The 56181-nt window shown below is 70.6% G+C and carries 56 protein-coding genes and 3 tRNA genes (2 of these 59 only partly in view); 27 read left to right on the forward strand and 32 right to left on the reverse strand.

What is annotated here, in order from left to right:
* A protein-coding gene (locus Q9S71_RS03555; protein WP_311860539.1) for an amino acid permease crosses the window boundary here: on the forward strand, nt 1-1117 show its 3' portion. It extends 428 nt beyond the left edge of the window; 1117 of the gene's 1545 nt are visible here — the last part of the coding sequence; its start codon lies beyond the left edge, outside the window; it ends in the stop codon at nt 1115-1117.
* 153 nt (nt 1118-1270) lie between these two features.
* Here the strand turns inward: Q9S71_RS03555 and Q9S71_RS03560 are convergent, their stop codons facing one another.
* Entirely contained in the window at nt 1271-1849 is a 579-nt protein-coding gene (locus Q9S71_RS03560) for a P-loop nucleotide/nucleoside kinase family protein (RefSeq protein ID WP_311860540.1), read from the reverse strand.
* 121 nt (nt 1850-1970) lie between these two features.
* Here Q9S71_RS03560 and Q9S71_RS03565 point away from each other — a divergent pair, with 121 nt between their 5' ends.
* From Q9S71_RS03565 to Q9S71_RS03580, 4 genes are read left to right on the forward strand one after another with little or no spacing between them, the layout of a single operon-like run.
* A complete protein-coding gene (locus tag Q9S71_RS03565) occupies nt 1971-3560 on the forward strand; it encodes a radical SAM protein (RefSeq protein ID WP_311860541.1) in 1590 nt (529 codons plus the stop codon).
* The gene (locus tag Q9S71_RS03570) at nt 3557-3874 is read left to right on the forward strand and encodes a hypothetical protein (protein ID WP_311860543.1); all 318 of its coding nucleotides are present in this window, start codon (nt 3557-3559) and stop codon (nt 3872-3874) included. Before Q9S71_RS03565 ends, Q9S71_RS03570 begins: the two co-directional genes overlap by 4 nt.
* Nucleotides 3875-3877: 3 nt before the next feature.
* Complete coding sequence (locus Q9S71_RS03575) at nt 3878-4696, forward strand: prolipoprotein diacylglyceryl transferase (RefSeq protein WP_311860545.1); 819 nt, start codon at nt 3878-3880, stop codon at nt 4694-4696.
* Nucleotides 4680-5180 carry a hypothetical protein gene (locus Q9S71_RS03580; protein WP_311860547.1) on the forward strand — a complete coding sequence of 167 codons (501 nt, stop codon included), beginning with the start codon at nt 4680-4682 and terminating at the stop codon, nt 5178-5180. The genes Q9S71_RS03575 and Q9S71_RS03580 overlap by 17 nt, the downstream gene beginning before the upstream one ends.
* Before the next feature lie 102 nt (nt 5181-5282).
* Here Q9S71_RS03580 and Q9S71_RS03585 read toward each other — a convergent pair whose 3' ends face one another.
* On the reverse strand, nt 5283-5774 hold the full coding sequence (locus tag Q9S71_RS03585) for a GNAT family N-acetyltransferase (protein ID WP_311860549.1): 492 nt from the start codon (nt 5772-5774) through the stop codon (nt 5283-5285).
* Between the two features lie 128 nt (nt 5775-5902).
* Here Q9S71_RS03585 and Q9S71_RS03590 point away from each other — a divergent pair, with 128 nt between their 5' ends.
* Nucleotides 5903-6331 (forward strand): GNAT family N-acetyltransferase, encoded by a 429-nt coding sequence (locus tag Q9S71_RS03590; RefSeq protein ID WP_311860551.1) that lies wholly within the window; start codon nt 5903-5905, stop codon nt 6329-6331.
* A gap of 53 nt (nt 6332-6384) precedes the next feature.
* Here Q9S71_RS03590 and Q9S71_RS03595 read toward each other — a convergent pair whose 3' ends face one another.
* Nucleotides 6385-8910, reverse strand: coding sequence for an ATP-dependent Clp protease ATP-binding subunit (locus Q9S71_RS03595; protein ID WP_253035648.1), 2526 nt, complete (start codon nt 8908-8910; stop codon nt 6385-6387).
* Between the two features lie 221 nt (nt 8911-9131).
* Here Q9S71_RS03595 and Q9S71_RS03600 point away from each other — a divergent pair, with 221 nt between their 5' ends.
* Genes Q9S71_RS03600 through Q9S71_RS03610 form a run of 3 tightly spaced genes read left to right on the forward strand, consistent with a single transcriptional unit; the run spans nt 9132 to nt 10695 of the window.
* Nucleotides 9132-9884 (forward strand): hypothetical protein, encoded by a 753-nt coding sequence (locus tag Q9S71_RS03600; protein WP_311860553.1) that lies wholly within the window; start codon nt 9132-9134, stop codon nt 9882-9884.
* A complete protein-coding gene (locus tag Q9S71_RS03605) occupies nt 9884-10468 on the forward strand; it encodes a hypothetical protein (RefSeq protein WP_311860554.1) in 585 nt (194 codons plus the stop codon). The genes Q9S71_RS03600 and Q9S71_RS03605 overlap by 1 nt, the downstream gene beginning before the upstream one ends.
* The gene (locus tag Q9S71_RS03610) at nt 10465-10695 is read left to right on the forward strand and encodes a helix-turn-helix domain-containing protein (RefSeq protein ID WP_311860556.1); all 231 of its coding nucleotides are present in this window, start codon (nt 10465-10467) and stop codon (nt 10693-10695) included. Before Q9S71_RS03605 ends, Q9S71_RS03610 begins: the two co-directional genes overlap by 4 nt.
* 7 nt (nt 10696-10702) lie before the next feature.
* Here the strand turns inward: Q9S71_RS03610 and Q9S71_RS03615 are convergent, their stop codons facing one another.
* The 3 genes from Q9S71_RS03615 to Q9S71_RS03625 are packed head-to-tail and all read right to left on the reverse strand — an operon-like array spanning nt 10703 to nt 13150.
* The gene (locus Q9S71_RS03615; RefSeq protein WP_311860557.1) at nt 10703-11422 is read right to left on the reverse strand and encodes a hypothetical protein; all 720 of its coding nucleotides are present in this window, start codon (nt 11420-11422) and stop codon (nt 10703-10705) included.
* Nucleotides 11423-11452: 30 nt separating this feature from the next.
* Nucleotides 11453-12922, reverse strand: a complete 1470-nt coding sequence (gene cls / locus Q9S71_RS03620; protein WP_311860559.1) for a cardiolipin synthase — start codon at nt 12920-12922, stop codon at nt 11453-11455.
* 42 nt (nt 12923-12964) lie between these two features.
* Nucleotides 12965-13150: a hypothetical protein gene (locus Q9S71_RS03625; RefSeq protein WP_064003630.1), complete on the reverse strand. Its 186-nt coding sequence runs from the start codon at nt 13148-13150 to the stop codon at nt 12965-12967.
* 129 nt (nt 13151-13279) lie between these two features.
* Between Q9S71_RS03625 and Q9S71_RS03630 the strand changes: the two genes are divergently transcribed.
* Complete coding sequence (locus tag Q9S71_RS03630; RefSeq protein ID WP_311860560.1) at nt 13280-14368, forward strand: DUF4192 family protein; 1089 nt, start codon at nt 13280-13282, stop codon at nt 14366-14368.
* A 7-nt stretch (nt 14369-14375) separates the two neighbouring features.
* Here the strand turns inward: Q9S71_RS03630 and Q9S71_RS03635 are convergent, their stop codons facing one another.
* The 19 genes from Q9S71_RS03635 to tilS all read right to left on the reverse strand — a co-directional run bounded on the left by Q9S71_RS03635 (nt 14376) and on the right by tilS (nt 33738).
* Nucleotides 14376-16376, reverse strand: coding sequence for a hypothetical protein (locus tag Q9S71_RS03635; RefSeq protein ID WP_311860562.1), 2001 nt, complete (start codon nt 16374-16376; stop codon nt 14376-14378).
* A 102-nt stretch (nt 16377-16478) separates the two neighbouring features.
* On the reverse strand, nt 16479-17546 hold the full coding sequence (locus Q9S71_RS03640) for a glycoside hydrolase family 130 protein (RefSeq protein ID WP_311860563.1): 1068 nt from the start codon (nt 17544-17546) through the stop codon (nt 16479-16481).
* Between the two features lie 2 nt (nt 17547-17548).
* Nucleotides 17549-18388, reverse strand: a complete 840-nt coding sequence (locus Q9S71_RS03645; RefSeq protein ID WP_311860565.1) for a carbohydrate ABC transporter permease — start codon at nt 18386-18388, stop codon at nt 17549-17551.
* Nucleotides 18385-19368, reverse strand: coding sequence for a carbohydrate ABC transporter permease (locus Q9S71_RS03650; protein ID WP_311860566.1), 984 nt, complete (start codon nt 19366-19368; stop codon nt 18385-18387). The genes Q9S71_RS03645 and Q9S71_RS03650 overlap by 4 nt, the downstream gene beginning before the upstream one ends.
* 1 nt (nt 19369) lies before the next feature.
* Nucleotides 19370-20659 carry an extracellular solute-binding protein gene (locus tag Q9S71_RS03655; RefSeq protein WP_311860567.1) on the reverse strand — a complete coding sequence of 430 codons (1290 nt, stop codon included), beginning with the start codon at nt 20657-20659 and terminating at the stop codon, nt 19370-19372.
* Nucleotides 20660-20718: 59 nt separating this feature from the next.
* Nucleotides 20719-21744, reverse strand: coding sequence for a LacI family DNA-binding transcriptional regulator (locus Q9S71_RS03660; RefSeq protein WP_311860568.1), 1026 nt, complete (start codon nt 21742-21744; stop codon nt 20719-20721).
* Between the two features lie 257 nt (nt 21745-22001).
* Nucleotides 22002-23525: a lysine--tRNA ligase gene (gene lysS, locus Q9S71_RS03665; RefSeq protein WP_311860569.1), complete on the reverse strand. Its 1524-nt coding sequence runs from the start codon at nt 23523-23525 to the stop codon at nt 22002-22004.
* A 120-nt stretch (nt 23526-23645) separates the two neighbouring features.
* Nucleotides 23646-24389: a formylglycine-generating enzyme family protein gene (locus Q9S71_RS03670; protein WP_311860570.1), complete on the reverse strand. Its 744-nt coding sequence runs from the start codon at nt 24387-24389 to the stop codon at nt 23646-23648.
* The gene (locus Q9S71_RS03675) at nt 24386-25093 is read right to left on the reverse strand and encodes a DUF2520 domain-containing protein (protein ID WP_311860571.1); all 708 of its coding nucleotides are present in this window, start codon (nt 25091-25093) and stop codon (nt 24386-24388) included. The genes Q9S71_RS03670 and Q9S71_RS03675 overlap by 4 nt, the downstream gene beginning before the upstream one ends.
* A complete protein-coding gene (locus tag Q9S71_RS03680; protein WP_311860572.1) occupies nt 25090-26769 on the reverse strand; it encodes a PH domain-containing protein in 1680 nt (559 codons plus the stop codon). The genes Q9S71_RS03675 and Q9S71_RS03680 overlap by 4 nt, the downstream gene beginning before the upstream one ends.
* On the reverse strand, nt 26766-27341 hold the full coding sequence (locus Q9S71_RS03685) for a PH domain-containing protein (RefSeq protein ID WP_311860574.1): 576 nt from the start codon (nt 27339-27341) through the stop codon (nt 26766-26768). Before Q9S71_RS03685 ends, Q9S71_RS03680 begins: the two co-directional genes overlap by 4 nt.
* Entirely contained in the window at nt 27286-27777 is a 492-nt protein-coding gene (locus tag Q9S71_RS03690) for a DUF3180 domain-containing protein (protein ID WP_064003613.1), read from the reverse strand. Before Q9S71_RS03690 ends, Q9S71_RS03685 begins: the two co-directional genes overlap by 56 nt.
* Complete coding sequence (gene folK / locus Q9S71_RS03695; RefSeq protein ID WP_311860576.1) at nt 27774-28310, reverse strand: 2-amino-4-hydroxy-6-hydroxymethyldihydropteridine diphosphokinase; 537 nt, start codon at nt 28308-28310, stop codon at nt 27774-27776. The genes Q9S71_RS03690 and folK overlap by 4 nt, the downstream gene beginning before the upstream one ends.
* Entirely contained in the window at nt 28307-28672 is a 366-nt protein-coding gene (gene folB, locus Q9S71_RS03700) for a dihydroneopterin aldolase (protein WP_311860577.1), read from the reverse strand. Before folB ends, folK begins: the two co-directional genes overlap by 4 nt.
* The gene (folP, locus tag Q9S71_RS03705) at nt 28669-29478 is read right to left on the reverse strand and encodes a dihydropteroate synthase (RefSeq protein ID WP_311860578.1); all 810 of its coding nucleotides are present in this window, start codon (nt 29476-29478) and stop codon (nt 28669-28671) included. Before folP ends, folB begins: the two co-directional genes overlap by 4 nt.
* Nucleotides 29475-30065, reverse strand: a complete 591-nt coding sequence (gene folE / locus Q9S71_RS03710) for a GTP cyclohydrolase I (RefSeq protein ID WP_253035019.1) — start codon at nt 30063-30065, stop codon at nt 29475-29477. The genes folP and folE overlap by 4 nt, the downstream gene beginning before the upstream one ends.
* Before the next feature lie 10 nt (nt 30066-30075).
* Nucleotides 30076-32079 carry an ATP-dependent zinc metalloprotease FtsH gene (gene ftsH, locus Q9S71_RS03715; RefSeq protein ID WP_311860579.1) on the reverse strand — a complete coding sequence of 668 codons (2004 nt, stop codon included), beginning with the start codon at nt 32077-32079 and terminating at the stop codon, nt 30076-30078.
* 69 nt (nt 32080-32148) lie between these two features.
* Complete coding sequence (gene hpt, locus Q9S71_RS03720) at nt 32149-32700, reverse strand: hypoxanthine phosphoribosyltransferase (RefSeq protein WP_064003607.1); 552 nt, start codon at nt 32698-32700, stop codon at nt 32149-32151.
* A 9-nt stretch (nt 32701-32709) separates the two neighbouring features.
* Nucleotides 32710-33738, reverse strand: coding sequence for a tRNA lysidine(34) synthetase TilS (tilS, locus tag Q9S71_RS03725; RefSeq protein WP_311860580.1), 1029 nt, complete (start codon nt 33736-33738; stop codon nt 32710-32712).
* A 266-nt stretch (nt 33739-34004) separates the two neighbouring features.
* On the opposite strand from tilS, the gene Q9S71_RS03730 reads away from it, so the two are divergent.
* On the forward strand, nt 34005-34538 hold the full coding sequence (locus Q9S71_RS03730; RefSeq protein WP_311860582.1) for an inorganic diphosphatase: 534 nt from the start codon (nt 34005-34007) through the stop codon (nt 34536-34538).
* Nucleotides 34539-34598: 60 nt separating this feature from the next.
* On the opposite strand, the gene Q9S71_RS03735 is transcribed toward Q9S71_RS03730, so the two are convergent.
* A complete protein-coding gene (locus tag Q9S71_RS03735) occupies nt 34599-36059 on the reverse strand; it encodes a peptidoglycan DD-metalloendopeptidase family protein (protein WP_311860584.1) in 1461 nt (486 codons plus the stop codon).
* 210 nt (nt 36060-36269) lie between these two features.
* Between Q9S71_RS03735 and Q9S71_RS03740 the strand changes: the two genes are divergently transcribed.
* The 3 genes from Q9S71_RS03740 (at nt 36270) to Q9S71_RS03750 (ending at nt 36579) form a co-directional block, all read left to right on the forward strand.
* A tRNA-Glu gene (locus Q9S71_RS03740) sits at nt 36270-36342 on the forward strand.
* 21 nt (nt 36343-36363) lie between these two features.
* Nucleotides 36364-36437 (forward strand) — tRNA-Asp (locus Q9S71_RS03745).
* A 69-nt stretch (nt 36438-36506) separates the two neighbouring features.
* Nucleotides 36507-36579 (forward strand) — tRNA-Phe (locus Q9S71_RS03750).
* 86 nt (nt 36580-36665) lie between these two features.
* Here Q9S71_RS03750 and Q9S71_RS03755 read toward each other — a convergent pair.
* The 3 genes from Q9S71_RS03755 to Q9S71_RS03765 form a co-directional block, all read right to left on the reverse strand.
* A complete protein-coding gene (locus Q9S71_RS03755) occupies nt 36666-37313 on the reverse strand; it encodes a hypothetical protein (protein ID WP_311860585.1) in 648 nt (215 codons plus the stop codon).
* A complete protein-coding gene (locus Q9S71_RS03760; protein WP_311860587.1) occupies nt 37313-37990 on the reverse strand; it encodes a hypothetical protein in 678 nt (225 codons plus the stop codon). The genes Q9S71_RS03755 and Q9S71_RS03760 overlap by 1 nt, the downstream gene beginning before the upstream one ends.
* A 389-nt stretch (nt 37991-38379) precedes the next feature.
* Complete coding sequence (locus tag Q9S71_RS03765) at nt 38380-38514, reverse strand: hypothetical protein (protein ID WP_311860590.1); 135 nt, start codon at nt 38512-38514, stop codon at nt 38380-38382.
* A 51-nt stretch (nt 38515-38565) separates the two neighbouring features.
* Here Q9S71_RS03765 and Q9S71_RS03770 point away from each other — a divergent pair, with 51 nt between their 5' ends.
* The 6 genes from Q9S71_RS03770 (at nt 38566) to Q9S71_RS03795 (ending at nt 44354) form a co-directional block, all read left to right on the forward strand.
* Nucleotides 38566-39318, forward strand: a complete 753-nt coding sequence (locus Q9S71_RS03770; protein WP_311860592.1) for a DeoR/GlpR family DNA-binding transcription regulator — start codon at nt 38566-38568, stop codon at nt 39316-39318.
* 61 nt (nt 39319-39379) lie between these two features.
* Nucleotides 39380-41422, forward strand: a complete 2043-nt coding sequence (locus Q9S71_RS03775; protein ID WP_311860593.1) for a bifunctional aldolase/short-chain dehydrogenase — start codon at nt 39380-39382, stop codon at nt 41420-41422.
* 42 nt (nt 41423-41464) lie between these two features.
* On the forward strand, nt 41465-42709 hold the full coding sequence (locus Q9S71_RS03780) for an alpha-hydroxy acid oxidase (RefSeq protein WP_311860595.1): 1245 nt from the start codon (nt 41465-41467) through the stop codon (nt 42707-42709).
* Between the two features lie 22 nt (nt 42710-42731).
* Nucleotides 42732-43139, forward strand: a complete 408-nt coding sequence (arr, locus tag Q9S71_RS03785) for an NAD(+)--rifampin ADP-ribosyltransferase (protein ID WP_311860597.1) — start codon at nt 42732-42734, stop codon at nt 43137-43139.
* Complete coding sequence (locus tag Q9S71_RS03790) at nt 43139-43468, forward strand: hypothetical protein (protein ID WP_311860599.1); 330 nt, start codon at nt 43139-43141, stop codon at nt 43466-43468. The genes arr and Q9S71_RS03790 overlap by 1 nt, the downstream gene beginning before the upstream one ends.
* Nucleotides 43469-43505: 37 nt before the next feature.
* Nucleotides 43506-44354, forward strand: a complete 849-nt coding sequence (locus Q9S71_RS03795; RefSeq protein WP_311860601.1) for an NAD-dependent epimerase/dehydratase family protein — start codon at nt 43506-43508, stop codon at nt 44352-44354.
* A gap of 4 nt (nt 44355-44358) precedes the next feature.
* Here Q9S71_RS03795 and Q9S71_RS03800 read toward each other — a convergent pair whose 3' ends face one another.
* Entirely contained in the window at nt 44359-45210 is an 852-nt protein-coding gene (locus Q9S71_RS03800; protein WP_311860603.1) for a hypothetical protein, read from the reverse strand.
* A 21-nt stretch (nt 45211-45231) separates the two neighbouring features.
* On the reverse strand, nt 45232-45783 hold the full coding sequence (locus Q9S71_RS03805; protein ID WP_311860605.1) for an HdeD family acid-resistance protein: 552 nt from the start codon (nt 45781-45783) through the stop codon (nt 45232-45234).
* Nucleotides 45784-45952: 169 nt separating this feature from the next.
* On the opposite strand from Q9S71_RS03805, the gene Q9S71_RS03810 reads away from it, so the two are divergent.
* The 7 genes from Q9S71_RS03810 (at nt 45953) to Q9S71_RS03840 (ending at nt 54254) form a co-directional block, all read left to right on the forward strand.
* Nucleotides 45953-47086: a glycosyltransferase gene (locus Q9S71_RS03810; RefSeq protein ID WP_311860606.1), complete on the forward strand. Its 1134-nt coding sequence runs from the start codon at nt 45953-45955 to the stop codon at nt 47084-47086.
* Nucleotides 47086-47346, forward strand: a complete 261-nt coding sequence (locus tag Q9S71_RS03815; RefSeq protein WP_311860608.1) for a glutaredoxin family protein — start codon at nt 47086-47088, stop codon at nt 47344-47346. The genes Q9S71_RS03810 and Q9S71_RS03815 overlap by 1 nt, the downstream gene beginning before the upstream one ends.
* Nucleotides 47347-47365: 19 nt before the next feature.
* Nucleotides 47366-49060 (forward strand): aldehyde dehydrogenase family protein, encoded by a 1695-nt coding sequence (locus Q9S71_RS03820; protein WP_311860609.1) that lies wholly within the window; start codon nt 47366-47368, stop codon nt 49058-49060.
* A gap of 270 nt (nt 49061-49330) precedes the next feature.
* The gene (locus Q9S71_RS03825) at nt 49331-50857 is read left to right on the forward strand and encodes a sugar transferase (protein ID WP_311860610.1); all 1527 of its coding nucleotides are present in this window, start codon (nt 49331-49333) and stop codon (nt 50855-50857) included.
* On the forward strand, nt 50857-52089 hold the full coding sequence (locus Q9S71_RS03830; RefSeq protein WP_311860611.1) for a DUF1972 domain-containing protein: 1233 nt from the start codon (nt 50857-50859) through the stop codon (nt 52087-52089). Before Q9S71_RS03825 ends, Q9S71_RS03830 begins: the two co-directional genes overlap by 1 nt.
* Before the next feature lie 66 nt (nt 52090-52155).
* Nucleotides 52156-53229 (forward strand): polysaccharide pyruvyl transferase family protein, encoded by a 1074-nt coding sequence (locus tag Q9S71_RS03835; RefSeq protein ID WP_311860612.1) that lies wholly within the window; start codon nt 52156-52158, stop codon nt 53227-53229.
* Nucleotides 53229-54254, forward strand: coding sequence for a DUF6492 family protein (locus tag Q9S71_RS03840; RefSeq protein WP_311860613.1), 1026 nt, complete (start codon nt 53229-53231; stop codon nt 54252-54254). The genes Q9S71_RS03835 and Q9S71_RS03840 overlap by 1 nt, the downstream gene beginning before the upstream one ends.
* On the opposite strand, the gene Q9S71_RS03845 is transcribed toward Q9S71_RS03840, so the two are convergent.
* Nucleotides 54191-56181: the 3' portion of a right-handed parallel beta-helix repeat-containing protein gene (locus tag Q9S71_RS03845; protein WP_311860614.1), read on the reverse strand. 481 nt of this gene lie beyond the right edge of the window; 1991 of the gene's 2472 nt are visible here — the last part of the coding sequence; its start codon lies beyond the right edge, outside the window; the stop codon is at nt 54191-54193. The two genes, Q9S71_RS03840 and Q9S71_RS03845, sit on opposite strands and share 64 nt — an antisense overlap.

Consider the following 56181-nt stretch of genomic DNA (forward strand, 5'->3'; position numbering starts at 1 on the left):
GACCGGGATCAGCCTGCCGGCGTGGCTGTGGTGGGTCGTCCTCTACGTCCTGTTCATCGGCCTGAACGCCGCGGGCGCGGCGGTCTCGTTCCGGTTCGCGATCATCGTGTCGATCATCTCGATCGGCATCATCGTGGTCTTCGGGGTGATGGCCCTCGTCTCCGGCGCCTTCTCCTGGGCGTCGCTGTGGGACATGGCCCCGAACCCCGACGCGTTCGGCGCATCGACGTTCCTGCCCGAGGGCATCGGGGCGATCCTGTTCGCGCTGCCGTTCGCCATGTGGTTCTTCCTCGGCATCGAGGAGCTGCCCCTGGCCGCGGAGGAGTCGCACAACCCGGCCCGCGACATCCCGCGCGCCGGCCTGTGGGCGCGCGGAACCCTCATCGTCACCGGCCTGATCGTGCTGTTCCTCAACACCGGAGTCCTCGGGGCGGAGGCGACCGGCACGTCGGTCGAGCCGCTCCTCGACGGATTCAAGGCGTTCCTGCCGCCGCAGGCCGCCGCGATCCTGTCGCTGCTCGCGCTCATCGGTCTGCTCGCCTCGCTCATGGGCATCATGTTCGCCTACGGCCGCAACATGTACTCGCTGTCGCGAGCGGGCTACTACCCGCGGTGGCTCTCGCTCACCGGAAAGCGCCAGACGCCGTGGGTGGCGCTCACCTTCGGTGCCGTGCTGGGCTTCATCGCGCTCGTCATCCTGCAGGCCGCCGGCGGCGACACCAGCCCGGCCGGTGCGATCGTCCTGAACATCGCCGTGTGGGGCGCGGTGCTCGCGTACTTCCTGCAGATGGTGTCGTTCATCATCCTGCGTCGGAAGTTCCCGAACGCCGAACGTCCGTACAAGAGCCCGTGGGGACTGTTCGGGGCCTATTCGGCCGCTATCATCGCGGCGATCGTGTTCGTCGGTCTGCTGTTCAACCCGACGTTCCTCCTCGCGATCGTCGCGATCATCGTCGTCTACGTCGTGATCTTCATCGGCTTCGCCGTCTATGGCCGAAAGCGCCTCATCCTCTCGCCCGAGGAGGAGTACGCGCTCTCCGGCGGCCTGCATCGCGACCCGCAGCGCGAGGGCTACGACGCCATGGAGAAGGACGTCTTCGGAGACCGCCGCTCCTGAAAGACCGGACGGGCCGGGTGCTGCTGAGGGCGCACCCGGTCCGTTCGCACGTCCGGCCGCGTCCACAGATGCAACAGATCCGACGCGACACGCCGACGACGGGACCGGGGATGCCGGGTGTCGCCCGGCATCCGTTGCATCCGCTGACGCGGGTCAGCGAGCCCCGAAGCCCCGGAGGTACTCAACCGTCCGCGTCAGGTTCTCGTTTAGGGTCCGCATCGAATCGACGGTGATCCGTTCGTCGCTCCATCCGTCGAAGCCCGACGTTCGCGCCCGCACGTCATCCCAGGTTGGCTCGGCGAAGCCCTCGAGGGGGCGTCGTCGGGTCTCGAGGCGGCGGCGGTGCTCGTCCGGATCCGAGCAGACCACCTCGACGAACGCGACCGGAACCTTCTGCTCAGCGGCCAGCGACCGCCACTGGTTCCGGGCGAGTTCGGCATCGTTGACCGCGTCGATGATGACGTCACAGCCGATGCGGAGCTGCTCGCGCGCGAGATCCTCGGCGACGACGTACGCCGCGAGCCCCGTCGGCTGGTCGCGGTCGATGCCGGCACGCCACAGCGCGGACTCGATGGGATCGACCGACAGGATCGCGCAGCTCAACTCGCCGGCGATCCGCTCGGCCAGCGCGCTCTTCCCCGACGCGGGCAACCCTGCCATGACGATGAGCATGGCCCCATCCTCGCTTACGCCCCGGCCGTGTTCGCGGATGCAATGGATCGCGTGCGACACGCCGGTGACGGCGACGCGGATGCCGGGTGTCGCCCGGCATCCATTGCATCCGCTGACGCGGGTCAGCCGGTGAACGCGGGCCACCCCTGGACCCTGCCGAGCCCGGGACTAGGGTGTGGGCATGAGCCACGCCGGAGCGGGGATGCCCCTGCGCGACTATCGGATCCACCGCTACGTGAACGCGTTCTGCCCGACGTGCCACGAGGAGGACCCGGACCGTCCGCTGAGCGAGGTGCGCCGGCTGTCGGGGTGGCTCGCCGACCGAGACGGCACGGTCTGGCTGGAACGCGGATGCCCCGACCACGGCCTCGTGCGTACGCTCTACGACGAGTCGGCCGAGATCCTCACCTATCTCGAGCAGTGGACCGCGCCGACGAAGGTGCACGGTCCCGACACGACCGGCAACTTCAAGCCGGTGCCCTCGGCCTACGAGGACGGTCTGCCGCAGATGCAGACCCAGCACACCTGCATCCTCCTCGAGGATCTACTCGACCACTGCAACCTCAGGTGCCCCACCTGCTTCGCGGAATCGAGCCCCGCGGCCTCTGCCGTTGCGCCGCTGGCCGAGGTGCTCGCGTCGGTCGACGCGCGGCTCGCGAAGGAGAACAATCGCATCGACGTGCTGATGCTGTCGGGCGGTGAGCCGACCCTCTATCCGTGGCTCGAACAGCTCCTCGAGCATCTCGTCGCCCGGCCGATCGTCCGCATCCTGCTGAACTCGAACGGTCTCCGCATCGCGCAGGACGACGCCTTCGTCGAGGTGCTCAAGAAGCACCGTGAGCGGGTCGAGGTCTACCTGCAGTACGACGGCGAGTCGGCCGCGGCATCCGCCTTCCACCGCGGCGCCGACATCCGCCGGTTCAAGGAACGCGCGATCGAACGGCTGTCGGATGCCGGGGTGTTCACCACCCTCACGATGACGGCGACCCTCGGGGTCAACGACGGCGAGATCGGCGCGGTGATCCGCCGCGCGATGGCGACGCCGTTCGTCGGCGGCGTGACGATCCAGCCGGTGTTCGGCTCGGGGCGCTCGTCGGGCGTCGACCCGAACGACCGTCTCACGCACACGGGTGTGCTGAACCGGCTCGGCCCGCAGACGGACGGCGAGGTCACGTGGCGCGACCTCACGGCGCTGCCGTGCAGCCACCCGCACTGCTGCTCGGTCGGCTACCTGCTCAAGGACGATGCCGGCGACTGGAAGTCGCTCGTCGGGCTCATCGGGCACGAGCGGTTGAAGGACTTCCTCGACCTGCAGCCCGACATGATCGCCAACCGCATCGCCGACAGCAACGTCAACAAGGCGATCCGCGAGGTGGTGAAGGGGTCGCTTCTCGACCTGCTGAGCGAGCAGTCGTCGCTGTCGCATCCGTCCATGAGCTCGATCTGGCGGGACATCTGCCAGAACTGCGACCTCGGCATCGGGACGCTCGCCACCCTGGCCGCGTCGAAGCTGCCGGGCCAGCACGCGCGTCTGCGGAAGATGATGGGCGAGCGGGTGCTGCGGATCACCGTGAAGCCGTTCATGGACATCAACACGATGATCGAGGAACGTCTCACGCAGTGCTGCGTGCACGTGGCGACCGTCAACGAGTCGACCGATGCGCACCAGTGCGCTCCGTTCTGCGCTGTGCAGGCGTGGGCGCCCCTGGGCCGCACCCGCCTGTCGACCGCGACGGGCGGTCGACAGCAGATCCCGGTGAGCGTGTCGTGAGCGCGGCCGGCTTCGGGCACCTCAACCAGCGCGACGAGAGCGTCGCCGATCCGGTCGCGCCGTTCGACCCCCTGAGGCTGTGCGTCTTCGCGACGATCGCCGTGATCGCTGCCGTCACGGGGCCTTTCGCGGTTGCGGTCTTCGCCGGTGTCGCGATCGCCGGGTACATGCGCGCCCGGCGCGCAGGACTGCTGCGCTCGCGCTGCAAGCTCGGCGACACCCGGCTCGTCCTGGCCTACCTGTGCGTGCTCGAGGTGCTCGCCCTGGCGGCGATCCCGCTGTGGGTCATGCTCTGGATGCGGCTGCTGGGCTGACCCGTGTTCCCGCTGCTGAGCGACCTCGCACCCTGGCTGCCGCCGATCGACACGCACGCCGTGTTCGTGGGCCTCGGGCTGCTCGCCGCGGGGGTCGTCTTCCTCATCGAGAAGCGCCGCCGCGCGGTGACCGACCCGCGCATCGCCTATCTCGTGCTCGGCGCGCTCGTCGGCGCCGCCGTGCTCTCGCGGCTCGGAACATGGGCGCAGCACCTCGATCCGTCGAAGAACCTGTCCCTCATCGATCAGCTCGCCTACGGCAACGCGTCGATGCTGTCGGCGCTCGTTGGCGCGTGGCTCGGTGTGCACGTCGCCAAGCGGATCGCGCGCTACCCGGACCGGTCCGGCGACCTCTTCGCGCCTGCCGTCGCGCTGGCCATGGCGATCGGACGGATCGGATGCCTCCTCACCGAGCAACCCGGGACCCCGACCGGCGCCGGGTGGGGCATCGTCCTCGACCCGGCCGCGGCCGCGCGCGTCGGGGCGCCCGCGGGCGTGCCGCTGCACCCGAGCTTCGTGTACGAGATCGTCTTCCATGCGGCCGCCTTCGCGGTGCTCTGGTTCTGGCTGCGGCACCGGCCCATCGCTCCGGGCGAGACCCTCACGCTGTACATCGCGGCGTACGCCGTGTTCCGTTTCGCCGTCGAGTTCGTCCGCGGCAATGAGGTCGCGTGGCTCGGGCTCACAAGGCCGCAGCTGTTCCTCGCCGTGACGATCCCCCTGCTGTTCGTCCGCCTCGCCTGGATGGTCTCGCGCGGACGACTCACCCTGCACGACACCCCACCGATCGGAAGGATGGCCGCCGATGTCCCCCGAACCTGATCGTCCCGACGACGCCGACCCGACGCCGCCTACCGACCCGCCGGCGGGTCCGCCCGCGGGCGCGCCGCAGGGTCCGCCGGCCGGCAAGCCCACCGCCGGGCCGCCCTCCTCGACGCCACCGCTGGCCGGCCCGCCCTATCCGACCCCGCCGCACCCCGGCGCACCGGGCATCTCGCCGGAGCCGCCCGGGTACGGGCAGCCCCCGGGACCACGGCGGCTGAGCTTCGGCGCCGGCGTCGGCATCGGCACAGGCATCGGATGCGGCGCCTACGTCCTCGGCGGCCTCCTCGCCATCGCGCTGATCTCCACGGGGCTGGTCGGCTTCCTCGCTCCGTTCGTGATCATCGCCATCGTGGGCGCCGCGCTGATGTTCTCCGCGCGCACCCGCCCGATCGGCACCGGCATCCTCATCGTCACCGCGGCCGCGTGGATCCTCGTCCTCGGCCCGTGCGTGGCGCTCCTCGCTCCCGGCGGTTTCACCTGATCCCGCCCGATCACGGATGCAACAGATCCGACGCGACACCCCGATGACCGTCACGCGGATGCCGGGTGTCGCCCGGCATCCGTTGCATCCGCGGACAGCGGCTCAGAGGGGAAGGCGCAAGCACACGAGCTGTGCGCGCGACTCCCAGGACGGCGCCTCGACGAGACCCTCCCGCGCGTAGAGCGCGAGCGCGTCAGCACGCCAGTTCCACACCGAGAGGCGCAGCCCCGCCGCACCGAGGGCGCGTGCGCGCTCCGCGGCATCTGCCAGCAAGGCCGACCCCGCACCGGACCGACGCCCCGCGGGGGCGACCCACAGACGCTTGAGTTCGACGTCGCTCCCCGAGCGGTGCATCACTGCCATCCCGATGGCCGCTCCGTCGCGCTCGGCGACGAGCACCTCGCCGCCGGCGAAGGAGGCCGCGGGATCGCGCACCTCGACCGCGTAACGCTCGGGCAGAGGTCCGGGCTCGGCGAGCCCGTGCTCGACCTTCTCCCGCTCGGTCTGTGCGTGATACGCCGCCAGCATCGAGGCGACCGCGGCCCGGTCGGGCCCGTCGAGATCTGCCGGGCGGACGGTCACGGAGTCGCGCACCTCCCCATCCTCCCCCGCTCGCGGAGGCGACGGATCCGACGCGACACCCCGATCACGGCGACGCGGATGCCGGGGATCACCCGACATCCGTGGCATCCGCTGACGCACGCCCGCGGTTGAATGGACGGATGCGCTGGACCCTCCGCCCTTCGACGCCCGACGACGCGACCTGGATCGCCGAGCTGCGCGCCGTGGTCCTGCGCCCGGACCTGGATCGCCTCGGCCGATACGATGAGACCCGCGTGCGCCGGCGGTTCCTCGACGCCTTCGATCCGGCTCTCACCCGCGTCATCGTCGTGGATGGAGCGGATGCCGGGTCGGTCGCGGTCCGCGCCACGTCCGACGGCACCTGGCTCGAGCACTTCTACCTCGCCGAACACCTCCAGGGCGCCGGAATCGGCACGGAGATCCTGCAGGCGACGCTTGCCGAGAACCACCCGCTCCCCTGGCGCCTCAACGTCCTGCAGGGCAGCCCCGCCCGCCGCCTGTACGAGCGGCACGATTTCACGCTCGAGACCGAGGACGAGGTCGACGTCTTCCTGGTGCGACGCGCCTGAACGACGAAGGGGTCGGATGCCTCTCGGCATCCGACCCCTGTCGCACTGGTCGCTTACGACCCGGCGATGATGTCCGGGCTCGCGGTGATCTCGCCTGCAGCTCCCACGCCGACCGCTTCGCGGCCTTCCTGGCGCGTCGTCGCGAAGACGAACCGGCCGTTCTCGGTGTCGACCTTCACGTGGTCGCCGGCGTTGAGCTCGCCGCGCAGGATCCGCTCGGAGAGCTGGTCCTCGACCTCGCGCTGCATCGCGCGGCGCAGCGGCCGGGCACCCAGCGTCGGGTCGAAGCCGATCTCGATGAGGCGGTCCTTCGCGGAATCCGTCAGCTCCACCGTCATGTCACGGTCGAGCAGACGCTCGCTGAGGCGCTTGGTGAAGAGCGTCACGATCTGGCGCAGCTCGTCCTTGTTCAGCTGCGGGAAGACGATGACGTCGTCGACACGGTTGAGGAACTCGGGCTTGAAGTGACGCTTCAGCTCCTCGTCGACCTTGCCCTTCATCCGCTCGTAGGTCGTCTGCGAGTTGCCCTCGACCTGGAAGCCGACCGGACCACCGGCGATCGCCGACGAACCGAGGTTCGTCGTCATGATGATCACGGTGTTCTTGAAGTCGACCACACGGCCCTGACCGTCGGTCAGACGGCCCTCTTCGAGGATCTGCAGCAGCGAGTTGAAGATGTCCGGGTGGGCCTTCTCGATCTCGTCGAACAGGACGACGGAGAACGGCTTGCGGCGCACCTTCTCGGTGAGCTGGCCGCCCTCTTCGAACCCGACGAATCCGGGAGGGGCACCGAAAAGTCGCGAGACCGTGTGCTTCTCACCGAACTCCGACATGTCGAGGGAGATCAGGGCGCCCTCGTCGTCGAAGAGGAACTCGGCGAGCGCCTTGGCGAGCTCGGTCTTACCGACACCCGTGGGGCCGGCGAAGATGAACGAGCCCGACGGACGGTTCGGGTCCTTGAGGCCGGCACGCTGACGGCGGATCGTGCGGGAGAGGGCCGCGATGGCCTCTTCCTGACCGATGACGCGCTGGTGCAGGGCCTTCTCCATGAAGACGAGACGGCTCGTCTCCTCCTCGGTGAGCTTGAAGACCGGGATGCCGGTGGCCTGAGCGAGGACCTCGGCGATCAGACCCTCGTCGACGACCGCGTGCGACGCGACGTCACCCGAGCGCCACTGCTTCTCGAGGCGCAGGCGCTCCGCCAGGAGCGACTTCTCCTCGTCGCGCAGGGCGGCGGCCTTCTCGAAGTCCTGCTCCTCGCTGGCGGCTTCCTTGTCCTCGCGGACCTTGGCGATCTTCTCGTCGAACTCGCGCAGCTCCGGCGGGCTCGACAGGATCGACAGGCGCAGGCGGGCGCCGGCCTCGTCGATCAGGTCGATGGCCTTGTCGGGCAGGAAGCGGTCGGAGACGTACCGGTCGGAGAGGTTCGCCGCGGCGACGATGGCGCCGTCGGTGATCTGCACCTTGTGGTGCGCCTCGTAGCGGTCGCGCAGGCCCTTCAGGATGTTGATCGCGTGGGGCAGGCTCGGCTCGGCCACCTGGATCGGCTGGAAGCGGCGCTCCAGCGCGGCATCCTTCTCGAAGTGCTTGCGGTACTCGTCGAGCGTCGTCGCACCGATCGTCTGCAGCTCACCACGGGCGAGCAGCGGCTTCAGGATGCTGGCGGCGTCGATCGCGCCCTCGGCGGCACCCGCACCCACGAGGGTGTGGATCTCGTCGATGAAGACGATGATGTCGCCGCGCGTGCGGATCTCCTTGGTGACCTTCTTCAGGCGCTCCTCGAAGTCACCGCGGTAGCGGGACCCGGCGATGAGCGAGCCGAGGTCGAGCGAGTAGACCTGCTTGTCCTTGAGCGTCTCGGGCACCTCGCCCTTGACGATCGCCTGGGCGAGACCCTCGACGACGGCGGTCTTGCCGACGCCGGGCTCACCGATGAGGACGGGGTTGTTCTTCGAGCGGCGCGACAGGATCTGCATCACGCGCTCGATCTCCTTCTCGCGCCCGATGACGGGGTCGAGCTTGTTGTCGCGCGCGGCCTGGGTCAGGTTGCGGCCGAACTGGTCGAGGACCGCCGAGCCGCCCTGAGCGGTGGCCTGGGCCTGCTCGCCGGCGCCGGTCGCGACACCCGCGGGCTCCTTGCCCTGGTAGCCGCTGAGCAGCTGGATGACCTGCTGGCGCACCTTGTTCAGGTCGGCGCCGAGCTTCACGAGAACCTGCGCGGCGACACCCTCACCCTCGCGGATGAGCCCGAGCAGGATGTGCTCGGTGCCGATGTAGTTGTGGCCCAGCTGCAGCGCTTCGCGCAGCGACAACTCGAGCACCTTCTTGGCGCGCGGCGTGAACGGGATGTGACCCGTCGGCTGCTGCTGCCCCTGTCCGATGATGTCCTGGACCTGCTCGCGCACGGCGTCGAGCGAGATGCCGAGGCTCTCGAGGGCCTTGGCGGCGACACCTTCACCCTCGTGGATCAGGCCGAGGAGGATGTGCTCCGTGCCGATGTAGTTGTGGTTCAGCATCTTCGCCTCTTCCTGGGCGAGCACCACCACACGACGTGCACGGTCTGTGAATCTCTCGAACATCGTCCACCTCCACTCGACGCACTGGCGGCGTCTTACGTAGAGGCTAACGACGGCGGGATGCCGGTATGCCCGTGTTCGCCGTGGGCATACCGAAGCCGAGGCTTGCGGTCGCGGCATCCGTGGGCATAACGTTTCTCGATAACAACGAATGTCGTTATGGGGGGCGGGCGGGCCGGAAGCCGCCCGGCGACCGCAGCGCGAGACAGAAGGGTCGGTGTGACGTGACCGTCAACTTCATCGTCATGGTGACCGTCATCCTCATCGGGGTGCTCATCCTGGGGGCTGCCCTCGCGGCCGTGGAGAAGCGACGGACGTCAAGCGATCCCACGTCGCTGATCCGCGTGACGCAGGTGCTCGCGATCGTGTGGGCAGGGGTGTCCGCCGTGGGCGCTGTCGTCACCCTTCTCGTCGTGCTCCTGTCGCCCACGGTGTCGATCACGATGCCGATCACCCAGTTCTGGCCCGAACTGCCGAGCTACGTCCGGGCCGACCCGGCCGAGGCGACACGCATCGGCGGCGGTTTCGAGTCGGTGACGCTCGACGTCAACGGCCTAAGCGTCGGAGCACGAATCACGTGGGCGATCGGCCAGACCGCCGCCTGGCTCATGCCCGCCTCGATCGCTGTCCTCGTCGCCGTCGCCTGCGGGCACCTGCTCTCCGGACGCGGTTTCGCGCCCGTGATCTCCCGTATGGCTTCGGTGTCGGCCGTCGCCGTCACCGCCGGCGGCGTCCTCTCGCAGGTCTTCGGGGATGTCGCGGGGAGCATGGCGTCGTGGGAGGTGTTCGCACCGACGGGGCGGCATTGGCAGGAGATCCCCGGCATCGAGGACCCCTTCGCGGCGTGGGTGCCGGAGCCTACCGTGCTCGTCACCTTCCCCTTCTGGCCGATCGCGGCCGGCCTCGGCCTCGCTGCTCTGGCCGCGTTCTTCCGCTACGGCTCCCGCCTCCAGCGCGACGTGACGGGACTCGTGTGATGAGCACGACGACACGCACGTCCGGCGCCCTCGACCTCGTCCTTTACGGCGTCGCCGCCTCTACTGCGGCACTGGCCGTCGCGGTCTATCGGATCACCGAGATCGTGAGCCCGGCGGGCCCCGCTGTGACGGTCGGGGCCGACGCGGCATCCGCTGCCCTCCGACTCCCGGCCGGCGCCGCGGTCGATGCGGTCGTCGTCCGCGCACCTGACCTCGGGGTGCGCGGACGGGCGTGGATGATCGCTGCGGTGCTGATCGCCGCCCTCGCGGCAGTGATCGTGGCCGCGGCGCTCATGCGCGTCGCCTTCGCCGTGCGCCGGGGTCGTGTCTTCACGGGCGGCGCGACGCGGGCGCTCGCAGTCATCGCCGGCACCTTGACGGTCGCGGTCTTCGCCTGGCCGATCGTCGACGGGATGGGTCGACAGCACGCCGTGCAATCGCTCGGCATCCGATTCGAGACGCTGTCGATGCTCGATCTGCTGCCCCTGCTGCCGATCCTGCTCGCCGCCGTCGCCGCGGCGGTGCTGGCCGGTGCCTTCGCGCAGGGCGAGCGTCTGCAACGCGACACCGAGGGACTCGTGTGACACCCACCGAGGAGGACGAGCTCACCGGCATCCACTGTCGACTCGACGAGCTGCTCGCGGAGCGGAACATGACGCTGACGCGCCTGTCGGAGATCGTCGGCGTCTCGGTCGTGAACCTGTCGATCCTCAAGAACGACCGCGCCCGCGCGATCAGGTACTCGACCCTGTCGGCGATCTGCCGCGCCCTCGACTGCGAGGTCGGCGAACTGCTCGTGCGCGCGGACTGAAGCCGCGTCAGCGGATCGGCACCGTCTCGGCCGCGTCGAGCACACCGAAGCTCAGCGTCGCATCGCGGTCGACCACCGCGTCGGGATCGAGCTGCACGAGCGTGAGCTGTGGCGCCATGTCCATCGTGCAGACCTGATCAGCGGGCGGGATCTCGAAGCGGACGACGACAGATGCCGGTGACGCGACCCGCGTGTCCTCGACGACGGGCAGGCACGATGACGACCCCCACGTCCGGAGCGCGATCACGCGGTCGCCGATCCACGACGCGGACGGCGCGAACTCCTCGATGGGCCCGCCGCTGTAGGCGGGCAGGTCGATGTCGGTGCGGACGTCCTCGAGTTCGACGCGGACCTGCTGGTCGGTACTCGCATCGACACCCTCGGGCACGGGCACCTCGAGGGCGCGCGCCACCAGGTCGTCCGTGCACGCATCCGCGGCGGGCTCGCGCAGTGCGACGACGATCACCCCGTCCTCCTCCGTCACCTGCGAGACCTCGGGTCGGCAGGACGAACTGCCGTACGTCACGACCCCGATGGTCGCTCCCCCATCGAGCCACCCGCCGTCCACGCGGGGCGCGGGCGCCACCGCATCCGCCCCTCCCCCGGGGGCCGCATCACCCGCGGCGGGCGTCGCACACGCGGCGAGCGCGGCGAGGACGACGAACGATCCGGCGAGCGCGACGATCAGTCGGGTGCGCATGTGGGTCTCCTCCTCGGTTGTGGACACCCGAGAAGTGTCCACAGCCGACGGAACGTCTCACTGCAGCGCGGAGGTCAACCGCGCCAGGTTGTCGAGGATCACGGAGCGGATGGGGCGCTTCTCCCACTCCTCGATCGTCAGTTCGCGCGACATCCCGCGGTAGAGGTCCTCGACGTTGCGGAGCTGGTCGACGAACTCGGCGCCGCGGACGAGCATCGTCACCTCGAGGTTGAGACCGAAGGAGCGCATGTCCATGTTGCTCGACCCGACGACGGCGACCTCGTCGTCGATCGACATCGACTTGGAGTGCAGGATGTAGGGCTTCTTGTACATCCAGATCTTCACGCCGGTGGCGAGCAGCTGCTCGTAGTAGCTGCGCTGCGCGTGATAGACCATGGCCTGGTCGCCCTCTTCCGAGACGAACAGTTCGACCTCGACGCCGCGGTGACACGCGGTCTGGATCGCCAGCAGCAGTCCCTCGTCGGGCACGAAATACGGGCTGACCATGACGATCTTGCGCGTCGCGCCGAAGATCAGACTCAGGAACAGCTTCAGGTTGTTCTCGTACTCGAAGCCGGGCCCGCTCGGGACGATCTGGCAGTCGAGGTCGCCGGTCCCGGCATCCGTCGAGAAGTCGGACTCGACCGCGAACACCTCACCGGTCTCGCCGTACCAGTCCGAGACGAACACCGCCGAGAGGGATGCCACGACCGGGCCGTCGACGCGGACCATCATGTCCACCCACTGCAGGCCGCGACGCAGGTTCGTCTTCAGGTTGTAACTGCGATCGGTGACGTTCTGCGACCCGATGAAGCCGACGACACCGTCGATCACGACGAGCTTGCGGTGGTTGCGCAGGTCGGGGCGCTGGTACTTGCCCTTCAACGGCTGCACCGGCAGCATGAGCCGCCACTGCGCACCCATCCGCTCGAGGCGCGAGATCGTCGCCTTGTAGTTCGGCTTCCAGCGGTTCGCCCAGTGATCGAGCAGCACGCGAACCGTGACCCCGCGAGCGGTCGCCCGCTCGAGAGCCGAGAAGAACTCGTCGGTCGCCCCGTCGGACTGCAGGATGTAGAACTCGACGTGCACGTATCGGCTCGCACGGTCGATCTCCGCCGCCATCGTGTCGAGACTGCCCTGATAGTCCGAGATGATCTGCGCGCCGTTGTCGCCCGCCATCGGCAGGGCGCCGAGCTTGCGGTTGAGGCCCACGAGCTGCTCGAACCAGACCGGCGCGTCGGGACGCAGCGTGCCGAAGTCGAGGTCCTCGCTCGCTTCGCGGAAAGCCCGGTTGATCGCCTCCTGCTGCTTGCGTCGTTTGCGCGGCAGGCGCGGGTTGCCGATGAGCAGGAACAGCAGGATGCCGATGACCGGGATGAAGTAGATCGCCAGCAGCCACGCCATCGCCGCTGTGGGGCGCCGGTTCCGCGGAATGATGAAGACCGCGAGGATACGCACGGAGATGTCGAACGCGAGGACGAGGACGATCCACCACGTCCACGTCCAGTCGACGCTGATGCTGATCACGCGGCCCCCCGGAACTGTGGGCTCAGCCTATCGTTCGGCCCGTCAACCGGCGTTTTCGTCGGGTCGCGGCAGGCCGCGACGGCGGCGCTCCTCGGCCTCGACCTTGGCGTAGACCTTGCGCTCGGTGCGATCCATCCGAAGGATGCTGCGCAGCACGAAGACGAGCAGGCCTGCGACGACGATGGTGGGGATCAGACCCCAGACCACCGCACCCCAGTACTCGTCCACCCCTCCATCGTAATGTCGCGGGCCGAGGCCGGGCGCACGGCCTTCTCCCCAGGCAGCCGGATCCGCGGTCCGTCCCGAATCCGCGCGGGCAGCAGCCACCGGCATCCGCTCGGGTCGGACGCTGGGCCCATGTCCACGATCGTCGCCGCGGCCGATGCCGCACACCTGCTCCGCCTCGTTCCGCGCCTGCTCGACTACACGCCCACGCAGAGCCTCGTCGTGATCCCCCTGCACTCCGGGCGCAGTCTCGGCGTGATGCGCGTCGACCTTCCCCCGGACGACGCGGACCTCGATGCGGTCGCCTCGACCGTCGTCGGGCTCGCCTGCCGCGTCGCCGGCGTGGAGGGCTTCGTCGCCGTCGTCTACACGGACGAGTCCGCCGACCCCGCGCTGCCCGGCGCGGATCTCATCGGAGCGCTGCGGCGGACCGCCCGCGCTTGCGGCCTCGACGTCGTCGATGCGCTCACCGTCGCCGCCGACGGCTGGGGGTCGCACCTCGAACCGACGCCGCCGCGCGGCGGTCATCCGCTCGCGCTGATCGAGCACCGGGCGCCCGCGTCGGACCAGTCGTCGGGTGCCGACCTGCCGCTCGTCGACGCGGCCGAAGTCGCCGGTACGGCGGCCGCGCTGGCATCGCTCGAGTCGGCGCTCACGGTGCTGTGCGGCATCCCGTCGACCCTCGGCGCCGAGGCGCGGGTCGATCCGGCCGCTCTGCAGGCCGCCTGCGCGCTCGACGATCTGCCCGCGCTCTACGAGGAGATGCTCGAGTGGGATGCCGCGGCCCTCGACCCGATGCGCGTCGCCGTCGTGGGGTGGTGCCTGTCGCGGCCGTCGCTGCGCGACGTCGCCATCGTGCAGTGGTCGGGCGATCAGGACCGCGGCGACGACGCTCTCGACGCGCAACGGCGGTGGGAGGACGGCGAGGAGTACCCCGTCGACCTCGCGGAGGTCCTGTGGGGCGAGGGTCCGCGTCCCGATCCTGAGCGCCTGTTGCGAGCGCTCGAGCTCGTGCGTCAGGTCGCCGCGCGCCTTCCGGCCGACGAGCGAGCGGGCGCCTGCGCGACGGCCGGGTGGCTCGCGTGGGCACTCGGCCGCTCGACGCACGCGGGCAGGTACGCGGCTGCCGCTCTCGAGGTCGATCCTCGACTGGGGCTCGCCGAGATCCTCATGAGCTTCGTGCAGTCCTCGCACCTGCCCGACTGGGCGTTCCGCCGCTGAGCGGTCGTCAGCGTTCCACGATCGCGAACCCTCCGGCCGGGAGCGTGACGGTGCCGCCGCCCGGGCGCACCCGCACCTCGCGGCCCCGCGCGTCGTAGACCGACACGTCGCCCGCGCCGACCGAGACCCGCTGCGGCGTGCGCGCGGCGGAGTGCACGAGCAGCATGCCCTCGCCGTCGCCGCCGAGTTCGAGGCGCGAGACGATCGGGCGCACGAGCAGCCCGTCGAGTTGCAGGTCGCCCCGCGACACGTCGACACGCAGCCGGTCCTCGCCCTTCGGGAGCGCGCGGGTGAGCGTGTGCGGGTGCATCGCGCCCGCCGTCGGCGAGATGCCCTGCGCCGGTCCGGTGAGCTGCAGCGAGCCGAGCGGCAGCCGCCCGGCGCGCCACGTCGAGGCAGTGCGCTCGCGCGCCTCCGACCACACGACCGGTTCGACCCACCGGTTGCCGCCGGTCCCGGCGAGGTCGAAGACCGCCGAGTCACCTCGCGACAGCGTCAGCCGATCGCCCGACCAGCTGGACTCGCCGGTCCACGAGTCCGGGGTGTCGATCTCGCCCGTGGTCGAGATCGCATCCTCGGCCTCAACGAACGACAGACCCTCGCGGTCGGTCACCTCGGTCAGGGCGACGGCGCGCTCGCGCACGTCGGGATGGGCGTCGAGCGCGATCGCCGTCAGCAGACCGTGGATCGTCGACTCCGCGCCGCTGTTGCGGTTGACCGTCCCGTCGGGCTGCAGCCCGTCGTGGGTGACCCCCGTCGCGGGGTCGTACATGCGCTGCCCGGCGTGATTGGCGCCGAAGAACCACGCCGCCTGCATCGCGGCGAGCTGCGCGAAACCGTCCGATCCTGTCGCCTCGGCGACGGCGAGCAGCGACTGCACACGCGAGTCCGCGCCGTACGCGATCTGCACCCGGTCGACGGGGCTCGGGTTCCAGCCGTTGTCGGGACCGCCCGCCGTCAGCAGCGTGGGCGTGAAGGTCGCCGCGTCGGCGACGGCGGGACGCACGAGCGACCGATCGCGCAGGACGACGGATGCCTCGGCCAGCGCCGCGGGCATCTGCGAGCCCCACGCGTGCCAGATCGCCGGCGACTCCACCCACGGCAGCACGGCACTGTACGGCCACTCTCGCACCCCGCCGTCGGCCATCGCGGCGATGCCCTTGGCGAGCTGGCGCAGCGCCGTCGCGGACTTGCCGTCGGGGCCGGCCTCGACGCGGGCGGCGAGTCCGAGCGCCGCCTCCGCCGAGGCATCCGCCCCGTTCGCGATGAGCCAGGCGGGCACCCGCTTGCCGTCCGACATCGCCCACCGGCCGTATTTCGAGAGCACCTGACGGTTCAGGGCGTCGAGCGAGAGGTCGAGCCGCTCGTCGAGGAAGTCGGCGAACTCGGGATCCTCGTCCTCGAACGCCGCATACCCCTCGCCGAGCGCCCACAGGGTGCGCGCGAGCCAGTAGCTGGGGCCGCTGTCCGACGGATCGGGAAGTTCGACGGGTTCCGCCGACGGGTTCAGGGTGCCGTCGGGCTGCATCCAGAGGACGACGTTGCCGGCATCCGGTCCCTCCGTCGTCTGGAAGTAGGCGACCGACCGGAGCAGCTCGTAGGCCTTCTCGCGGCTGTCGTCGTCGCCGGTGAGCTCCCAGTGACGCGTGTAGACGACGGCGGCGCGGGTCACGTCGTCGGCGTTGTAGGCGCCTTGGCCCCAGTAGCCGGTCTCGGGGTCGAGCGGACCGCCGCCGACCCGCTCGAACGTGCCGCCGTCCCGGGCGTCGGCATAGGTCCACGGCAGGACGAGGGTCGGCTCCTCGTCCTGGCGGTAGGTGCTGTGCCCCTCGACGTCCGCGGGCGGGGTGGCCTCGTCGAGCAGGAAGTCGAGGTGGTCGAGGTTCGTCACGGCGGTGGATGCCGGGGCCGCGACGGCGGAGGTGGCACCGAGCGGGACGATCAGCGCGGCGGCGGCCAGAGCAGCGAGCCCGAGGGTGCGCGCACGTCGTTGTGCGGAGGTGTTCACGGAGGGTGTTCCTTTCGGGTGCGGTGCCGAGTGCAGGTCAGGAGCCGTGCGGGCCGCCGTCATGACGGCCGATGAGCAGCTGAACCTGCACTCGGCACGCGGTCAGTCGGTGCGTTCGAGCAGGGCGACGCCGATCTTCGAATCGGCCATGCCGTAGAACACGAACAGGCGACCGTCGACCTCTTCGATCGCGGTCGGGAAGACGACGTTCGGCACGATCCCGCTGCGCTCGTCGTCGGTCTCCGGGGCCAACAGGGGCTTCGGAGTGCGGGCGACGACCCTCGACGGGTCGTTCGCGTCGAGGATGATGGCGCCTGCGGCGTAGTTGACCTTCTGCTGCTGCGAGAAGGCGCTGTCGATCGTCCCGGTGACCCCGTGGTGCAGGACGAGCCATCCTTCGGGGATGCGGCGGGGCGGCGGTCCCCCGCCGATCTTCAGCGCCTCGAACGGGAACTCCGGCCCCGCGACGAAGCGGTGCTGCTCCCAGAGGGTGAGCGCTGAGAGGTCCTCGCGGACGGCGTCGAGGGGGATGTAGCTGATCCAGATCGACTGCCGCTCGTCCTCGACCCCGGCCGGGACGCGCACGCCCTGACCGGGCTTCGTCTCGCCGAGGTCCCACATCGGCCGGTGCAGCACGGCGAGAGCCTCGCGTCCGTCCGGCGCCGTGACCGGCTCGGGGAAGAACACCGTGTCCTTGTTGTGGAACAGGTTGAGGTCCATGTCGAGGTCGTCCTGGTAGCGGAAAAGCGCCGGCCCCAGCCGCCGCCACTCCCGCAGGTCGCTCGACACCGCGACGGCGGTGCGCGGACCGAGCGGCCCGTAGGCGACGTAGGTCATGACGTGCAGTCCGAGCGTCTCGACCCAGGTGACACGGGGGTCCTCGACGCCGGCGTTGCCGACCCCGCGCTCCCAGCCGCGGTCGGGTTCGAGCACGACGCCCTGCCGCTCGACCGCGACGGGCACGCCGTCCTCGATCACGACACGGGCGAGGCCCACCCGCGACACGTTGCCGTCGGCGACCAGCCGGGGCAGGAGGTAGAGCTCGCCGTCGGGGCCTCTGCCCGAGGCGGGGTTGAGCACCCCCTCGGCCTCGTTCGGATCGCCGTCCGCGGGGGTCATGATGACCCCCATTCGGGTGAGGCGGTAGGGGACGTGGGTCTCGGCGGGCATGGTCATCCTTTCACTCCGGATCCGAGGTCGTTGGAGGTGAAGTAGCGCTGGAACACGAGGAACAGCGCCACTGCGGGGGCGGCCAGCACGACGGCGCCGGCCATCATCGCCCCGAACGGGTTGGCCGTGGATGCCGCGATGTTCGAGATGAAGTTCGCCAGCGAGACCGCGAGCGGCTGCATCGCGGCATCCTTCGTGATGAGGAACGGCCACAGGAACTCGTTCCACGGTCCGATGAAAGTCAGCAGCACGACCGTCAGCAGCGCCGGTCGGACGAGCGGCAGCGCCACGTTCCACAGCAGACGGAACTCGCCCGCGCCGTCGATGCGCGCCGCGTCGAAGAGTTCCTTCGGCAGCTGCAGGAAGTACTGCCGGAAGATGATCACCGCCGTCGAGTTGATGAAGAACGGCAGGATCATGCCGAGGTAGCTGTCGGCGAGATCGTAGTCGCGCGCGATCATGACGTACAGCGGGATCATCAGCAGCTGGAACGGCACGACCTGCACGAGCAGCGCCAGGGCGAACGTCGCCCCGCGTCCGCGCCACTGCAGCACCGCGAGCGCGTAGCCGGCGAGGACACCGAACACGATCGTGCCGAGGATGACGCCGCCGGTGAAGATGCCCGAGTTCGCGAGCCCCTGCAGCAGGTCGATGCGCCCGTTGATGGCGGCGTAGTTGTCGAGGGTGAGGTTCGCCGGATTCGGGAACGCGCCCGCCGGCGTCGGGTCGACGTTCGTCTGCAGCGATCCGACGATCATGTAGAAGAACGGGAACAGGAACGCGAGTGCGCCGATCGACAGCGCGACGTACATCGCGATCTTCGAGCCGAGCGCCCGCTTCATCGCTCCTCACCGCCCACGAGCTTGCGCTGCAGCGCCGCGATGGCGAGCACGAACACGATGAGGACGACGCCGATCGCGGCGGCGACATCGGGGTTCTGCTGCTCGATGCCACGCTGGTACATGAGCAGCACGGGTGACGTCGAGGCGCCGTTCGGCCCACCGCCACCGGTCAGCAGATAGGGCTCGGTGAAGAGGTTCGCACCGGTGATGGTGGCGAGAAGCACGACGAGGAGCGTCGCCGGCCGCACGCTCGGCACTGTCACCGCGAAGAACTGCCGCAGACGTCCTCCGCCGTCCATGGACACCGACTCGTAGAGCTCGCGCGGCACGTTCTGCAGCGCCGCGAGGTAGAGCAGGATGTAGAACCCGAGGCCCTTCCACGTGACGAAGAACGCGATCGTCGGCATCGCGAGCGCCGAGTTCACGAGCCACGACGGGTCGGGCGCGAGCGGCCCGAGCACGTTGTTGACGAGTCCGCCGCGGGCGAAGAGGAAGAGCCAGACCGCGACGACGGCGACGGATGCCGTGACGTACGGCACGTAGTAGCTCACCCGGAAGAAGGTCCGCGCCTTCGTCACCCGGTCGAGCGCCGTCGCCAGCAGGATCGACAGGATCACCGTCAGCGGCACGTTGATGATCAGGAAGATCCCGACGTTGCCAAACGAGCGCCAGACCTCGGGGTCGGTGAGGGCCGTGACGTAGTTGTCGAACCCCACGAACGGACGGTCGACCTCCGCGCCGGGAGCCGCGAAGAAGTAGTCCTGGAACGACATCCACACCGCGAAGACCACCGGGTACGCGAAGACGACCAGGACGAAGGCGATGTACGGCGCCGAGAAGAGCAGACCGTGCGGTTGTGCGCCGAAGATCCGGTGCAGGATGCCGCGGCGACCCGCGGCATCCTGCCCGTCCTTCTGCGGCGGAGCACCGCGAGTCGCGCCGGGATCGGACCCGGCGCGACCCGGGACGACGGCGGTCATCTCAGCCCGCCGCCAGCTCGTCGACCTCGGCGGCCGTGTCGGAGAGGAACTGGTCGACCGGGGTCTCACCGAAGATGACCGACTTCGAGTACCCGTCGCGGAACGCCTGCCAGATCTCGACGGAGCCGACGACGTTCGGGACCTCGACCGTGCGGGCCGCCTGGTCGCCGAACTGCTGGTACGCGGGGTTGTCGGCGAAGTAGTCCGGGTAGGTGCCGGTCAGGTCCTGACGCAGCGGCATCTGTCCGGTGGCCTCGAGCCAGGCGCCGTCCTGCTCCTCGCTCGTGGCGAACTTCAGGACGTCCCATGCGGTGCCCTTGTTGTCGCACGCCGTGAACATGCCGACGTTCTTCGCGTCGCTGAAGGTCCAGGTGTCCTCGGGAGCGGTGCCGTCCTGGGTGGGGACGGGGACCGAGCCCCAGTTGATCGCGTCGCCGTAGACGCTGATGGCCCACGGGCCGACGATCGCCATCGCGGCGTACCCGTCGGCGAACGCGTCGCCCTGGTACTGCTCGTTGCCGGCCAGCTGCTCCTCGTAGAGCGTGCGCCAGAAATCGGCGACGGCCTTGCCGTTCTCGTCGTCGAACGTGGCCTTGCCGTCTTCGAGCAGCTGGGTGCCGCCGGTCTGCGCGGCGTACAGCGGGTAGAAGTCGAACCACGACTGGAAGAACTCGCTCGTGGGAGCCGGGTTGATCGCGTACTCCGAGACACCCTTCTCCTTGAGGGTGCGGGCCGTGTCGAGGAACTCGTCGTAGCTCGACAGCTTCGGGTTCTCGGGGTCGAGGCCCGCCTTCTCGAAGAGGTCCTTGTTGTAGAAGATCATGACCGGGTTCGACTTCCACGGCATCTGGTAGAAGTCGCCGTCGTCGGAGCGGTACTGCTCGGCGAGGTCGCCGCTTCGCGCGGTGATGTACTCGTCGCCGTCCTCGAACTCGGAGAGGTTGACGAGTCCGCCCTGCCGCTGGAACCCGGGGACCGCCGCGGGCGAGGTGTTGAACACAAGGCACGGGGCGTTGCCCGCCGTGATGGCGGCGCCGATGACCTCTTCGCTCGAGGCGCCGGCAGGGATCTCCTGGGCCTTGATCTGCTCGTCGGGGTGGTCGGCGTTCCAGGCCTCGACCATCGCCTTGCCCCAGCCGATCTCGGCCTCGTTGTTCGAGTACCAGATGGTGATGTCGCCTCGGGATTCGAGGTCGTCACCACCGCCCCCGCCGCCTCCGCCGCTGCAGGCGCTGAGGGCGAGCACACCGGATGCGGCTGCTGCTGCCGTGATGAGGATGCGTCGTCGCATGTCTCTCTCCTTCGTGTCGTGTCTGTCTGTCGTGCTCTCTTGCTGTCGTGCGACGCCGATCAGGCGCCGGCGGGGGGTGCCGTCGAACCCCTGACGGCGAGGGTGGGATCGGGCAGGTCGATGTGCGCGGGCGGGTCGCCGGCGATCGCGGCGAGGAGGGTGCGGGCGGCGGTCACGCCCCAGCCGCGGGCGTCGGTCGCCACGCTCGTGAGGGCCGGGTGCACCCAGCGGCCGATCTCGGTGTCGTCGAAACCGGTGATCGACAGGTCGCCCGGAACCCGCAGTCCCCGCTGGTGGGCGACACCCATCCCGGCGACGGCCATGCTGTCGTTCGAGTAGACGATCGCCGTGGGCGGGGTGGGCTCGTCGAGGAGGGATGCCGTCGCCCGCGCACCGTCGGCGGCGCTGAAATCGGTCTCCACGATGGTGACGTCGAGCGCGGCGGCATCCGCGGCATCCAGGAACGACTGCGTGCGCCGCTGCGCGTGGAGCATGCCCGAGGGACCGGCGACGTGCGCGACCCGGCGGTGACCGAGCGCGGCGAGGTGCAGGGCGGCGAGGCGGACGCCGGCGCCGTCGTCCGTCGAGACGGAGGCGAACGGCGACGCGACGTCGGGGCGACCGAGCGTGACCGCGGGGATCCGGAGCTCGCCGAGCAGCGCGATGCGCGGGTCGGCGACGCGAATGTCGGTGAGGATCACGCCGTCGACCCGCCGGTCGGCGGCGAGGGCGCGGTACGTGTCCGCCTCCTGCCGGCCGGGGGTGGCGACGGCGAGGACGAGCGCCTGGCCGGTGACGGAGAACTCGTCCTCGAGTCCCGCGATGAACGAGGGGAAGAAGGGATCGGCCGCGATCACGTCGGGACTGCGCCCGATGACCAGTCCGCACGCGAATGCGCGCCCGACGCTGAGCGACCGCGCGCTGAGGCTCGGGGTCCAGCCCAGCTCGGCGGCGACGTCCATGATGCGCTGCCGCGTGTCGGCGGAAACACCCGGCCGACCGTTGAGGGCGAAGGAGACGAGGCCCTTGCTCACGCCCGCGACGCGCGCGACATCCGCGATCGTGGGACGGGTCTCCGGCGGCATCGGTCACTCCTTCGTGGCGAACGTGATCTACTAAACCGGTTCAGACGCCGAAAGAGCAAGACCTTGACATGCCCGGGATGCAGGCGTACACGCGCCAGCGGCGCGCCTCCCGGCATCCACATCATGTGTTCCGGACGAGATCACATGACGTGAACCGTGCAGGACGTATGCGGTCGTTGTGAGCACATGATGTGGCCCGGGAGCGGGCAGGGATGCCGTCGGCCGGGTCCGCCCGCGCGGTCGCGGAGGGCGGCGCCCTACTTGACGAGCGGGAAGAGGATCGTCTCGCGGATGCCGAGGCCGGTGATCGCCATCAGCAGGCGGTCGATGCCCATGCCCATGCCGCCGGTCGGCGGCATGCCGTGCTCGAGCGCGCGCAGGAACTCCTCGTCGACGCGCATCGCCTCGTCGTCGCCGCGTGCGGCGAGCTTCGCCTGCTCGACGAAACGCTCGCGCTGGATCACGGGGTCGACGAGCTCGGAGTAGCCGGTCGCAAGCTCGAAGCCGCGGACGTAGAGGTCCCACTTCTCGACGACGCCGGGAATGCTGCGGTGCTCGCGCACGAGCGGAGACGTGTCGAGCGGGAAGTCCATGACGAACGTCGGACGCTCGAGGCCGCCCTTCACGAAGTGCTCCCACAGCTCCTCGACGAGCTTGCCGTGGGTCGCGATCTTTTCGGGCACCTCGACACTCGCCTCGGACGCGAGGGCCTGCAGCTCCTCGAACGACGTCTCGGGAGTGACGCGGCGACCGGCGGCATCCGACAGCGACTCGTACATCGAGATGCGGTCCCACTGACCGCCGAGGTCGTACTCGGTGCCGTCGGCCCAGGTCACCGTCGTCGATCCGGCCACGGCGATCGCCGCGTTCTGGATGAGCTCCTGCGTCAGGTCGGCGATGCCGTTGTAGTCGCTGTACGACTGGTACGCCTCGAGCATGGCGAACTCGGGGCTGTGGGTGGAATCGGCGCCCTCGTTGCGGAAGTTGCGGTTGATCTCGAAGACGCGGTCGATGCCACCGACGACGGCGCGCTTGAGGAAGAGCTCCGGCGCGATGCGCAGGTACAGCTCGGTGTCGAACGCGTTGGAGTGCGTGACGAACGGACGGGCCGCAGCGCCGCCGTGCTGCACCTGCAGCATGGGAGTCTCGACCTCGAGGAATCCGTGCGCCTCGAAGGTGCGACGAAGCGACGCGTTGACCTTCGCTCGGGCGACGACCGTCTCGCGGGCGGTGTCGCGCACGATGAGGTCGAGGAAGCGCGAGCGCACCCGACTCTCCTCGCTCAGCTCGGAGTGCAGGTTCGGCAGCGGCAGCAGCGCCTTGGCCGCGATCGCCCACTCGGTCACCATGATCGACAGTTCGCCGCGCCGGCTCGAGATGACCTGACCGGTCACCGAGACGTGGTCGCCGAGGTCGACGAGCTCCTTCCACGCCTGCAACGACTCCTCGCCCACCTCCGCGAGAGAGACCATCGCCTGAATGCGGCTGCCGTCGCCCGACTGCAGCGCCGCGAAGCAGAGCTTGCCGGTGTTGCGGCTGAAGACGATGCGGCCGGCGACCGAGGCGGTCTCGCCGGTCTCCTCTCCCGCCTCGAGCGATGCGAAGCGGTCCCGCAGCGTAGGGATCGTCGTACTGACGGGGACCGCGACGGGGTAGGCGCCACCGGCGGCATCCGTCCGCTCCGCCAACAGGCGCTCGCGCTTGGCGAGGCGGACCGCCTTCTGCTCGAAGATGTCCTCGTCGGTCGTCTCGGCGGGCGTGGGCGCGGACGCGTCGGTCATGGCAGAAGGCTCCTCGGGGATTCGACCCTTCAGTCTATCGGCGAGGCCCTGTGCGGTTTCCGCGGCGAGAGCGGATGCCGGTGGCCGCCGTCCGCGAACAGCCGAGCGGGTCGACCGGGCTCAGCGGCGAGGGGTCCACCCGGGCGGACGCGGGTCGCCGCCCGCGGCGCGCTTGGCGTCGGCCGCGGCCGACCACCCCTGCGCGGCGTCGACGGCGTCGAAACCGCCCCGCGCGACGCGGAACCCGACGTCGTCGTGCGTCATCCGCGGTCCCCCGCCGCGGCGGGTGCCGGCCCGCACGCTCCAGGCGTCGTCGGCGAACCCGCCGCCGCGGAACACGCGGTAGTCGTCGTAGCGCTCCGTGTCGAGGAAGTCCCAGCACCACTCCCAGACGTTGCCGAGCGTGTCGAACAGCCCGTTGAGGTTCGGCAGCTTGCCGCCGACCGGCTGCGGTGCGCTCACCCCGTCGGCCGCCGTCCACGCGATCTCGGCCAGCGGACCGTAGTGCGGCCCCGTCGACCCGGCGCGGCAGGCGTACTCCCACTCGGCCTCGGTCGGCAGGCGGAATCCGTCGCTGTCGACGTGCCACCGCACCTCTTCGCCGTCGACGGCGTACGCGGGGTCGAGGCCCTCCCACTCCGACAACGCGTTGCAGAACCGCACGGCGCGCAGCCAGCTGACCTCGACAGCGGGACGACGGGGGTGGGATGCCGCGATCCCCAGCACCTCGGAGAGCTGCTCCTCCGTGACGGGATAGACCCCGATCTCGAACGGTTCGAGCTCGACGGTCCAGCGCGTGCGACGGCGCGCGTCGTGGAGCTCCACGCGCCCGGCGGGGATGCGGGCGAGCTCGACGTCGCTCACGGCAGCGCCGTCGGACCGTCGCCGATCGAGGGGGCGGTCTCGGTGAGCGCGCGGTCGATCGTCGTGTGGACGAGGGCGGAGAGGTAGCGCGACGGATCCTCGACACCCGCGGCGCGGAGCAGGTCGGCGGACTGCCGCACGATCGACGAGGAGAACGTCGTGGCGGTGGCGATCGCCTCGCCGTAGGCGGCGCGCTCGGCGTCCGTGACGACGACGGGCTCGCACCCCATCTCGACGGCGAGCGCCTGCGCGATCGGCATCACGGCGGCCGGAGCGGTCACCGCCGCGTAGGCGTCCTTCAGAGCGCGGAGGTCCGTCGACGTGCCGGTGAAGGCGATGGCGGGGTGGATGGCGACGGGGATCGCGCCGCGCGACGCGGCGGGACCGAGCACCTGTATGCCGTGAGCGGCATCGGTGTGCATCACGATCTGCCCGACCTGCCAGGCCCCGACCTCGGCGAGGCCCGCGACGAGGGCGCGCAATTCGTCGTGCGGGACGGCGAGGACGACGAGTTCGCTGCGGCGGACGACCTCCTCCGCGCTCAGCCGGGGGAGGTCGGGGAGGATCGCGTCGACGCGATCGTCGTCCGAACCCGACGTGATACCGGTGAGGGCATGCCCGGCGCCCGCGAGGGCGGCACCGACCACGGGACCAACGCGTCCCGCACCGATCACCCCCACGCCGAGGCGGCCGTCCCGCGTCACGGCCGCTCGTCCTCCGGCCGGGCGGGTGCGACGACGGGCGCGGCGGTGACGGGCGCGGCGGTGTCGGGCGCGGCGCCCGCCGCATCCACCCCCGCGGCATCCTCCTCATCCGCAGCCGGGCTCACCGATTCCGCGGATGCCGCAGCCACGGCCGCCGCGGTGATGTCGTTCCAGAGCGCGTACGCCTCTTCGTGGTCCAGCGAGGCGACGGTGCCCGACACCGGGCCGAGCACGGTGTGGCCGGTGAGCCCGGCGAGGCCCAGCCGGCGGTCGAGGGGACCCTGCGAGATGCGTACGGACTGCAGGCGCGCGAGCGGCAGGATGGTGAGCTTCGGCCAGAGGCGCCCGGTGCGCACGAGCACGGCCTGCGGCAGGACGAGGATGCCGTTGCGTCGCCAGGTGAGCGGGTCGATGACGCGCGCGCGAGCCGGCGACGTCGTGTACCCGTCGCCCGCGGCGGGGCCGTGGAGGCCCGCGTCGAGCAGCGCCGCGTCGATCGGGACCGACGGGAGCAGCAGGCGCAGGACGCGCTCGACGTCCGCCTGCGTCCCGATGGGCAGCACGTCGCCCATCTGCGCCGCCGACGTGTCGCTCGCCGAACGTCCCGAGATCTGGTTGATGCGGATGCGGTACCACCCGCCCCAACGCCACAGCAGCGGCTGACGGACGTCGACGGCGTGGATGCGGCCGGGCGGCAGCGTCTCGGTCACCGTCGTGAGCAGCCCGAAGGTCACCCGGACGCCCGAGGCCGACGGGGCGATCGAGTAGCGGACCGTCCGGACGAAGCGACGCACGGCGTACGCGCCGAAGGCGATCGCCGTGGGGATCGAGGCGCCGAGCGCCGGGACGATCCACACCGGCTGCAGCACGAGCCCGACGATGACGGCGACCACCACGAGGACGAAGCTGATCGTCGATCCCGACAGCAGCCCCGCCAGGATGAGGCGCGACATCGGCACGCGGACGATGGATTCCGCTTCGGTGCCGTCGTCCTCGACGCCGTCGATGATCTCGGAGATCCCGGCCGTCACCCGCGAGGTGAGCGGACCGCCGGCCGCCGTGCGGGCCGCAGCATCCTTCGTCCGGTGTCCGGAGGCGAGGCGCAGGATGTCCCCGCGCACCGTCTCGGCGTTCGCCGTCGACAGGTACTCGAGCTTGACGTTCGCGTCGAGACCCGCGCCGACGACCTCGAGCTTGGCCAGTCCGACGAGCCGGGCGAGGGCGGGCCGCGTGAGGTTCACGCCCTGCACCCGGTCGAGGGGTGCGCGCCGGTGCGTGCGGAACAGCACACCGCTGCGCACCTCGACCTCGTCGCCCGTGATGCGGAAGGTGTGGAAGCGCCACGCCATCCAGAACAGGGCGACCAGCACGATCAGCCCGACGACCACGGCGACGATCGCCTGGACGGCGATGCCGTTCTGCAGCACGAAGTCGACCGGGTCCTCCTCGTCCCACCGGAAGCCCTCCGGCAGGAAGAACGAGATGAGCCGGTCGCGCAGGTTCGCGATCAGGATGCCGATGATGACGAGGAGCGTCAGCCCGCCGCGCAGCAGCGGCGACAGCGGATGCAGCCGGTGCCATTCGCCGTCGCTCATCTCGGACCGCACCGCGGCGGGCGGCGGCGCGGGCACGCCGATGTCCGCCGGAGCGGCCGGCTGCGGGTCGAGGTCGCTCACAGGCCGGTCCGCCGGGTCTCAGCCACCTCGATGAGGGTGTCGCGCAGCGCTTCGGCGTCCTTCTGCGGCAGCCCGGGGATCGTCACACCGGTGGATGCCGCGGCGGTGACGAGCTTCAGCTGGGCGATGCCCAGCATCCGGTCCAGCGGGCCGTGCGTGATGTCGACGAGCTGCAGCCGGCCGTAGGGCACCGACACCATCCGCTGCCACAGGATGCCGCGGCGGAAGACGAGGTCGTCCTCGCGCAACTGGTACCCGATCGAGCGCGCCTGACGCGGCGTGACGATCAACGTCACGAGGACGATGACGAAGAGGATCGAGCCGGGGATCAGAGGCCAGGTCGCCTGGAACATGAGCCAGAGGGTGAGGACCGCCGCGGCGATCAGCACCAGCAGCACCAGGTTGCCGATGACCTGCCCGAGGACGTACTTGCGCGACAACTGCCGCCACGTGCCGTCGCCGAGCGGCAGGCGGTTCGCACCGCGCGGCTCGAGGATCCGCGAGAAGGTCTCGTCGTCAGTCGGAGTGGGAGAGTCCGTAATCGGGTTCGTCGGGTCCGGGCTGGTCGTCATCATCGTCCTTCCGGATGGTGCACAGGTGTTCGGCGACGAGGCCGCCGGCGACGAGGAGCAACCCGCCCCCCAGTGCGGCGATCACCGCACCCGTCGAGCCTAACGAGGGTGACACCGGTCGTGTGAGGACGAAGACGAGGAGGCCGCCCGCGAATCCCGCGACGAGCGCGCCGACGATGCTCGACGCCTTCGCCATCATCGCGATCCGCAAAGCCCGGAACGGATCGACCGGCGCCGCCGCCCCGACGGTCGCACGGCGCACCGGGATCGCCGCCGCGACCACCGCGACGGCGAGCGCGATGAGGAGGATCGGCAGCAGGGGCGACGGGGTGAAACTGGGATGCCCCATCCCCGTCAGCACCTGGTCGACGAAGAAACCGGCGACACCCGACACGACGGCGATGGCCGCGAGCAGGAGGGGGTTCGTGCGCGTCACGACGCACCTCCGGGGAGGGCGGCGCGCAGCTCGGCCACCCGGCCGACACCGGGGAGCACCGCGTCGGGGTCGATGCGCAGCCAGGGGTCGAGGACGAAGTCCCGCTCCGCCGCCCGCGGGTGCGGCAGGACGAGCGCCGGGTCGTCGGAGCGCACGTCGCCGTACGTGATGAGGTCGAGGTCGAGGGTGCGGCTCCCCCACCGCTCCCGCCGTTCGCGTCCGTGCCGCCCCTCGATGGCGTGCAGATAGCCGAGGAGCATCGTCGGGGCGAGGCGGGTGTCGACGATCGCCACCGTGTTGAGGTAGCGGGGGGCGTCGGCATCCGGTCCGCCCAGCGTGATGGCGACGGACTCGATCGGCTCGGCCGCGGCGACCAGTTCGGTCAGCGGCAGTCGGCCGAGGTCGGCGATGGCCTCGGCGATTGTGGCGGCCCGCTCCCCCAGGTTCGCGCCGAGGGCGATGACCGCGCGATGGGCGGGGCCGGCGGCACGCGGCTCGCGCGGCGGTGTCCCCTCGGCCAACCGACGGCTCATGCGCGCGACCGCCGGACGGTCACGGCGACGTCGCCGAACGGGACGGGGATGGGAGCTGCCGGCTTGTGCACGGTGACGGCGACGGCCTGAACGAGCGGCCAGCCGGCGAGCACGGCGGTCGCGATGCGCTCGGCGAGCGTCTCGATGAGGTTCACCGGGTTGCCCGCGAGCAGCGCCGCGACCCGTTCGGCGACCTCGCCGTAGTGCACGGTGTCGACGACGTCGTCACTGGCCGCCGCCGGCGCGAGCGACAGCGACAGCACGAGGTCGGCGACGAACTCCTGACCGTCGCGGCGTTCGTGGTCGTAGACGCCGTGATACCCCGTGGCACGGATGCCGGTGATCGCGATCTCGTCGGTCATCGCTCCCCCTCCCATGCCTCTCGCACCGCGAGCGCGAGACGCGTGGCGGCGACGTCGTGCACGCGCACCGCCCACACCCCCGCCTGCGCGGCGAGGACGCTCGTGACGGCGGTCGCGAGGTCCAGGTCGCCCTCGCCCGCGAGCTCGATGCCCGCGCCGGCGGCGGCGGCCGCCAGCATCCGCTTGCGACTCGTCCCGACGAGCACCCGGTGACCCTCGCCGATCAGGCTGGCGAGGCCGCGCACGACCAACCAATTCTGCTCGGGCGTCTTGCCGAACCCGAAGCCCGGATCGACGACGATGCGGTGATCCGGGATGCCGGCCGCCCGGGCGGCGGCGACGCGCTCACCGAGTTCTCCGACCACCTCGGCGACGATGTCGTTGTAGACGGCGGTGCGGTACATGTCGGCCGAGTGCCCGCGCCAGTGCTGCAGGACCACGTCGGCCTCGGTGGCTGCGACGGCGGGGAGCATGTCGGGATCGGCGAGGCCGCCCGACACGTCGTTGACGATCCGCGCGCCCGCGGCGACGGCGGCGACCGCGGTGCTCGCGTTCATCGTGTCGACGCTGATCGTCGCACCGCCTTCGGCGAGGGCCTCGACGACGGGCAGGATGCGGCCCTGCTCGTCCGCGGGCGCGACGCGCTCGGCGCCCGGTCGCGTCGACTCTCCGCCGACGTCGAGCAGGTCCGCACCGTCGAGACGCAGCGCGCGACCGTGCGCGATCGCCGCGTCGTGCGAGGCGTAGCGGCCGCCGTCGCTGAACGAGTCCGGCGTGACGTTCACGACCCCCATGACGAGGGTCATGTGCGGCCACCCGTGAGCAGGGCGATCGCCTCGGCCCGCGCCGCGGCCTCGGTGAACGCGCCGCGGGCCGCCACGGTGACGGTGGATGCCGCCGTCTGACGCCCGCCCCGCATCGTCACGCACTCGTGCACCGCGTCGAGCACGACGAGCACCCCGCGGGTGTCGATCGAGCCGGCGATCGCGTCGGCGATCTGCTCGCCCAGGCGCTCCTGCACCTGCGGCCGAGCGGCGAGGATGTCGATCACCCGGGGCAGCGCCCCGAGGCCGACCACCTGCTCGCCCGGCAGGTAGGCGACGTGCGCGCGTCCCGCGAACGGCAGCAGATGGTGCTCGCACATCGACTGGAAGCGGATGTCGCGCAGCATGACGGCGCCCGAGGGCAGCGTGTCGGGGGCCGGCCCCCGCGTCACCGAGATCGTGTGCGCGAGGGGGGCCGCGGCATCCTCCCCCACTCCGGAGAAGAACTCCGCGTACGCGTCGGCGACGCGCTGCGGTGTGAGCTTCAGGCCCGGGCGCTCCGGATCCTCACCGATGGCCACGAGCAGTTCTCGGACCAGCTCGGCGACGCGCTCGCGGTCGACCGCCATGCGGGCCGCCTCAGGCCGTCGCGGGTCGAGCCTGCCCCGTCGCGTGGCGCGCGGGAGAGGTCTCGGCGGCCGGCTGCGCGGCCTCGGTGTTCGCCGCGACCGGCGTTTCGGCGCGGCGCGGGACCTCGACGGGAGGCAGCGTCGAGACGGGACGCTCGCTGCTCGAGAGCCACTGCGGGCGCGGCGGGAGCTTCTTGACGTCCTTGAAGATCTCGGCGAGCTCGAGGTGGTCGAGGGTCTCCTTCTCGAGGAGCGCGAGCGCGAGCCGGTCGAGGATCTCGCGGTTGTCGTTGATGACCTGGTAGGCCTCGTTGTGCGCCTGCTCGATGAGTCCGCGCACCTGGGCGTCGACGCGCTCGGCGATCCGCTCGCTGAAGTCGCGGCCGTGGCCCATGTCGCGGCCCATGAAGACCTCACCCGACGACGAGCCGAGCTTGACCGGTCCGACGTCGGTGGTCATGCCGTACTCGGTGACCATCTTGCGGGCGATGCCGGTGGCCTTCTCGATGTCGTTCGAGGCACCGGTGGTCGGGTCGTGGAAGACGATCTCCTCGGCGACACGTCCGCCCATCGCGTAGGTGAGCTGGTCCTGCAGCTCGTTGCGGGTCACGGAGTACTTGTCGTCGAGCGGCAGCACCATCGTGTAGCCGAGCGCCTTGCCGCGGGGCAGGATCGTGACCTTCGTGACGGGGTCGGTGTTGTTCATCGCGGCGGCGGCGAGGGCGTGGCCGCCCTCGTGGTATGCCGTGATGAGCTTCTCCTTGTCCTTCATGACGCGGGTGCGGCGCTGCGGACCGGCGATCACGCGGTCGATGGCCTCGTCGAGGGCACGCATGTCGATGAGCTGCGCGTTCGAGCGGGCCGTCAGCAGGGCTGCCTCGTTGAGGACGTTGGCGAGATCGGCACCCGTGAAGCCGGGGGTTTTGCGCGCGATGACGGCGAGGTCGACCGAGGGCGAGAGCGGCTTGCCGCGACCGTGCACCTCGAGGATCTTCTGGCGCCCCTTCAGATCGGGGGCGTCGACACCGATCTGGCGGTCGAAACGGCCCGGACGCAGCAGAGCCGGGTCGAGGATGTCGGGACGGTTCGTCGCGGCGATGACGAGCACCGACACCTTCGGGTCGAAGCCGTCCATCTCGACGAGCATCTGGTTGAGCGTCTGCTCGCGCTCGTCGTGACCGCCACCCATGCCGGCGCCGCGGTGGCGTCCGACGGCGTCGATCTCGTCGATGAAGATGATGGCGGGCGCGTTCTCCTTCGCCTCCTTGAAGAGGTCGCGCACGCGGCTCGCGCCGACACCCACGAACATCTCGACGAAGTCCGAACCCGAGATGGAGTAGAACGGCACCCCGGCCTCGCCGGCGACGGCGCGCGCGAGGAGGGTCTTACCCGTTCCGGGAGGGCCGTACAGCAGCACGCCCTTGGGGATCCGCGCACCGACGGCCTGGAACTTGGCGGGGTCGCGCAGGAAGTCCTTGATCTCCTGCATCTCCTCGATCGCCTCGTCGGACCCGGCGACGTCGGCGAAGGTGACCGTCGGGGTCTCCTTCGTCACGAGCTTGGCGCGCGACTTGCCGAACTGCATGACCTTGCTGCCGCCGCCCTGGGCGCTCGAGAGCAGCCACCAGAAGAGCAGACCGAGGATGAGGATGGGGAGGAGGATCGAGATGAGGCTGCCGAACCAGCTCGTCTGCGGCACGACGTCGTTGTAGCCGTCCTTCGGAGCGGCCGAGTCCACCGCCTGCACGACCGCATCGGCGCGCTCTGCCACGTAGTAGAACTGCACGTTCGTCGCGCCCTCGAACGGTTCGCTGAGAGTGAGGTCGACCCGCTGGTCACCGTCGGTCAGGGTCGCCTGCGTCACGGTGTCGCCGCCGAGGAGCTTCAGGCCCTCCTGCGTCGTGATGCTGCGGGCACCCGTCAGGTTGGTGATGAGGGTCATCCCGACGATCAAGAGCACGCCGATGAGAACCACGTAGACGAACGGGTTGCGGGAGAGCTTCTTGACGTTCATGGTGCGTTCAGGCTACCCCCGCAGGGCTATGCGGGGTCTGTGCGTTCGTTTTCGGCGTACCGCGCGGAATCAGGCGTAGACGTGGGGTGCGAGGACCGCCACGTCGCGGAGGTTGCGGTACTTCTCCGCGAAGTCGAGTCCGTAGCCGACGACGAACTCCACGGGGATGTCGAAGCCGACGTAGCGGCAGTCGATCTCGACCTTGGCAGCCTCGGGCTTGCGCAGCAGCGCGAGCACCTCGATCGACGCCGCGCCGCGCGACGCGAAGTTCTCGAGCAGCCAGCTGAGGGTGAGGCCCGAGTCGATGATGTCCTCGACGATCAGAACGTGCTTGCCCGAGATGTCGGTGTCGAGGTCCTTCCGGATCTGCACGACACCGCTGGACTTCGTGCTGGCGCCGTACGACGAGACCGCCATCCAGTCCATCTCGATCGGACGCTTGAGCGAGCGCGCGAAGTCGGCCATGACCATGACCGCGCCCTTCAGCACGCCCACGAGCAGCAAATCCTTGCCCTCGTAGTCGGCCTCCACCTGCCGCGCGAGCTGTTCGAGTTTGGCCTGGATCTCCTCCTCGGTGACGAGGACATCGGTGAGCTGGTCGGCGATCTCGGCTGCGCGCATTGCAGAAGTCTAAAGTTCGCGATCGGATGCCGGGAATCGGGCGCCCGTCCCGGCCTCGGCTCCCGTGAACTCGATCATCGCGCCGATGCGGCGGGCGCGGCATCCGGGCAGGTCGATGGGACCCTGCCCGGTCCAGTCCGTCACCAGCCGCGCCACCTCGAGGGTCTGCGTGCGCGTCAGCGAGGCGTGGAACTCGCTCGCGACGACGTGCCGGATGATGCGGTGGCGCAACGCCGGCGGGTTGGCGGCGAGCGCGGCGACCGAGACGGCGATGCCGGCCTCGGCGTGCTCGACGATGTCCTCGATGGTCTCGTCGATCATCTCGTCGAAGGCCTCGGCGTCCTCCCGCAGCTGCGCCGCCGTCCTGGCGAGCGCCTCGGCGATGCCCGGACCGAGCTCAGCCTCGAGCACGGGCAGCACCCGCTCGCGCACGCGCACACGGGTGAAGCGCGCGTCTTCGTTGTGGGGGTCGTCCCAGGGCTCGAGGCCCTGCGCGGCGCAGGCGGCCCGCGTCGTCGCGCGGCGGACGTCGAGTAGGGGCCGCAGCAGCGGGACGCCGTCGAGATCGGATGCCGCCGCCATCCCCTGCAGGCTGCCCGCCCCCGATCCGCGCGCGAGCCCCAGGAGGACGGTCTCGGCCTGGTCGTCGAGGGTGTGGGCGACGAGCAACGCGGCGGCGCGGGCGTCGCGCGCGGCATCCCGGAGCACGCGGTACCGCGCACCGCGTGCGGCGGCCTCAGGTCCGCCGTCGGCACCGACCTCGACGCGCACGACGAGCGGGTCGAGGCCGAGGCGTGCGGCCGCGCGCGCGGCGCGGGCGGCGACCTCGGCCGAGTCCGGCTGCAGACCGTGGTCGACGGTGACCGAGGCTGCCCGCAGCCCGAGCTTCGGCGCCTCGAACCCGACGGCCGCGGCCAGAGCCAGCGAATCGGCGCCGCCCGACAGTCCGACGATGACGACGGCGCCCTCCGGAAGCCCGGTCAGGGCAGCGCGGACGGCACGACGGACCTCGGCGACAGCGGGGTTCAGGGACGGCACGGCTCCACGCTATCCGGCCGGTGTCCCGTACTCAGTCTGCGGCGCCGAGGCCCGTCGGGGCTCGCGCGTGACTCCGCGCCGTGGCGGGCGCCCGCCACGGGCGTGGAGACTGCATACGGTGCACGGCGGCGTGCCGAATGCAGGTGAAACCGCGCCGACAGGGGCCGAAGACGGCTGTTCGCGGCGTTTCTTCCGGAGTTCGGCACACGCAGCGGCGCCAGTAGGCTGGTCGGCGCATCCCACCGGACATTCAAAGGAGCACAGGCATGGGCGCGTACGACGCCGTCATCGAGATCCCGCGCGGCAGCCGCGTGAAGTACGAGGTCGACCACGGCACGGGCCGCGTCTTCCTCGACCGCGTTCTGTTCACCCCCATGGGGTACCCCGCGAACTACGGCTTCTTCGAGAACACGCTCGGCGAGGACGGCGACCCGCTCGACGTGCTGGTCCTGCTCGACCGTGAGATCTTCCCCGGTGTGCTGGCCAAGGTCCGCCCCGTCGCCGTCCTGAAGATGAGCGACGAGGCCGGCGGCGACGACAAGGTCGTCGCGGTCCTCGCGAAGGATCCGCGCTGGGCTCACATCCAGGACGTCGACGACATCGACGAGTGGACCAAGGGCGAGATCGGCCACTTCTTCGAGCGTTACAAGGACCTCGAGCCGGGCAAGTGGGTCAAGGTCGACGAGTGGGCGAACGCCGCCGAGGCCGAGCGCCTGGTCGGCGAGGCGTTCGAGCGCTTCGAGCAGCACGAGGGCGAGACCCGCACGCAGGGTGAGGGCGAGTCGCCGAACACGCTCTGACGTGAAACGAAGAGGGTCGGATGCCGCGCGGCATCCGACCCTCTGCCGTTTCGGCGGGCGTCAGACGCTGATGCCGCGGGCGCGCAGGAAGGGCGCGGGGTCGATGCGGACTCCGCCGCGGTAGACCTCGAAGTGCAGGTGGCAGCCGGTGGAGGCGCCGGTGCTGCCGATGTAGGCGATCGTCTGACCGGCGCGGACGCGGTCGCCGTAGCCGACGTTGTAGCCGCCATTGATGATGTGCGCGTACCCGGTGACGGTGCCGTCGCTGTGGCGGACCTGGATGTAGTTGCCCCAGGCTCCGCTGTAGCCGGCGAAGACCACGGTGCCGGATGCCGCGGCGTAGATCGGCGAGCCGCAGGAGCTGGCGAAGTCGATGCCGCGGTGGCCGCTGGCCGTGCAGCCGCCGGAACCGCAGATGCTGCCGCGCGTGCCGAACCAGGAGCTGATCCAGCCGTGGGCGGGACGCACCCACCCGGACGACTGGACGACGCCGCCGCCCCCGCCGCCCCCGCTGGAGCCGCCACTGCTGGAACCGCCGCCACCTCCGCCGCCGCTCGAACCGCCGCCGCCCTGGTTGTTCTTGGCCTCTTCTTCGCGGCGGCGCTTCTCCTCCGCGATGCGGCGGGCTTCCTCTTCGCGAGCCTTACGGGCGGCTTCCTCACGCGCCTTGCGGGCTGCCTCTTCGCGCGCCTTGCGGGCGGCTTCGACGCCGGCCTTGTACCCGGCCACGGTCTTGGCCGTGGTGTCGCGGAGGGCGTCGAGCTGCGCTTCGAGGACTTCGCGGTGTTCGTTCTGGGCGGCGAGGGCGGCCTGCGCGGCTTGCGCGGCATCCTGCGCAGCCTGCATCTTCTGCTCGGCCTCGACCTTGCGCTTGTCACGCTCGTCGCGGGCGACCTGGGCCTGGGCGGCGAGGCTCTTCGCGCTGTCGCGGGCGCCGACGGCCTCGGCGTAGACGTCGCGGTTGGCGTCGACGAGGCGGTCCATGGTGCCGAGGCGTCCGAGCAGGTCGTCGGCGCTGGCGGACGAGTCGGAGAAGAAGAGCTCGAGGGTCGCGTCGCCCTTGCCAGAGCGGTACTGCTGCGCGGCGAGGACGCCGAGCTTCGCGGCGGACTCCTTCGCACGGGCCTCTTCCGCGTCGGCCTTGGCCTGCAGCGCGTCTGCACGGGCCGCGGCGTCCTCGAACGCGATGAGGGCGTCCTGGTACTCGACGCCGAGGCGCTCGGCTTCGGCCTGCTTGGCGGCGACGTCGTTCTCGAGCGACGAGATGAGGTTCTGGATGCGGGTGATCTCAGAGCCCTTGGCGGCTTCGTTGTTGCGGGCCTTCTCGACGTCGTCCCAGCTCGGGTACGAGGTGGCGGCGAAGGCGGGAAGGGCGAATCCCAGACCGGTGGATGCCGCGGCCACGCCGAGGATGCCGAGTCCCAGGGCGTTGCGCCGACTGATGCGAGAGAACGATCGCATCTCGTCGGCGGTAGGCGCGCAGCCGCAATCGACGTCCGACGCCTCGGAAAGATCGGTCACTGCACACACCCTTCCCTCGGCCAGATGGCGTGCTGATCCGCCCATCACAGTAGCAACACTGTTCACATTCGTCACAAGAGAAGTGCGGACGGGCGTCGCCATCGTGCCTCGGTTTGAGACCCGGGAGAAGGCGGTGCGCCCTCGATTCGCACATTCGTCGGGGATCGCATATGCTTGTCCCTCGGTAAGCGTGAGCCCCCGGGTTCGCTCGGCCCCATCGTTTAGCGGCCTAGGACGCCGCCCTTTCACGGCGGTAGCACGGGTTCGAATCCCGTTGGGGTCACTCCCACAATTTAATAAGCATGGCCCTGTAGCGCAGTTGGTTAGCGTGCCGCCCTGTCACGGCGGAGGTCGCGGGTTCAAGTCCCGTCAGGGTCGCTCCGAGCGACGAGCCCTTTGTTTTCAGAGGGCTCTTCGTCTAGGACATGGCACCTTCGGATGCCATGCGGCTCTGTAGCTCAGTTGGTAGAGCGCACGACTGAAAATCGTGAGGTCACGGGATCGACGCCCGTCGGAGCCACACGGACCGTCGTTACAACGGTCCCAGAAACCCTCGCCTAGCTTCTACATGGCGGGGGTTTTGCTTTGCCCTGGCGTCGGTCCGCGTCATCCGGCCAGTTCGTCGAGCCAGTTCGACCTCAGCCGCAGTGCCCGTTCGGTGCTTGCCGCTGCCAGAACGAGCGTCACGGCGATGTTCGCCTCCGCGGAGAGCCGGATTGGCGACGTGAAGGTGCCGAGGTGCTGCGCGAACAGTTCGATGTGCGAGATCGTCTCGACCAACTGGGGCACGGCGATGCCGACTCCGGCGACGACGAGGACCGATGCGACGACGCCGATCACATGGCTGAGGAACGGATGCCGCCGGTGCAGCGCCGCGCGCCGTCCTTCTGCGGACCGTGGGTGCGGCGTCAACTGTCGTTCCTCCCCTTCCGTCGAGACGAAATGGCATCGTCGGAGCCCGAAGGAGTTCGCGGCGACCTCGATGTGGCCGCCGGGGACGGCGAATCGTGCCGGCAGCCGGGAGACGGCATCCAGCGCGCCGTCTCGGTAGAGCCGCGCCCGCACCTCGCCGTCATCCCGGTCCCCCCACTGGCGAACGTCGACCGTGAAGACGGACGTGGATCCGTTCGCACCGGGGAGCGTGATGGCGAACGTCGACCTGCCGAGCGCCTGCCACCACCGGTAGGGATCGAGGGGACGGCCGTCCCCCGCGCGGACCCGCCGTTCGGCGATGCGCTGCCGCCAGGTCGCCATCAGGCAGCACCACCGAGCAGCCACTGGCTGAGCGGATGGACCAGGTACAGCAGGGAGTACGCCTCCCAGATCGCTCCGACAACCAGGAGGATCAGCGCCGGCACTGCCAAGAGGCCGATGCTCTCGAGTCCCCGGACATACCCATCCCGGTGCCGTTGCACCCCGACACTGCGCGGACGCAGCCAGCTGCGGCCCAGGATCCACGCGCCGAGCAGGAAGAGGACGTAGGCCTGCAGTTCGATCAGGACGGTGAGCGCGTGAGGGATGAGCGCGACCCAGCCGACGGCCGTGGTCTGCACGAGCGTGACCCCCGTCTCCACCGCCCACCACCCGAACAGGGCGAGACCCGCGAAGGGGACCAGCAGCGATGGCAGCACGATGGTGGCGAGGCTGAGGCGGAACAGGTTCACCGCGAAGATCAGCAGGGCGAAGAGGGGAGCCGAGGAGACCACCGACCTCACCAGGTCGGCCGTGCCGTCGGATTCGAGCGCGTCCGCGCGGGCGGTGTTCAGCTCGGGGAAGAGCAGCCCGAGCGCGAAACCGACGAGGACGAGGCTGTATGCGGCGACGTTGAGGAGCACGTAGGCGCGCGCGTTCGTCCGGATGAGGTGGCCCGGCCGGCGCCAGAACGGCAGGGCGGACGAGGCTACGGGGACCATGGATGTGCGAAAAGGCATGCATCCATCCCACGCCGCCGGTGACGATCGCGGCAGTGCCGACGCATCACCGATGAGCGTGACATTTGTCAGTCGGAGCCGGGAAATCCACCGCCCGCAAGGAGCGTGCGCACGAACGCCGGACGGAGACGACTGTTCTCGGCCATCTGATCGGCCGCGAGTCCGGACACGGCGAGTTCGCGGACGATCGCCGACGCCCTGATCTCCAGCTCGGACGCCTCGAGCGGTCCCCTCGGGAGTTTGCCAGCTCGCGCCCGAGTCGATCCAGAAGTGCCTGTTGCCTCTCGGTGAAGCGCCGCCCCTCGGAGCCGGGAATGCGGATCGTCCAGTCGGGCTCGTCGTTGCTCATGCCCGCGCATCCTGACACGTCGGTGTCACTGCGCTGACCCTCACCGCGGCTCCGTCACCCGCACCAGCCCGCAGTTCAGGCACGACCACGCGACCGTGAACCGCTCGTCGTCGAGGATCTCGAAGCGCAGCGGATCGCCGCAGGTGGGGCACCTGACCGCCGGACGCTCGCTCACGGATCGAGCCTAAGCGCGGGGCGACAAGACCAGCCCGGCTACCCTGATCGCATGCCGCCCCTCCTCAGTGCTCAACGGCGGTCGCGCCTGGTCGAGATGCTGGCCGAGTCCGGCAGCATCCGCCTCGAACCCGCCGCCGACGCGCTCGGCGTCTCGGTCATGACGGTGCGCCGCGACCTCGACGACCTCGTCCGCGACGGGCTCGCGCGACGCGTGCGCGGCGGCGCCGTCGCGGCGATCGTGCCGCAGGGCTTCAGCGAGCGCATCGCCGCCCGCGGCGGCGCCAAGGCCGAGATCGCCCGCAAGGCGCACGACCTGCTCCCCCACCGCGGCGCCGCGGCGATGGATGCCTCGTCCACCGTCGGGGCGCTGCTCGCCACCCTCGACGACAGCCACGAACTTCTCGTCGTCACCAATTCGTACGACAACCTCCGCACCGCCCAGGCCCGGCCGGGCATCGACGCGATCCTCCTCGGCGGACGCCTCGAACCGCGCACCGGCAGCTTCGTCGGCGCACAGGCGTGCGAGAGCGCCGCCCGCTTCCACTACGACCGCTTCTTCACGAGCGCCGCCGCCCTCGACCCGTCCTTCGGCACCAGCGAAACGACCCTCGAGGAAGCCGAGGTCAAGCGCGTCCTCTCGGCGAACGCCGACGAGACCGTCGTGCTCGCCGACTCGTCCAAGCTCGAACGCCTCGCCGTCGCGCGCGCCCTCGAATGGAGCGACGTCGACCTGCTCGTCACCGAGCTGGACCCTGCCGACGATCGGCTGTCGCCGTTCCGGGATCTGGTCGACATCCGCTGACTCTGTTAGATTGTGAAAGGTTTCACAAAATCTTTCACGTCTGAGCCTCGCAGGAGAGTCGATGTCTTCCACGCCCACGGCCGCCGCCGAACTCATCGCGCGCAGCAACCGCCTCGGATCCGACCCCAAAGTCACCAACTACGCCGGCGGCAACACCTCCGCCAAGGGCACCGACACCGACCCCGTCACCGGCGAGCCCGTCGAGCTCCTCTGGGTCAAGGGCTCCGGCGGCGACCTCGGCACCCTGAAGCCCGAGGGACTCGCCGTCCTCCGCCTCGACCGGATGCGCGCGCTCGTCGACGTCTACCCGGGCGTCGAGCGCGAAGACGAGATGGTCGCCACCTTCGACTACTGCCTGCACGGCAAGGGCGGCGCCGCCCCCTCGATCGACACCGCCATGCACGGACTAGTGGATGCCGCCCACGTCGACCACCTGCATCCCGACGCCGGCATCGCCATCGCGACCGCCGCGGACGGCGAGAAGCTCACCCGCGAGATCTTCGGCGAGAAGGTCGCGTGGGTCCCGTGGCGCCGCCCCGGCTTCCAGCTCGGTCTCGACATCGCCGCCATCAAGGCCGAGAACCCCGACGCGATCGGCTGCATCCTCGGCGGCCACGGCATCACCGCCTGGGGCGACACGTCCGAGGAGTCGGAGCGCAACAGCCTCTGGATCATCGAGACCGCCCAGGCCTACATCGACGCGCACGGTGCGGCGCAGCCCTTCGGCGGCGTCCGCGCCGGCTTCGACGCACTGCCCGAGACCGACCGCCGCGCGAAGGCCGCAGCCCTCGCGCCCACGATCCGCGGGCTCGCCTCGACCGACAAGCCGGTGGTCGGCCACTACACCGACAGCGACGTCGTGCTCGACTTCCTCGCGTCCGAGAAGGCACCGGCGCTCGCGGAGCTCGGAACGAGCTGCCCCGACCACTTCCTGCGCACGAAGGTCAAGCCGCTCATCCTCGACCTGCCCGCCTCGGCGAGCGTCGAGGACTCGATCGCGCGCCTGCACGAGCTGCACGCGGCCTACCGCGCCGACTACCAGGCGTACTACGACGCGCACGCGACGGCGGACTCTCCCGCCATCCGCGGAGCCGACCCGCTCATCGTCCTCGTCCCGGGCGTCGGCATGTTCAGCTACGGCGCGAACAAGCAGACCGCCCGCGTCGCCGGCGAGTTCTACGTGAACGCGATCAACGTCATGCGCGGCGCCGAGGCGCTCTCGACCTACTCCCCGATCTCGGACGCCGAGAAGTTCCGCATCGAGTATTGGGCCCTCGAAGAGGCGAAGTTGCAGCGGATGCCGAAGCCCAAGACGCATCAGGGGCGCATCGCGTTCGTGACCGGCGCGGCATCCGGCATCGGCAAGGCGATCGCGACGCGCCTCGCGGCCGAGGGCGCGTGCGTCGTCGTCGCCGACCTCGACCTCGAGAAGGCGCAGGCCGCCGCCGCCGAGCTCGGCGGTACGGACGTCGCCATCGGCGTCGCCGCGAACGTGGCGGATGCCGCGGGGGTGCAGGCCGCGATCGACGCGACCGTCCTCGCCTTCGGCGGCATCGACCTCGTCGTGAACAACGCGGGCCTGTCGCTGTCGAAGCCGCTGCTCGAGACCACCGAGAAGGACTGGGATCTGCAGCACGACGTCATGGCGAAGGGCTCGTTCTTCGTCGCGAAGGCGGCGGCGAAGGCGCTCATCGAGCAGAAGATGGGCGGCGACGTCATCTACATCTCGTCGAAGAACTCGGTCTTCGCCGGCCCCAACAACATCGCGTACTCGGCGACGAAGGCCGACCAGGCCCACCAGGTGCGCCTGCTGGCCGTCGAGCTCGGCGAGCACGGTGTGCGCGTCAACGGCATCAACCCCGACGGCGTCGTCCGCGGCTCGGGCATCTTCGCCGCCGGCTGGGGCGCCAACCGCGCCGCGACCTACGGGGTGAAGGAGGAGGACCTCGGCCAGTTCTACGCGAACCGCACGATCCTCAAGCGCGAGGTCGTGCCCGAGAACGTCGCCGACGCGGTCTACGTCCTCACCGGCCCCGAGCTCTCGCGCACCACCGGCCTGCACATCCCCGTGGACTCCGGCGTCGCCGCCGCCTTCCTGCGTTAAACACGGCCCGCGGTCGAATCACTCCAGAGGAAGATGGTCCCCATGGTGCAGCGTCAATTCCCGAAGCCCGTCGAGCTGCTCGAGCTCATGCAGTTCAAGAAGCCCGAGCTCAACGGCACGAAACGCCGACTGGATGCCGCGTACACGATCGCCGACCTGCGGAAGATCGCGAAGCGCCGCACCCCGAAGGCCGCGTTCGACTACACCGACGGCGCCGCCGAGGGCGAGACCTCGCTCGCCCGCGCCCGTCAGGCGTTCGAGGACGTCGAGTTCCACCCCGACGTGCTGCGCCCGGCGGAGAACGTCGACACCTCCGTCGAGATCCTCGGCGGACCGTCCGCGCTCCCCTTCGGCATCGCCCCGACCGGTTTCACCCGTCTCATGCAGACCGAGGGCGAGGTCGCGGGCGCGGGAGCGGCGGGGGCCGCCGGCATCCCGTTCACCCTCTCGACCCTCGGGACCACCTCGATCGAGGGCGTGAAGGCCGCCAACCCGAACGGGCGCAACTGGTTCCAGCTGTACGTCATGCGCGATCGCGAGATCTCGTACGGGCTCGCGAAGCGCGCCGCCGAGGCCGGGTTCGACACGCTGCAGTTCACCGTCGACACCCCCGTCGCCGGCGCGCGCCTGCGCGACAAGCGCAACGGCTTCTCGATCCCGCCGCAGCTCACCCTCGGCACGATCGTCAACGCGATCCCGCGGCCGTGGTGGTGGATCGACTTCCTCACGACCCCCAAGCTCGAGTTCGCCTCGCTGTCGGCGACGGGCGGCACGGTCGGCGACCTGCTCAACGCCGCGATGGACCCGACGATCAGCTACGAGGACCTGAAGGTCGTCCGCGAGATCTGGCCCGGCAAGATCGTCATCAAGGGCGTGCAGAACGTCGAGGACTCGAAGCGCCTCATCGATCACGGCGTCGACGGCATCATCCTCTCGAACCACGGCGGGCGCCAGCTCGACCGGGCACCCATCCCCTTCCACCTGCTGCCCACCGTCGTGCGCGAGGTCGGCAAGGACGCGACGGTCATGGTCGACACCGGCATCATGAACGGCGCCGACATCGTCGCCGCGATGGCGCTCGGCGCGAAGTTCACCCTCATCGGCCGCGCCTACCTGTACGGCCTCATGGCGGGCGGCCGGGCGGGCGTCGACAAGACGATCGAGATCCTCCGCAGCGAGATCGAGCGCACGATGAAGCTCCTCGGCGTCGCCTCGATCGCCGAGCTCGAGCCGCGGCACGTGACGCAGCTCACGCGCCTCGCGCCGATGCCCCGTACCGACGTCTGAGCCCGCGCGCTAGCCTGGCGCGGTGAGCGCAGCGGACGAGACCGGACCCTTCTTCCACGGCACGAAGGCCGATCTGCGGATAGGTGATCTGCTGGTCGTGGGGCGACGCTCGAACTACCGGCCGTCGATCGTGATGAACCACATCTACTTCACGGCGCAGCGCGACGGCGCGGGCCTCGCGGCCGAGCTCGCCGCCGGCGATGGCGAGCCGCGCGTCTACATCGTCGAGCCGACCGGGCCGTTCGAGGACGACCCGAACGTCACCGACAAGAAGTTCCCCGGCAATCCGACCCGCTCGTACCGCAGCACCGAACCGCTGCGCATCGTCGGTGAGATCACCGACTTCCCACGCCTGACGCCCGACGCCCTCGCGGACTGGAAGCGCCGGATCGCCGCGATCGAGGAGTCCGGCGGCGAGATCATCAACTGATGGCCGGCGTCATCCGCTTCTGCCGCAGCCGCAACGCCGGCCGCCGGTGCACCCGCCCGCTCGATCACCCCGGCCTGCACCGGCACCGTGCCATCATGTGGACGGATGCCGCCGCCGACCCCGCCGGATGCCCCGGCTCCGGTCGACCCGGCGAGCCCGCCGCAGCACTCGCGGACGGCTGGCCCTCCGGGCGCGCCCTCTGCCCCGTGTGCCACCGCTTCGTCCCCCTCGAAGACGGCAGGCTCACCGCACACGAGACGTCGGATCCGCAGGAGACGGATGCCGAGACCGCCCACCGCCGGGAGTGGCTCAACACCCACGGCTGGTGACGGCCCCCGTGTCCCGGCTGCATGACATGCTGGCGGGATGCGCATCGCCGTCACAGGGTCCTCCGGCAAGCTCGGCACGGTCGTGGTCCGCGAACTCCGGGCCGCCGGTCACGAGGTCATCGGCTTCGACGTCCACGGCCGGCGCGGACCCGGCTTCGTCCAGGTCGACCTGACCGACTACGGCCAGGTCATCGACGCGCTGACCGGGGTCGGCGACCAGCACGACGGCGTCGACGCGCTCGTGCACCTCGCGGCGATCCCGGCCCCCGGCATCCGCTCGGACGTCGCGACCTTCCACAACAACATCGCGAGCACGTTCAACGTGTTCTGGGCGGCGCTGCGGATCGGCATCACGAAGATCGTCTACGCCTCGAGCGAGACCGTGCAGGGGCTGCCGTTCGACGTCCCGCCGCCCTACATCCCGGTCGACGAGGACTACCCCGCGCGCCCCGAGTCGGTGTACTCGCTCGTGAAGCACCTCGAGGAGCAGATGGCGATCCAGCTGACGCGCTGGTACCCGGCGGCATCCATCACCGCCCTGCGGTTCTCGAACGTGATGGTGCCGGAGGACTACGCGGAATTCCCCTCCTTCGACGCCGACGCCCGCGGCCGCAAGTGGAACCTGTGGAGCTACATCGACGCACGCGACGGTGCGCAGGCGGTCGCGCGGGCCCTCGAGGTCGCGCCCGCCGGGTTCGACCACTTCCTCATCGCCGCCGCCGACACCGTCATGAGCCGCCCGAACGACGAGCTGGTCGCCGAGGTGTTCCCGGATGCCGAGACGCGCGGCGACCTCGGCACGCACGATTCGCTGTTCTCGACCGCGAAGGCGCAGCGCCTGCTCGGCTACCGGCCGCAGCACTCCTGGCGCGACCACGTGAGCTGAGAGGTCAGCCGCCGAACTCGGCGTAGACCGCGATCTCGGTGTGGTTCCACGCGCAGGTCTCGGCGATCGGCCGGTGCACCTCCCAGAACTCCTGCACCTCCGTCATCCCACCCGGGATCGGCGAGCGCTCCGCGAGCACGTCGCGCATGGCGGCGAAGCCGTCGGCGAGCGACGTATCCGACGCGTCGGCGAGCGCGGCGGCCGCCCGTGCCGCGGCATCCACCCGCGTGTTCCATTCGTCGGCTCCGAACGCGGCGTAGAAGCCGTAGCCGTCGTCGGCGTTCGAGACCTGGCTGTACACCTGCGAGTACGCCTCGCACTCCTCGACCAGGTCGGCATCCTGCACGAACGGCTCGGACGAGTAGGTGACGGAGAGGGTCCACCCGACCTCCGGCCCGATCGACAGCCACAGCATCCCCGACGATCCGTACGTCCAGGGCCAGGCCAGGGTGCGGGAACCGTCGCACTCGCCCGACAGCGGCGCCTGGCCGAGCATCATCGCGTCGCCCAGCTCGGCGATGAAGTGCGACGGGGCGTCGCAGGAGAGGTCGACGAGTACGGAACGCGCGGCCGCGGGCACGGCCAGCGGCACCCGCTCCTCGGTCCGAGGGCCGACGCCCGACACGGTCTGCTCGCCGACGATGATCGGCCCGTCGGCGGGGATCACCACGGGGGTCGCCACCGGGGTCGGGTCGGGGCTCGCCTCGGGGGTCGGCTCGCTCGCCGCCTCCGCGACACTCCGGGCCTCCGTCGCGGTCGCGACGCACCCCGTCGTCAGGACCAGCGCCGCGACGGTGAGGACGAGACCGCTCCGCACCCGGCGCGCTCGGGTGTCACCGGCATCCCCCCAGATCATCCCCCCTGTCTAGCAGAGGGGTCAGATCGTGCGCAGCCGCGAGGCCCGGACGATCTGGATGACGCCGAGCAGGATGAGCGAGACGCCCATCCACAGCCAGAGCACGAGCGCGCCCCAGACGGGCGCGAAGAGGATGGCCACCCCCGCGACGAGGCTGAGAACCGCGAACGCGATCGTCCAGCCGCGCGACCGGGTGCCGCGGAGGGTCGTCAACGCGACGACACCCTCGACGATCCACAGGATGCCGACCAACGCACCCAGGAACGTCGCGAGCGTCTCGGCCGCGAGCCCGAGGTTCGAGAAGGCGACGACACCGCCGATCACGAAGATCAGGCCCAGGGCGATGTGGCCCACGCGCGCCCAGGAACCCGCCGTGCGCGACAGCAGCCCGATGGCGACGTTCACGATGCCGGCGACGACCGCCCACGCCGCGATGATCCCGGCGACGACCATCGCGGTCTTGCCCGGCCAGACGAGGATCAGGATGCCGACGACGACCGCCAGCAGCCCGCCGATCAGGAGGGCACCGCGGATGCCGCCCACCACCGCCCGTGCCGATCCCTGCGTGCTCATCGCGCACTCCCCTCGCCGGATGGGGCCAGGCTATCGGCCGTACCCCTCGGCGGGAAGGCACCCGCCCCCAGCCCTCACAGGAGGTTCGCCGGGGACATCCTCAGTCCCCCCCGGGCAGGCGCCATTAGGCTGAGACGTCCCGTGCCCGCCGAGCATCGCGAGCCCCGCCATGGATCTGTCGATCATCGTTCCGACCTTCAACGAGGGTCCGAACGTCGTCGAGCTGCTGCGGCGCATCGGTGACACGCTCGACGGCCGCGTCTTCGAGGTCGTCTTCGTCGACGACTCGACCGACGACACGGCCGACATCATCGCGGCAGCGGCCCGCACGTCGCCCTTCCCCGTCCGCCTGATCCACCGCGAGCAGCCGGTCGCCGGTCTCGGGGGCGCCGTCGTCGCCGGGTTCCAGGCGGCGAGCTCGCGCTGGTGCCTCGTCATGGACGGCGACCTGCAGCATCCCCCCGAGGACATCCCCCGCCTCATCGAGCGCGCCGAACGCGGCGACGTGGACGTCGTCGTCGCTTCGCGGTACGCGTCGGGCGGCACCTCGAAGGGACTCGCCGACGCGACCCGCACCGCCGTCTCGCGCGCCTCGACCGCGCTGACGAAGGCGATGTTCCCGCGCAAGCTCGCGAACTGCACCGACCCGATGACGGGGTTCTTCCTGCTCGACACGCACGCCGTCGACGTCGACGCCTTGCGCCCCCGCGGCTTCAAGATCCTGCTCGAGGTGCTCGCCCGTCGTCAGCTGCGCGTCGACGAGGTGCCCTTCGACTTCGCGCAGCGCCACGCCGGCACCTCGAAGGCGACGTTCACGCAGGGCGTCCGCTTCCTCACCCAGCTCGCGATGCTGCGCTTCGGCCGAATGTCGGCGTTCGCGCTCGTCGGCGGGTTCGGCGCCATCGCGAACCTCGTGATCATGTGGGGCCTCATCCGCCTCGGGATGGACTACGTCCCCGCCGCCGTCGTGGCGAGCGTCGTGACGATCATCACGAACTTCCTGCTGCTCGAGTACCTCGTCTTCGCCGACATGCGCTCCGAATCGGGCCGCATGCTCACCCGGTTCCTGAAGTCGTTCAGCTTCAACGGGCTCGAGGCGATCGTCCGCATCCCGGTGCTGTCGATCCTCGTCGAGGGAGCGCACATCCCGGCGGTCCTCGCCGCCGCCCTCACCCTCGTCGCCGCCTTCGTGCTGCGCTTCGTCTTCCACGCCCTCGTCGTCTACGCCCCCCGCAGATCCGGGCGCCGCGCGGCGCAACCCGACGCCGCGCCCACGGCGGTGGGCGGGCGTACGCTGGAGTGATGACCGACACGTCCGCTCAGATCACGATGTTCGGCGCCGACTGGTGCCGCGACTGCCGCCGCACGAAGGCGCAGCTCGACGGCCTCGGAGTCGACTACCGCTACATCGACCTCGAGGCCGAGCCCGACGCCGCCGATGTCGCCCGCGAGATCTCCGGTCGCACCAACATCCCCGTCGTGGTCTACCCCGACGCGACGCACCACGTCGAGCCGAGCAACGACGACGTCGCCGCGAAGCTCCGCGAACTCTCGCTCATCTGAGCCCACCCGCGCCGCGACGATGACGACGACGTCACCGGCCACGCCCCGGGACCGCTCCCCCGACGCCGACACCCGCGCCGCCCTCGACGCGGCGCTCGCGCGCCTGCGCACCGGCTCCGCGGACTGGCGCGCGCTCCCCGCCGCCGCCCGGCGCGACCTACTCCGCGAGGTCCGCGCGGCCGTCGCCGACGCCGCCGACGACTGGGCGCGCGTCGCCGCCGAGAGCAAGGGCCTCGACCCACGGCATCCGCTCGCCGGCGAGGAGTGGCTCGCCGGTCCCTACGCGGCGCTCGTCGCGCTCGACGCGTACGCCGCCAGCCTCGACGCCCTCGCGCGCGGCCGCAGTCCGCTCGCCGGCGTCCGTCTCGGCACCGGCCCCGGCGGACGCACCGTCGTGCACTCCTCGCCCCTGCGCGCCTCGGACCGCCTGCTGCTGTCGGGGTACACCACCGAGGTATGGCTGCAGCCCGGCGTCACCCCGCACGAGGCGAGGGATGCCGCGGGCCTCGCGTCGCGGCATCCGCACCGCGCCGGCGGCGTCGGTCTCGTCCTCGGGGCTGGCAACGTCACCTCGATCCCGTTCCTCGACGTGTTGTACGAGCTGCTGGCCGAGGGGCGCGTCGCGCTCCTGAAGGTGAACCCCACGCAGGACGCGCTCGTGCCCGTGTTCGAGCGCGCCTTCGCACCGCTGATCCGCGCGGGCCTCGTCGCCGTGGCGAGCGGCGGCGGCGACGTCGGGGCGTACCTCACGCGGCATCCCGGGATCGACCACGTCCACATCACGGGATCCGAGACCACCTTCCGCGCCATCGTCGGAACGGGCGAGGACCGGCTGCGGGTGCCGATCACCGCCGAGCTCGGCGGGGTGTCGCCGATCATCGTCGTGCCGGGGCGCTGGTCGAAGGCCGATTTGCGGTTCCAGGCGGAGCACGTCGCGACGATGCGGCTGCACAACAGCGGCCACAACTGCATCGCCGGGCAGGTCGTGCTTCTCAGCCGCGACTGGGACCAGCGCGAGGAGTTCGTGCGCGAGCTGCACCGGGTCTTCGGGCGGACGCCGCAGCGTCCCGTCTGGTACCCGAACGCCGCCGACCGACTGCAGCGCGTGAGGGACGTGTACCCGGATGCCGCGTGGTTCGCCGGCGACACCCGCGCCATCGCGGCGGGCGGCGGCGAGATCGAGACGACGGAGTACTTCGCGCCCGTGCTCGGCGTCATCGACCTCCCGGGCACCGGGGCCGCGTTCCTCGACGCGGCGGTCGCCCACGCGAACGACCGGCTCACCGGCACCCTCGGCGCCAATGTCCTCGTCGACCCGGCGACCCTGCGGGATCTCGGCGCCGGCTTCGAGGACGCCCTCGCGCGCCTGCGCTTCGGCACCGTGGCCGTGAACGCGTGGACCGCGTTCGGGTTCCTGACCCCGACCGCCACCTGGGGCGCGTACCCGGGCGGCACGATCGGCGACGCGCCCAGCGGGATCGGCGTCGTGCACAACGCGCTACTACTGGACGGGGTCGAGCGGACGGTCGTCCGCGGACCGTTCCGGCCCTTCCCGCGCTCGCTCGGCCGAGGACGGTTCTCGGTCCTGCCGAAACCGCCGTGGTTCGTCACCTCGCGCACCGGACGGGCCGTGTCGGAGGGGTTCACGCGCTTCCGCATGGACGGCCGGGTCGGGCCGCTGCTCCTCACCCTCGTGCGGGCGTTCGGCGCCTGACCCCCGCCGCGTGACCGGCCGCGGCGGGCGGCGACGGCGGGGCGGATGAACATCGGCTGACGCCGAGTTTACGAATCGCACTCGCACGCTCGCCCGGTGCGCGCTACAGTTGCCTCCGAGTGGATCGCGCGGCCGGGGGGTCGCGCGGAGGTCTTTGGGGGACCGCGAAGCTCGCTTGGGGAACATGCAGCCGCCTTGGGGGCGGATGCAGTGACGCACATTGCTTGGGGGCATGATGCGGCAGCTGACCGATGTGTGTGGGGACGCTCGGTGACCGCGGTCGACGGCATCGCGCCGGGTCTCACGCTGCCCGGGCTCGGCCCGAAGACGGCGCCGCGCACCTCGACCGCTGAGGCGCCCCGCGCCTCGGCGGCGCTCGTCGGCCGCCTGCAGTGGGAGCGCCGGTTCCGCACGCGGCTCCGCGTGAACGACGCCGTCGTCGTGGCGGTGTCCTGCACCTTCGCGACCATCGTCTCGCTCACCGCCGCTGCGCCCTCCGACATCGCCGTCCGGAACCGGGTCATCATCGCGGTCGCGACCGCGATGATCTGGCTCATCTCGCTCGGCCTCTTCAACACCCGGTCGACGACGGTCGTCGGGACCGGGCCCACGGAGTACGCGCGCGTCGCCCACGCGACCGGGCTCGCGTTCGGCCTGCTCGCGATCGTCTTCGTGGTGTTCGAGTGGCACGGCATCCGTGCGCAGCTGTTCACCGCGCTGCCGCTCGGCACCCTGGCGCTCCTCGCCTCGCGGTGGGCATGGCGACGATGGCTCATCGCCCAGCGCGCCGAGGGCCGGTACGCCTCGCGCACCGTCGTCGTCGGCTCGCGGGACGACGTGGAGTACGCGATCCGGTCGCTCGGACCGGCCGGCCAGCTGGGATACCTCGTCGTCGGTGTGGCCCTGCTCGACGACGACCGGGACTCGCTCACCGTCGACGACGTCGTGTACCCGGTCACGCGCGGCGACGACGCCGTCCTGCGTGCCGCTGCGATCCACGAGAGCGACACGATCGTGGTCGCGAGCCAGCCCGCCGGCGACCCGGCGTACGTGAAGCGGCTCGCGTGGGCGCTCGAGGGCACCGCGGCCGAGCTCGTGATCTCGAGCCGCCTCACCGACGTCGCCGGGCCGCGCATGTCGCTGCGGCCCGTCGAGGGGATGCCGCTCATCCACGTCAAGATCCCGAGCTTCGAGGGAGCCGCCTACTACGTGAAACGGGCGCTCGACATCCTCGTGTCGCTCGCCGCCCTCGTCCTGTTCGCACCGATCGCGCTCGTGATCGCGATCGCGATCACGGCCGACGACGGCGGTCCCGTCTTCTTCCGCCAGGCGCGCGTCGGGCGCGACGGACGCGAGTTCGCGATGCTCAAGTTCCGCACGATGCGGGTGGATGCCGAGGCCGAGCTCGCGGCACTCCTCGCCCACAACGAGGGCTCGGGGCCCCTCTTCAAGCTCCGGCGCGACCCGCGGGTGACGCGGGTCGGCCGGTTCCTGCGGTCGTTCTCACTCGACGAGGTGCCGCAGTTCTGGAACGTGCTGCGCGGCGACATGAGCGTCGTCGGTCCGCGGCCGCCGCTGCCGTCCGAGGTGATCGCCTACGACGGCACCGTGTCGCGCCGCCTCTACATCAAGCCGGGCATCACCGGCCCCTGGCAGGTCGGCGGACGCAGCGACCTCTCCTGGGAGGAGAGCGTCCGGCTCGATCTCCGCTACGTCGAGAACTGGACCGTCATGACGGACCTGGTCCTGATGTGGCGGACAGCCAAGGTCATGGTCACCACCGAGGGAGCGTACTGATGGTCATCGAAATCCCGCGGCGGCTCGACAGCGAGCCGGTCCGCCTCACCCAGGACGAGCGGCCCCGCGCCACGCGGACGCTCGAGATCGCGATGATCGGCACCCGCGGGGTCCCGGCCTCGTACGGCGGCTTCGAGACCGCCGTCGAGGAGATCGGTCGTCGGCTCGTCGAGCGCGGACACGGCGTCACCGTGTACACGCGGGGCTCCGAGAGCCGCGCCCGCGAGTACCTCGGCATGAAGGTCGTCCACCTGCCCGCCCTCCGGGTGAAGCAGCTCGAGACGCTGAGCCACACCGGGCTCTCGGCCGTGCACGCCGTGTTCGGCCGCCGACCGGATGCCGCCTTCGTCTTCAACGCGGCGAACTCGCCGTTCCTGCCGGCGCTCCGCGCCCGCGGCATCCCGACCGCCCTGCACATGGACGGCCTGGAATGGAAGCGGTCGAAGTGGGGCCGGCGCGGCAAGGCGTACTACCGCTGGGCAGAGGAGTTCGGCGTCCGCACCGCCGACGCGCTCATCGCCGACGCCCCCGGCATCCGCGACTACTACGACCGCGAGTTCGGCGTGCCGACCGAGCTCATCCGCTACGGCGCCCCGATCCTCGAGGACGCCCCGGCCGACGGCATCCGCTCCCTCGGCCTGACACCGGGCGGATACCACCTCGTGGTCGCCCGGTTCGAGCCCGAGAACCACGTGCTCGAGATCGTCGAGGGCTACCGCAGGAGCTCCGCGACCCGGCCCCTCGTCGTCGTCGGCTCCGCGCCCTACGCCGCCGAGTACACGCAGCAGATCCGTGCCGCCGCAGGCAGCGATCCCCGCATCCACTTCCTCGGCGGGGTCTTCGACCAGGACCTGCTGGACGCGCTCTACTTCCACGCGCTCACCTACGTGCACGGGCACTCCGTGGGCGGGACCAACCCGTCGCTCCTGCGGGCGATGGGGGCCGGCACGGCCGTCCTCGCGTACGACGTCGGCTTCAACCACGAGACGCTGGCCGAGCAGGGCCTGTTCTTCGCGGATGCCGCCGAGGCCGGCCGACACTTCGCGACCCTCGAGGGCGACCCCGCCGGCGCGACCGTGATGGGGCGGATCGTCCGCGAGCGCGCCCGCGAGGCGTTCCGTTGGGACGACATCGCGACCGACTACGAGGACCTCGCCGTCCGACTCGCCCGCGGCGAGTCGATGCACCTGCTCGGGCGTCGAGCGCGGCGCCGGCCGGACTCGACCCGCTGACCCGAACCCCCCGGCGTCGGGCCGCGGTGTGCGGCACCGCGGCCCGACGGTTGGAAAGGACACCCCATGCGCATCCTCCTCGCCTGGACGGATGAGACCTCACCGAACCTCGGCGTCCGCGCCCTCGGGCGCGGGTCGAAAGACCTGCTCCGCCGCATCTGGCCGCAGGCGGAGTTCGTGTACATGAACTACGGCTCGAAGCCCGAGGCCGTCACGTGGTCTCCGCGTGGTCTCGTCCGCGAGTGGGTGACCGGCCGCCGCGGCATGCGCGACTGGCTCGACGGGTTCGACCTCTACTGGGACACCCGCTCCGGCGACAGCTTCTCGGACATCTACGGCCTCCCGCGGCACACGACGATGTCGATGATCCACGAGTTCGCGGCGCGTCGACACGTCCCGACGGTCCTGGCGCCGCAGACGATCGGCCCCTTCGGTTCGCGCCGGTCGCGGCTGCTCGCTCGGCGGGACGTGCACCGCTCCCGGCTCGTGCTCGCCCGCGATCCCTTGAGCGCCGCAGCGTCGGCGACGCTCGGGCGACCCGTCGACCTCACGACGACGGACCTCGTGTTCGGCATCGACCAGCCCGTGGCCGAGCGGGGTCACGACGTCCTGCTCAACGCCTCGGGACTGCTCTGGCGGTCGACCCGTCACGGAGACCCCGAGGCGTACCGACGCCAGATCCGCGCGGTGATCGACGGACTTCTCGTCCGCGGCCGCTCCGTCACCCTGTTCCCCCACGTCCTCGACTCCGCCGACCCCGACAACGACGTCCCGGTGGCGACCGAGCTGCACGCGGAGTACGAAGGGCGCCTGGGGCTGGTCGTGCCGCGCGACCTCGAGCACGCCCGGGCGGTCATCGCCGGGGCATCCCTCGTCATCGGGGCGCGCATGCACGCCTGCCTGAACGCCCTGTCGACGGGAACCCCCGCGATCGCGATGGCCTACTCCCGCAAGTTCGCGCCCCTCATGGGTGAGCTCGGCTGGCCACACGTCGTGGACGCGAGCGGCTCCGAGGAGGTCGCCGACCGGATCCTCGCCGCCGTCGACGACCCGTCCCTGGCCGCCCAGGCACGGCAGGCGCAGCAGCGGGGGCAGCGGCTCCTCGCCGACGTACAGCACCTCGTCGAGGCGACCCGATGATGTCGCCCCTCACCTTCGTGACCGTCGTCTTCGAGGCCGAGGTCCCGCTCCTCGAACTACAGGCCCGCTCGATGGCCCGCTATCTCGACCCCGCCAGCGTCGAGGAGATGCTCATTCTCGACAACAGCGTCCTCGGACTGAGCGGGCCCTCCCGTCGCCGCCTCCTGCGGGAGTACGGAGCTCTGCAGGACAGGGTGCGCATCGTGCGCACGCGGGAGCTGATCGACCCCGGCGCCACCGGGGGCTGGCGGAGCCAGCAGGCGGCCAAACTCGCGATCGCCCGGCGGATCCGGACTCCTCATTACGTGGTCCTCGATGCGAAGAACCATTTCACGCGCGCGGCGAGCGCCGCGGAGTTCGTCGACCGCACCGGTCGCGCGTTCGGACGCTCGCACCCGTACACGACGCATCCGCTCCGCGAGTCACTCGTGAGGACCCTCACCTACCTCGGCGCCGATGCGCACCAGACCGAACGGGCGGTCGCCGCGTTCCCGCCCACCGCCACGCCCTTCGTCTTCGACACCGACACCGTCCGCGCTGTCATGGACGACATCGAGCGGCGGTCGGGCCGCACGTTCCCGGAGGAGTTCGAGCGCCGCGAGCTGCTCGAGTTCTTTCTCTACGCGGGCTGGATCGACACGCGGGGTCCGGGCCTGGCCGCGCTGCGCAACAACCGGTCGCTCCCGGCACCCGCCGTGTGGCCGAAGGCGGCATCCGTCGACGGCGTCCGCGCCGCGATCGCGGAGCACCGCCGAGAGGACGCGGCCGTGTTCGCCGTGCACCGCCAGGTGCTCGCCGCGGCAGACCCCGCCACCCTCGCCCGCATCGCCGAGGCGTGGACCACCTTCGGCCTGTTCCCGGATGCCGCCTCCGCAGGCACGTTCATCCGGCGCTTCCGCCGACGGTATCTCCCGGCGATCGTGTGGACCCGCGGAATGGAGCGCGTCCGTCGCGCCGTGGGTCACCGGAAGCGCGCGCCGAGGCTCACCTCGTCCGTCGTCAGGTCGGAGACGCCCGCGATCTGAGCGGGGACGGGTACCGCGATCGAGGTCTGCCGCGAAGCCGTCGCCGATCGCAGCGAGTAGTCGTCGTGAACCGGGGATGCCGCTTGCTCGACCAGCACCGACCGCCTGTCCCGCCCGGTGGCGGACGTGAAGTCGGCGAGCGTCGCGAAGCCTTCGGAGGATCCCGCCGCGCCGCGCGAGTAGATCGCGAACCAGCGGGTCGCCGTGGGCGATGCGCGGTGATAGAAGTTGCCCTCCGCTCGCGTCACCATCTGCCCGCCCACGAGGGCCCGCGAGAAGTCGTCGACGCACACCAGGCACTCGCCCCGCGGTTCCGCCACGATGTTATTGGCGATCACGATGCCCTTGGTCATCCACGGAATGAGACTGTTCGCTGATCGCCGCTTGTTCTGCGTGACCGCGATGTTGCGTTCGTTGCCCACGAGGGTGTTGTTCCAGATCGCCGCATCCCCTGCGTTCGCGATCAGGATTCCGTGCAGCGCGTTGTCGGCCACGAGGTTGTCGGCGAAGACCGCGCGTTCCGACAACTCGAACACCACGCCGCTGCCCGTGTTGCGCAGACTGTCGTTGCCGCTGAAGACGACGCCGTAGTTCGACTCGTCGAACCACGGACCCTGGCCGAGGTTGTCGGCGAAGACGCTGTCGGCGACGACCACGTCCGTTGAACTGTGAATCTTGAGGGCGCCCGACACCGGCGCCCTGTTGAAGCGCTCACGGTTGTTGCCGGTCGAGAGCATGCGGCGGATCTCGAGGCCGTCCGCCTGCGAGGCGCCGGCGCCGAGCAGACCGTTCCCGATGACCGACACGTCCGCGAGCGTGGTGTCCTTCGACCAGGTGTAGAGACCGGTCGTCGAGTTGTCGCGGATCGTGACGTCCGAAAGGGTCACCCGGTCGGCGGCGACGATGACGGTCCCCATCGACGGGACGCTGGTCGCGTACCGCCGGACGCCGATGCCCTTCACCACCGACCCCTCGGAACGCACCGAGAGAGCGCTGATGAGTGTGCTCACCTTGGCCTTCTTGCCGGTGAGGTCCGTACCGACGACGAGTTCATCGGACTTCTCGTCCACGAAGAAGCGTCCGTTCGAGACCTGGGAGCGGGATGCGACCTGCGTGAGCTGCCGCCCGTCGACCCACACCTGATCGGGGTGGGCGGCCATCGGGTACGCGGGATCGACGAAACGCCAGCCGTCCTCGGTGCCGTCCGGCTCCCCCCGCTTGAACGTGGGGCTCGCGTCGAGCGACTGCGTCCAGCCGGAGCGGACCCAGACATTGCCCGACTTCCGCCATCCCGTGACGGTCTCGGCACCGTCCAGCCAGACCGCCTCGGCGCGATACGGCTGAATCGTGACCCGCTTCTGCGGCGGGATGATGACGCTCTCGTGGTACGTCCCACCCCGGAGGGCGATCGTGCCCCCGTTCGACACCTTCTTCAGTGCGGCGGTGATCGTTCGCAGCGGCGACGCCACGGTGCCCGCGGCGGAATCACGTCCGGCGGGAGAGACGATGACCGCGGCCGCGGGAACGGGGTAGTCCCGTGTACCCGGCTCGGCCGCGCCGGCCGTCGCGCGAGCACCTGCGACCCGCTCCGCACCGGGAGCGGGAGCGGGCTCCGCGGGAGTCGGTTTGGGCGTCGGCTTCGGCGCGGGGGAAGGGGCGGCGGGCGTCGCCGTCGCGGCCGAGACCCCGAGGTCGTCGACACCGACACGCAACGCCTTCGTCGCGGCGGAGGTATAGAGAGAGAACTCGACGGCGCCCTTGCCGGCGATGCGTTCCGCCGACGAATCCGTGTGCGTGACGATCCGGGCCGCGGACTCCGACGCCCCCGAGCGCCAGACCTTGCCCGTGAGGGCGACCTTCGTCGTCCCGGTCGCCTGCATTCGGACGTGCAGCGTGCCGCCTGCTCGGACCCTGTCTGTGAGGCGCA

The organism is Microbacterium gawkjiense (assembly GCF_031932225.1).
In the GTDB taxonomy this organism is placed as follows: Bacteria; Actinomycetota; Actinomycetes; order Actinomycetales; family Microbacteriaceae; genus Microbacterium; species Microbacterium gawkjiense.

Coding starts and splice junctions, on each gene's coding strand:
- Q9S71_RS03565 (WP_311860541.1), top strand. CDS start 1,971: ATGAGCCACGCCGGAGCGGGGATGCCCCTGCGCGACTATCGGATCCAC.
- Q9S71_RS03580 (WP_311860547.1), top strand. CDS start 4,680: ATGTCCCCCGAACCTGATCGTCCCGACGACGCCGACCCGACGCCGCCT.
- Q9S71_RS03590 (WP_311860551.1), top strand. CDS start 5,903: ATGCGCTGGACCCTCCGCCCTTCGACGCCCGACGACGCGACCTGGATC.
- Q9S71_RS03595 (WP_253035648.1), bottom strand. CDS start 8,910: ATGTTCGAGAGATTCACAGACCGTGCACGTCGTGTGGTGGTGCTCGCC.
- Q9S71_RS03605 (WP_311860554.1), top strand. CDS start 9,884: ATGAGCACGACGACACGCACGTCCGGCGCCCTCGACCTCGTCCTTTAC.
- Q9S71_RS03630 (WP_311860560.1), top strand. CDS start 13,280: ATGTCCACGATCGTCGCCGCGGCCGATGCCGCACACCTGCTCCGCCTC.
- Q9S71_RS03640 (WP_311860563.1), bottom strand. CDS start 17,546: ATGCCCGCCGAGACCCACGTCCCCTACCGCCTCACCCGAATGGGGGTC.
- Q9S71_RS03645 (WP_311860565.1), bottom strand. CDS start 18,388: ATGAAGCGGGCGCTCGGCTCGAAGATCGCGATGTACGTCGCGCTGTCG.
- Q9S71_RS03650 (WP_311860566.1), bottom strand. CDS start 19,368: ATGACCGCCGTCGTCCCGGGTCGCGCCGGGTCCGATCCCGGCGCGACT.
- Q9S71_RS03655 (WP_311860567.1), bottom strand. CDS start 20,659: ATGCGACGACGCATCCTCATCACGGCAGCAGCAGCCGCATCCGGTGTG.
- Q9S71_RS03660 (WP_311860568.1), bottom strand. CDS start 21,744: ATGCCGCCGGAGACCCGTCCCACGATCGCGGATGTCGCGCGCGTCGCG.
- lysS (WP_311860569.1), bottom strand. CDS start 23,525: ATGACCGACGCGTCCGCGCCCACGCCCGCCGAGACGACCGACGAGGAC.
- Q9S71_RS03685 (WP_311860574.1), bottom strand. CDS start 27,341: ATGACGACCAGCCCGGACCCGACGAACCCGATTACGGACTCTCCCACT.
- folK (WP_311860576.1), bottom strand. CDS start 28,310: ATGAGCCGTCGGTTGGCCGAGGGGACACCGCCGCGCGAGCCGCGTGCC.
- folB (WP_311860577.1), bottom strand. CDS start 28,672: ATGACCGACGAGATCGCGATCACCGGCATCCGTGCCACGGGGTATCAC.
- folP (WP_311860578.1), bottom strand. CDS start 29,478: ATGACCCTCGTCATGGGGGTCGTGAACGTCACGCCGGACTCGTTCAGC.
- folE (WP_253035019.1), bottom strand. CDS start 30,065: ATGGCGGTCGACCGCGAGCGCGTCGCCGAGCTGGTCCGAGAACTGCTC.
- ftsH (WP_311860579.1), bottom strand. CDS start 32,079: ATGAACGTCAAGAAGCTCTCCCGCAACCCGTTCGTCTACGTGGTTCTC.
- hpt (WP_064003607.1), bottom strand. CDS start 32,700: ATGCGCGCAGCCGAGATCGCCGACCAGCTCACCGATGTCCTCGTCACC.
- Q9S71_RS03730 (WP_311860582.1), top strand. CDS start 34,005: ATGGGCGCGTACGACGCCGTCATCGAGATCCCGCGCGGCAGCCGCGTG.
- Q9S71_RS03755 (WP_311860585.1), bottom strand. CDS start 37,313: ATGGCGACCTGGCGGCAGCGCATCGCCGAACGGCGGGTCCGCGCGGGG.
- Q9S71_RS03760 (WP_311860587.1), bottom strand. CDS start 37,990: ATGCCTTTTCGCACATCCATGGTCCCCGTAGCCTCGTCCGCCCTGCCG.
- Q9S71_RS03770 (WP_311860592.1), top strand. CDS start 38,566: ATGCCGCCCCTCCTCAGTGCTCAACGGCGGTCGCGCCTGGTCGAGATG.
- Q9S71_RS03775 (WP_311860593.1), top strand. CDS start 39,380: ATGTCTTCCACGCCCACGGCCGCCGCCGAACTCATCGCGCGCAGCAAC.
- Q9S71_RS03780 (WP_311860595.1), top strand. CDS start 41,465: ATGGTGCAGCGTCAATTCCCGAAGCCCGTCGAGCTGCTCGAGCTCATG.
- Q9S71_RS03790 (WP_311860599.1), top strand. CDS start 43,139: ATGGCCGGCGTCATCCGCTTCTGCCGCAGCCGCAACGCCGGCCGCCGG.
- Q9S71_RS03795 (WP_311860601.1), top strand. CDS start 43,506: ATGCGCATCGCCGTCACAGGGTCCTCCGGCAAGCTCGGCACGGTCGTG.
- Q9S71_RS03800 (WP_311860603.1), bottom strand. CDS start 45,210: ATGATCTGGGGGGATGCCGGTGACACCCGAGCGCGCCGGGTGCGGAGC.
- Q9S71_RS03805 (WP_311860605.1), bottom strand. CDS start 45,783: ATGAGCACGCAGGGATCGGCACGGGCGGTGGTGGGCGGCATCCGCGGT.
- Q9S71_RS03810 (WP_311860606.1), top strand. CDS start 45,953: ATGGATCTGTCGATCATCGTTCCGACCTTCAACGAGGGTCCGAACGTC.
- Q9S71_RS03815 (WP_311860608.1), top strand. CDS start 47,086: ATGACCGACACGTCCGCTCAGATCACGATGTTCGGCGCCGACTGGTGC.
- Q9S71_RS03820 (WP_311860609.1), top strand. CDS start 47,366: ATGACGACGACGTCACCGGCCACGCCCCGGGACCGCTCCCCCGACGCC.
- Q9S71_RS03830 (WP_311860611.1), top strand. CDS start 50,857: ATGGTCATCGAAATCCCGCGGCGGCTCGACAGCGAGCCGGTCCGCCTC.
- Q9S71_RS03835 (WP_311860612.1), top strand. CDS start 52,156: ATGCGCATCCTCCTCGCCTGGACGGATGAGACCTCACCGAACCTCGGC.
- Q9S71_RS03840 (WP_311860613.1), top strand. CDS start 53,229: ATGTCGCCCCTCACCTTCGTGACCGTCGTCTTCGAGGCCGAGGTCCCG.